48 protein-coding genes are annotated in these 44872 nt (G+C 69.0%); 25 read left to right on the forward strand and 23 right to left on the reverse strand.

The features are described 5' to 3' along the window. A partial coding sequence (locus CMO28_RS17125) for a porin (RefSeq protein WP_296715506.1) occupies window positions 1-322 on the forward strand: 322 nt, incomplete at its 5' end. 216 nt (window positions 323-538) lie between these two features. Here the strand turns inward: CMO28_RS17125 and CMO28_RS17130 are convergent. Both CMO28_RS17130 and CMO28_RS17135 read right to left on the reverse strand, forming a co-directional pair. After that, the gene (locus CMO28_RS17130) at window positions 539-949 is read right to left on the reverse strand and encodes a YbhB/YbcL family Raf kinase inhibitor-like protein (RefSeq protein ID WP_296715508.1); all 411 of its coding nucleotides are present in this window, start codon (window positions 947-949) and stop codon (window positions 539-541) included. Between the two features lie 26 nt (window positions 950-975). After that, on the reverse strand, window positions 976-1566 hold the full coding sequence (locus tag CMO28_RS17135; RefSeq protein ID WP_296715509.1) for a hypothetical protein: 591 nt from the start codon (window positions 1564-1566) through the stop codon (window positions 976-978). 370 nt (window positions 1567-1936) lie between these two features. Here CMO28_RS17135 and CMO28_RS17140 point away from each other — a divergent pair, with 370 nt between their 5' ends. The 3 genes from CMO28_RS17140 (at window position 1937) to CMO28_RS17150 (ending at window position 5021) form a co-directional block, all read left to right on the forward strand. Next, window positions 1937-3073 (forward strand): porin, encoded by a 1137-nt coding sequence (locus CMO28_RS17140; protein ID WP_296715510.1) that lies wholly within the window; start codon window positions 1937-1939, stop codon window positions 3071-3073. Between the two features lie 188 nt (window positions 3074-3261). Then, window positions 3262-4158 (forward strand): sulfotransferase domain-containing protein, encoded by an 897-nt coding sequence (locus CMO28_RS17145; protein ID WP_296715512.1) that lies wholly within the window; start codon window positions 3262-3264, stop codon window positions 4156-4158. Beyond that, a complete protein-coding gene (locus CMO28_RS17150) occupies window positions 4155-5021 on the forward strand; it encodes a class I SAM-dependent methyltransferase (RefSeq protein WP_296715514.1) in 867 nt (288 codons plus the stop codon). The genes CMO28_RS17145 and CMO28_RS17150 overlap by 4 nt, the downstream gene beginning before the upstream one ends. On the opposite strand, the gene CMO28_RS17155 is transcribed toward CMO28_RS17150, so the two are convergent. Further along, on the reverse strand, window positions 4961-5557 hold the full coding sequence (locus CMO28_RS17155; protein WP_296715515.1) for a thiamine phosphate synthase: 597 nt from the start codon (window positions 5555-5557) through the stop codon (window positions 4961-4963). The genes CMO28_RS17150 and CMO28_RS17155 overlap by 61 nt on opposite strands. Before the next feature lie 145 nt (window positions 5558-5702). Between CMO28_RS17155 and CMO28_RS17160 the strand changes: the two genes are divergently transcribed. Beyond that, window positions 5703-6389 carry a YggS family pyridoxal phosphate-dependent enzyme gene (locus CMO28_RS17160; protein ID WP_296715517.1) on the forward strand — a complete coding sequence of 229 codons (687 nt, stop codon included), beginning with the start codon at window positions 5703-5705 and terminating at the stop codon, window positions 6387-6389. 4 nt (window positions 6390-6393) lie between these two features. Here CMO28_RS17160 and CMO28_RS17165 read toward each other — a convergent pair whose 3' ends face one another. The 5 genes from CMO28_RS17165 to CMO28_RS17185 all read right to left on the reverse strand — a co-directional run bounded on the left by CMO28_RS17165 (window position 6394) and on the right by CMO28_RS17185 (window position 11114). Beyond that, the gene (locus CMO28_RS17165; protein ID WP_323755105.1) at window positions 6394-6906 is read right to left on the reverse strand and encodes a L,D-transpeptidase family protein; all 513 of its coding nucleotides are present in this window, start codon (window positions 6904-6906) and stop codon (window positions 6394-6396) included. Between the two features lie 94 nt (window positions 6907-7000). Then, entirely contained in the window at window positions 7001-8248 is a 1248-nt protein-coding gene (locus CMO28_RS17170; RefSeq protein ID WP_296715518.1) for a hypothetical protein, read from the reverse strand. Between the two features lie 252 nt (window positions 8249-8500). Beyond that, a complete protein-coding gene (ribA, locus tag CMO28_RS17175) occupies window positions 8501-9616 on the reverse strand; it encodes a GTP cyclohydrolase II (RefSeq protein WP_296715520.1) in 1116 nt (371 codons plus the stop codon). A gap of 62 nt (window positions 9617-9678) precedes the next feature. After that, window positions 9679-10272: a YceI family protein gene (locus tag CMO28_RS17180; RefSeq protein ID WP_322111377.1), complete on the reverse strand. Its 594-nt coding sequence runs from the start codon at window positions 10270-10272 to the stop codon at window positions 9679-9681. 53 nt (window positions 10273-10325) lie between these two features. Beyond that, on the reverse strand, window positions 10326-11114 hold the full coding sequence (locus CMO28_RS17185; RefSeq protein WP_062761437.1) for a CDP-alcohol phosphatidyltransferase family protein: 789 nt from the start codon (window positions 11112-11114) through the stop codon (window positions 10326-10328). Between the two features lie 234 nt (window positions 11115-11348). Here CMO28_RS17185 and CMO28_RS17190 point away from each other — a divergent pair, with 234 nt between their 5' ends. The 6 genes from CMO28_RS17190 to CMO28_RS17215 all read left to right on the forward strand — a co-directional run bounded on the left by CMO28_RS17190 (window position 11349) and on the right by CMO28_RS17215 (window position 16522). Next, window positions 11349-12419 carry a RibD family protein gene (locus tag CMO28_RS17190; protein ID WP_296715523.1) on the forward strand — a complete coding sequence of 357 codons (1071 nt, stop codon included), beginning with the start codon at window positions 11349-11351 and terminating at the stop codon, window positions 12417-12419. After that, on the forward strand, window positions 12416-13372 hold the full coding sequence (locus tag CMO28_RS17195; protein WP_296715525.1) for a zinc-dependent alcohol dehydrogenase: 957 nt from the start codon (window positions 12416-12418) through the stop codon (window positions 13370-13372). Before CMO28_RS17190 ends, CMO28_RS17195 begins: the two co-directional genes overlap by 4 nt. Before the next feature lie 48 nt (window positions 13373-13420). Beyond that, the gene (locus CMO28_RS17200) at window positions 13421-13840 is read left to right on the forward strand and encodes a 6-pyruvoyl trahydropterin synthase family protein (RefSeq protein ID WP_296715527.1); all 420 of its coding nucleotides are present in this window, start codon (window positions 13421-13423) and stop codon (window positions 13838-13840) included. Window positions 13841-13854: 14 nt separating this feature from the next. After that, complete coding sequence (locus tag CMO28_RS17205) at window positions 13855-14922, forward strand: glycosyltransferase family 4 protein (RefSeq protein ID WP_296715529.1); 1068 nt, start codon at window positions 13855-13857, stop codon at window positions 14920-14922. Then, window positions 14922-15749 (forward strand): hypothetical protein, encoded by an 828-nt coding sequence (locus tag CMO28_RS17210; RefSeq protein ID WP_296715530.1) that lies wholly within the window; start codon window positions 14922-14924, stop codon window positions 15747-15749. The genes CMO28_RS17205 and CMO28_RS17210 overlap by 1 nt, the downstream gene beginning before the upstream one ends. 71 nt (window positions 15750-15820) lie before the next feature. Further along, window positions 15821-16522 (forward strand): response regulator transcription factor, encoded by a 702-nt coding sequence (locus tag CMO28_RS17215; protein ID WP_296715532.1) that lies wholly within the window; start codon window positions 15821-15823, stop codon window positions 16520-16522. 6 nt (window positions 16523-16528) lie between these two features. Here the strand turns inward: CMO28_RS17215 and CMO28_RS17220 are convergent, their stop codons facing one another. After that, window positions 16529-17437 (reverse strand): LysR family transcriptional regulator, encoded by a 909-nt coding sequence (locus tag CMO28_RS17220; protein WP_296715533.1) that lies wholly within the window; start codon window positions 17435-17437, stop codon window positions 16529-16531. A gap of 123 nt (window positions 17438-17560) precedes the next feature. Between CMO28_RS17220 and CMO28_RS17225 the strand changes: the two genes are divergently transcribed. Continuing rightward, window positions 17561-18217, forward strand: coding sequence for a type 1 glutamine amidotransferase domain-containing protein (locus tag CMO28_RS17225; protein ID WP_296715535.1), 657 nt, complete (start codon window positions 17561-17563; stop codon window positions 18215-18217). A 49-nt stretch (window positions 18218-18266) separates the two neighbouring features. Here CMO28_RS17225 and CMO28_RS17230 read toward each other — a convergent pair whose 3' ends face one another. The 4 genes from CMO28_RS17230 to CMO28_RS17245 form a co-directional block, all read right to left on the reverse strand. Further along, window positions 18267-19028: an enoyl-CoA hydratase/isomerase family protein gene (locus CMO28_RS17230; RefSeq protein ID WP_296715536.1), complete on the reverse strand. Its 762-nt coding sequence runs from the start codon at window positions 19026-19028 to the stop codon at window positions 18267-18269. A gap of 115 nt (window positions 19029-19143) precedes the next feature. Then, a complete protein-coding gene (locus CMO28_RS17235; RefSeq protein ID WP_296715538.1) occupies window positions 19144-19899 on the reverse strand; it encodes a helix-turn-helix domain-containing protein in 756 nt (251 codons plus the stop codon). Between the two features lie 18 nt (window positions 19900-19917). Continuing rightward, window positions 19918-21534: a YifB family Mg chelatase-like AAA ATPase gene (locus CMO28_RS17240; RefSeq protein WP_296715539.1), complete on the reverse strand. Its 1617-nt coding sequence runs from the start codon at window positions 21532-21534 to the stop codon at window positions 19918-19920. Window positions 21535-22245: 711 nt separating this feature from the next. Then, window positions 22246-22794 carry a DUF2244 domain-containing protein gene (locus CMO28_RS17245; RefSeq protein ID WP_041605079.1) on the reverse strand — a complete coding sequence of 183 codons (549 nt, stop codon included), beginning with the start codon at window positions 22792-22794 and terminating at the stop codon, window positions 22246-22248. Window positions 22795-22920: 126 nt separating this feature from the next. Here CMO28_RS17245 and nth point away from each other — a divergent pair, with 126 nt between their 5' ends. The 8 genes from nth (at window position 22921) to CMO28_RS17285 (ending at window position 30002) form a co-directional block, all read left to right on the forward strand. Further along, a complete protein-coding gene (nth, locus tag CMO28_RS17250) occupies window positions 22921-23565 on the forward strand; it encodes an endonuclease III (RefSeq protein ID WP_296715541.1) in 645 nt (214 codons plus the stop codon). Window positions 23566-23695: 130 nt separating this feature from the next. Beyond that, the gene (locus CMO28_RS17255; protein ID WP_062761425.1) at window positions 23696-23923 is read left to right on the forward strand and encodes a hypothetical protein; all 228 of its coding nucleotides are present in this window, start codon (window positions 23696-23698) and stop codon (window positions 23921-23923) included. 64 nt (window positions 23924-23987) lie between these two features. After that, complete coding sequence (locus CMO28_RS17260; protein ID WP_296715543.1) at window positions 23988-25949, forward strand: hypothetical protein; 1962 nt, start codon at window positions 23988-23990, stop codon at window positions 25947-25949. After that, complete coding sequence (locus tag CMO28_RS17265) at window positions 25946-26995, forward strand: NAD-dependent epimerase/dehydratase family protein (RefSeq protein WP_296715545.1); 1050 nt, start codon at window positions 25946-25948, stop codon at window positions 26993-26995. The genes CMO28_RS17260 and CMO28_RS17265 overlap by 4 nt, the downstream gene beginning before the upstream one ends. Beyond that, entirely contained in the window at window positions 26992-27579 is a 588-nt protein-coding gene (locus CMO28_RS17270; RefSeq protein WP_062762964.1) for an NAD(P)H-dependent oxidoreductase, read from the forward strand. The genes CMO28_RS17265 and CMO28_RS17270 overlap by 4 nt, the downstream gene beginning before the upstream one ends. Next, window positions 27576-28241, forward strand: a complete 666-nt coding sequence (locus CMO28_RS17275; protein WP_296715547.1) for a class I SAM-dependent methyltransferase — start codon at window positions 27576-27578, stop codon at window positions 28239-28241. Before CMO28_RS17270 ends, CMO28_RS17275 begins: the two co-directional genes overlap by 4 nt. Further along, window positions 28238-29350, forward strand: a complete 1113-nt coding sequence (locus CMO28_RS17280) for a pyridoxal phosphate-dependent aminotransferase (protein ID WP_296715549.1) — start codon at window positions 28238-28240, stop codon at window positions 29348-29350. The genes CMO28_RS17275 and CMO28_RS17280 overlap by 4 nt, the downstream gene beginning before the upstream one ends. A 91-nt stretch (window positions 29351-29441) precedes the next feature. Beyond that, the gene (locus CMO28_RS17285) at window positions 29442-30002 is read left to right on the forward strand and encodes an NADPH-dependent FMN reductase (protein WP_296715551.1); all 561 of its coding nucleotides are present in this window, start codon (window positions 29442-29444) and stop codon (window positions 30000-30002) included. Between the two features lie 21 nt (window positions 30003-30023). On the opposite strand, the gene CMO28_RS17290 is transcribed toward CMO28_RS17285, so the two are convergent. The 5 genes from CMO28_RS17290 to CMO28_RS17310 all read right to left on the reverse strand — a co-directional run bounded on the left by CMO28_RS17290 (window position 30024) and on the right by CMO28_RS17310 (window position 35622). Beyond that, window positions 30024-30569: a hypothetical protein gene (locus CMO28_RS17290; protein ID WP_296715552.1), complete on the reverse strand. Its 546-nt coding sequence runs from the start codon at window positions 30567-30569 to the stop codon at window positions 30024-30026. A 151-nt stretch (window positions 30570-30720) separates the two neighbouring features. Then, on the reverse strand, window positions 30721-31248 hold the full coding sequence (ppa, locus tag CMO28_RS17295) for an inorganic diphosphatase (protein WP_014746965.1): 528 nt from the start codon (window positions 31246-31248) through the stop codon (window positions 30721-30723). A 93-nt stretch (window positions 31249-31341) separates the two neighbouring features. Next, complete coding sequence (locus CMO28_RS17300; protein WP_296715554.1) at window positions 31342-32706, reverse strand: AmpG family muropeptide MFS transporter; 1365 nt, start codon at window positions 32704-32706, stop codon at window positions 31342-31344. Window positions 32707-32731: 25 nt separating this feature from the next. Beyond that, window positions 32732-34558: a translational GTPase TypA gene (gene typA / locus CMO28_RS17305; protein ID WP_014746967.1), complete on the reverse strand. Its 1827-nt coding sequence runs from the start codon at window positions 34556-34558 to the stop codon at window positions 32732-32734. 71 nt (window positions 34559-34629) lie between these two features. After that, window positions 34630-35622 (reverse strand): adenosine kinase, encoded by a 993-nt coding sequence (locus CMO28_RS17310; protein WP_296715557.1) that lies wholly within the window; start codon window positions 35620-35622, stop codon window positions 34630-34632. A gap of 315 nt (window positions 35623-35937) precedes the next feature. Between CMO28_RS17310 and CMO28_RS17315 the strand changes: the two genes are divergently transcribed. Continuing rightward, window positions 35938-36633: an EI24 domain-containing protein gene (locus tag CMO28_RS17315; RefSeq protein ID WP_062766934.1), complete on the forward strand. Its 696-nt coding sequence runs from the start codon at window positions 35938-35940 to the stop codon at window positions 36631-36633. Next, complete coding sequence (locus CMO28_RS17320; RefSeq protein ID WP_296715559.1) at window positions 36614-37093, forward strand: hypothetical protein; 480 nt, start codon at window positions 36614-36616, stop codon at window positions 37091-37093. Before CMO28_RS17315 ends, CMO28_RS17320 begins: the two co-directional genes overlap by 20 nt. Before the next feature lie 6 nt (window positions 37094-37099). Here CMO28_RS17320 and CMO28_RS17325 read toward each other — a convergent pair whose 3' ends face one another. Continuing rightward, on the reverse strand, window positions 37100-38122 hold the full coding sequence (locus tag CMO28_RS17325) for a hypothetical protein (protein ID WP_296715561.1): 1023 nt from the start codon (window positions 38120-38122) through the stop codon (window positions 37100-37102). 57 nt (window positions 38123-38179) lie between these two features. Continuing rightward, window positions 38180-39712, reverse strand: coding sequence for an alkaline phosphatase family protein (locus tag CMO28_RS17330; protein ID WP_296715563.1), 1533 nt, complete (start codon window positions 39710-39712; stop codon window positions 38180-38182). A 193-nt stretch (window positions 39713-39905) separates the two neighbouring features. Here CMO28_RS17330 and CMO28_RS17335 point away from each other — a divergent pair, with 193 nt between their 5' ends. The 3 genes from CMO28_RS17335 (at window position 39906) to fghA (ending at window position 42660) form a co-directional block, all read left to right on the forward strand. Continuing rightward, window positions 39906-40607 carry a GntR family transcriptional regulator gene (locus CMO28_RS17335; RefSeq protein WP_296715565.1) on the forward strand — a complete coding sequence of 234 codons (702 nt, stop codon included), beginning with the start codon at window positions 39906-39908 and terminating at the stop codon, window positions 40605-40607. 66 nt (window positions 40608-40673) lie between these two features. After that, window positions 40674-41786 carry an S-(hydroxymethyl)glutathione dehydrogenase/class III alcohol dehydrogenase gene (locus CMO28_RS17340; protein WP_296715567.1) on the forward strand — a complete coding sequence of 371 codons (1113 nt, stop codon included), beginning with the start codon at window positions 40674-40676 and terminating at the stop codon, window positions 41784-41786. A 19-nt stretch (window positions 41787-41805) separates the two neighbouring features. After that, window positions 41806-42660 carry an S-formylglutathione hydrolase gene (gene fghA / locus CMO28_RS17345; RefSeq protein ID WP_296715569.1) on the forward strand — a complete coding sequence of 285 codons (855 nt, stop codon included), beginning with the start codon at window positions 41806-41808 and terminating at the stop codon, window positions 42658-42660. Between the two features lie 24 nt (window positions 42661-42684). Here the strand turns inward: fghA and CMO28_RS17350 are convergent, their stop codons facing one another. The 3 genes from CMO28_RS17350 to gshB all read right to left on the reverse strand — a co-directional run bounded on the left by CMO28_RS17350 (window position 42685) and on the right by gshB (window position 44735). After that, window positions 42685-43236, reverse strand: a complete 552-nt coding sequence (locus tag CMO28_RS17350) for a helix-turn-helix domain-containing protein (RefSeq protein WP_296715571.1) — start codon at window positions 43234-43236, stop codon at window positions 42685-42687. A 184-nt stretch (window positions 43237-43420) separates the two neighbouring features. Then, window positions 43421-43774, reverse strand: a complete 354-nt coding sequence (gene arsC / locus CMO28_RS17355) for an arsenate reductase (glutaredoxin) (RefSeq protein WP_296715572.1) — start codon at window positions 43772-43774, stop codon at window positions 43421-43423. Window positions 43775-43793: 19 nt separating this feature from the next. Beyond that, window positions 43794-44735 (reverse strand): glutathione synthase, encoded by a 942-nt coding sequence (gene gshB, locus CMO28_RS17360; protein ID WP_062766913.1) that lies wholly within the window; start codon window positions 44733-44735, stop codon window positions 43794-43796. Window positions 44736-44872 lie beyond the last annotated feature (137 nt).

A 44872-nucleotide genomic window follows, 5' to 3' on the forward strand; every position in this document is an offset into this window, starting at 1 on the left:
AGTTCATAGCGGCGGCGCGTCATTCAAAGCTCCCTCATTCGGAAGCCTTGAATCACAGCTGCCAAAAAACGCCAAGCGAATTTATGAGTTTACCGCCTACGGCTTCGGTCCCTACACTGTCGGCACCGGCTATGGCTATGGCAGCCAGAAGACCGCAGGTGTGAAGGACGAGGTTTCGACCTTCGAGATCGGCGGCACTTATGAGATGGGCCCGGGCGTCAACCTGATGGCCGGCTACTATTACATCGATTTCGACTCGGACGATGCGGATCTTCGCAACGAGGCGAACTCGTTCATGATCGGTACCGCCCTGTCGTTCTGAGCCTGATATCACCTCGGTGAGAATAGCCGCTTCCGAGAAATTGGAAGCGGCTATTCTTTCTCTACGGAGGAGTGGGATACCACAATCCGGTTCGGTAACAATGGCCCTGTCAGAATCTCAGAATGATGTCAGCTTACGGCTGGCCCGACTGAGAAGCTGCTGGCCGATAAAGAAAGGCCGTGACGCCGACATCATCCGCGCGGATCTGACATACGTTCATCTGGTTGAAGGAAATGTCGCAGTTGACATCCCCGTCCCCAAAATCAGGGTCTTGTCGGCATTCAAGGCACGAACCGTAAACTGGTAACGGTGGCTGGTGCCGCTGGGAGGGCATGGCCCGGTATAATTGCTGAGAGCCCCTTTCTTGATGAGCCCACTGCCATCATAGCCGACAACCGACCCGCCATGATTGAAGGCGGGGGCATCCAGATCGATCAGCCTGATATCGACGAACCGTGTATTACCCGGCACATTTTCAATGTTTATTTCCGGAGATGTGCTGCTACAGGATTTCGTATCGTTCCAGTTGAATGATACGGCCATCTGCATTGGATTTTCGACAGTTTGAGTGGTCTGGCACGCAGCAAGAAGCAGGCTGCTACCAAGCATCATCACTCCTATTCTCATGGAATAACGCCTCCTCGATCGCAGTTTCATTGCGCGGGTGTAAGTTCGGTGACCTCGTCGCGGTTCCAGGTGCCATCATTTTCTTCGATCTCTTCTTTGACGATGTAGCCTACGGATGGTGCCCACCAGAAGCGGCTGGTGCCTCGCCAGTTGCGGCCAATGGATGTTGCCGTTTCTTCCACGACAAATGTATCAAAGCTTCCGGCACCGACGGTGACGGATTCGGTTCCGACGACTTTGATGACGTGGGCCCATTCCCGGCTACCGTCTTCACGCTTCCGACGGAATGAGACGGACTTGCCCACTTCCAGCGGCCAGAGCCCGGCATAAGCTTCGACGTCGATGATGTTGTGAGCACAGCCATAGCAGAAGGGGATCCATGCACCCTCTTCAACGCCTCCCCGCTTGAAGAGGATCTTAAAGCCCTCCACCCCCGTGAAAACGTTGCGACTCGTGAAGCTGCCCCGATGGCTCTCCCCCTGCCAGACGATATTGGTGCCAGGCGCAGGCGCGTGAAAACCGCCATCCGGCGCTGCTTGAGACATGGCGGGCACAGATGTTGCAACAAGCAGCAGGGCGATAGGAGCGACGAACCGGCGAAGCTGATCATGAAGCATGTTGGCCTCCTCCTCTGAGCGAAGATGATGACATGATATGTCTATGGATAGCCGGGTCACCAGAAGATTATGTGGCAGTTTTTATCCGGAGATCTGTGGTTATTTCGCACTGCAAACTGTTGCGTGGACAGCACAGCGAACGGGTAACCGGATTGGCAGGTGAGGCAGGTTTCTTGACGCGGGCAGGGGTGCACGCTCTTATAGCGACGCGGAATGTGACGTCATCACGTAACTCAGGTAAATCGGTGACGTCCATCACCTGTGCCCTATTGCCGACTTGGCCGAAAGCACAGGCGCGGTCTGGTCAGGGTGTGGCATAGCAGACAGCATCATCGTGGCATCACGATTTGACATAGAAGTGAGGGAGAGCATGAAGAAGATCCTCATCGGCACCACGGCGCTCGTTGCCGTCGGACTCGTCACCGGCCAGGCTTCGGCGGCGGAGCAGATCAAGCTGGGCCTGGGCGGCTACTATCAGTCGTTCTTCAAGATCACCGACCAGGATCAGGTCAACGGCGTCGACTACCGCTCCGACGAGATGGTTCAGGAAGGCGAAATCCACTTCCTGGGTGAGACCGTCCTCGACAACGGTCTGAAGGTTGGTGTGCAGGTGCAGCTGGAGGCCTGGACCGCCGCCAATAACCGTGGGCCCGGCGACCAGATTGACGAGCACTATGTCTATTTCGACGGCTCGTGGGGCCGCGTGCTGCTGGGTGCCGAGAACTCGGCCCCGTACCTGATGCACTATGCCGCGCCGTCGGCGATTGTCGGCCATGGCGTGTCGGAGCCGAACTTCTTCAACTTCTCGACCGGCACCAACGCCGCCGGCCGCATCGGTCAGGCCCCCAGCACCCTGATCAACAACACCTCCGACGCGAACAAGGTGACCTACTTCACCCCGCGCATGGCCGGCTTCCAGCTCGGTCTGTCGTACACCCCGACCGTGAAGGCGGGTGTCGCGGCCGGCCAGAACGGCAATGGCGGCGGCTGGTCGGGCTCCTATGGTAACACCGCGGACAACCAGCCCGGTCAGCAGGAGCAGATCGTCGAAGTCGGTCTGAACTACGTCAACAAGCTGGGCCCGGTCGATCTGGCCGTGTCGGGTGGCTACCTGAAGGGCAGCCAGGAAGTCGACACTCCCGGCTTTGACGACCTGCAGGTCTGGAGCCTGGGCCTGAATGTCGGCTTCTCGGGCTTCACCTTCGGCGGTTCGTATATCAACGACAACCGCGGCCTTGATGGCAACAACGACATCAAGGGCTGGGACGTCGGCCTGGTCTATGCCTTCGGCCCCTACAAGGTTGGTGCGGCATATGCCAACAGCCAGCGTGAGTTCGACGTCGGCGGCGACGACGAGCTGAAGATGTACGAGATCGGCGGTTCGTACGCGATGGGCCCGGGCATCAGCCTGAATGCCGGCGTGCAGTTCCTCGATGCCGACAGCGATCGCGCTTCGGCCCGGCAGGACGGCACCGCGTTCCTGGTCGGTACCGCTCTCAGCTTCTGATCGGTGTCGCTCGGGCGGCCTTCGGGCCGGATGAGACGGGAAGGGCGGGTCTTCGGACCCGCCCTTTTCCGTTGCAAGCCTTCCTCAGGCGCGGCTTCCTTTTGTCGGGCGCGGTTTTCGGCTATGGATTGGGGCTCGATGCCCGGCCGGCGTAGTCTGCCGGCAGCCTTCAAGGGAGTCCCGCCGTCATGGGTGCGATCATCTGGCTCGCCTCCTATCCGAAATCGGGCAACACCTGGACGCGGGCGTTCCTGCACAACCTGCTGCGTGACGCCAAGGCCCCGGTCCATCCCGATCGTTTCGCCGATTTCTGTCTGGGTGAGAGCAAACCCGAATGGTATCTGCGCTATCTGGACAAGCCGCTGTCGCAGGCGACCGAGCAGGAGATCATGAAGATCCGCCCGCTGGTCCATCGCGACATGACGCAGGCCTTCCCCGACAACGTCTTCGCCAAGACCCACAACATCCTGGCGGAGCGGGGCGGTTATCCGCTGATCAGCCTGAACCACACTGCCGGCGCCATCTATATCGTGCGCAACCCGCTGGATGTGGTCTCGTCGGTGGCCGACCATTTCGGTCTCGATATCGACGGGGCGATCGGCATGATGGCGACCGAGGGTGCCGTCACCGCCAATGACGACCGCAATGTCTTCGAGGTGCTCAGCACCTGGTCCCTGCATGTGAAGAGCTGGACCCAGGTGGCGAGCCCGGGGCTGCATGTCATGCGCTATGAAGACATGACCGACCGGCCGCTTCAGACCTTCCGCAAGCTGACCGATTTCCTGGGGCTGAAACCCCCGCGGGAACGGCTGGAACGGGCGATCCGCTTCTCCTCCTTCAAGATTCTGAAGCAGATGGAGGAACGCCATGGCTTCCGCGAGCGCTCGGTCAATTCCAAGGCCTTCTTCCGCTCCGGCGGTGCCGGCAAGTGGCGGGAACGGCTGACGCCCGATCAGATCCGCCGGATCATCGCCGATCATCACGAACAGATGGCGCGGTTCGGCTACATTCCCGCAGATTATGCCGATGCGGTTCCCGGGGCGGCCCTGCCGCAGCCGGCGAGCGCCGGCGAGGGGCCCCGATGAGCGAGCAGCGCGCCAGGCGTTTCGCATTGTCCCCCGCGCTCGGCTTCGGCAAGCGCGGCTATTTCATCCCCTATCGCTATGCCGAACAGGTAGAGGCGGTGAAGCCCAAGGGGCCGCATCCGGCGGCCGAGGCGCTGTTTCAGGCCATGGAGCCGGTCTTCGGCGCGGTGCTGGATGCCGCGGCCGACTATCGCGACGATCTGGCCCGGCTGGCCGGGGCCCGGCCGCCGGCGCCGCGCTGGTCGCAGGACTGGTTCCCGCGGCTGGATGCGCTGGCCGCCTATACCATGGTGCGTGCGGCCCGGCCGCGGCGGATCATCGAGATCGGCTCCGGCCATTCCACCCGCTTCATCGCCCAGGCGCTGAAGGATGACGGCCATGGCGCCGAGATGACCGCCATCGACCCCGAGCCCCGGGCCGCGATCGACGAGCTGGGCATCCGGCTGATCCGCAAGCCGATGCAGAGCGTGCCGCTGAAGGAATTCGCGGCGCTGGAAGCCGGCGACATGCTGGTCGTGGACAGCAGCCATATCCTGATGCCGGGCAGCGATGTCGACGTGGTGCTGAACCGCATCCTGCCAATGCTGCCCAGGGGCGTGCTGGTCCATTTCCACGATATTTTCCTGCCCGACGGCTACCCGCAGAGCTGGGCCTGGCGCGGTTATAACGAGCAGCCGGCCGTGGCCGCTTTGCTGTTCACCGGCGGCTACAAGCCGCTCTTCGCCAGCCGCTATGTCGCAACCCGGATGACCGGGCGGGTGCAGAACGGCATTGCCGGCGGGCTGCCGCTGCTGGAAGGCGCCTATGAATCCAGCCTCTGGCTGGAAAAGCTGGTCGATGCGGCGGTTGCTCCGCCGGAGTAGCCGGCCCGTCTGAAGGCGTCGATGGCGGCAAAACCCGTCAGGTTGCGGCAGGGGGAAAGCTGCCGCAACCGGCTGCGGTCCATGCCGCCCAGCGCCACCACCGGCCGATCGGCCTGCCGGGCCAGTGCCCGGAAGCGCAGCGGCCCCAGCACCCGGGCCCCCGGATGGCTGCGGGTCGGCAGCACGGGGGAGATCAGCAGCAGCTCTGCCCCCCGCCGCCTGGCCCGGACAAGATCCCGGCGATCATGGACGGCGGCGCTGGCCGGCAATGGGCGCGGCAGGCGGCGGATTTCGGGCCGGCGCAGCCGGTGGCCGGGCAGGTGCTGCCCGTCGGCGTCCAGTGCAAGGGCCAGACGAAGATCGCCCGCGACCAGCAGCCCGATGCCCCGCGCCCGGGTCAGCTGTCGCCACAGCCGGCCGAGGACCAGCCGGTCGGGGGCGTCGTAGTCGCGGAAGATCACCAGATCGCCGCGCTTAAGGCCGGCCAGCAGCGCCGGGCGGGGTGGGCCCTGCCGGCCCCGGTCGGTGATCAGCACCGCGATCCCGCGTGGTCCCCGCCGCTGAGAGTTGAGAAGCCCGCCGCCTCGGCTATGATGGCGCCCCATATCGCATCCGCCCGCTTTCAGGGTAGGGGCGGGGGAAGACCCCGCCGGTGATCCGTTCCGAGGGAGCCCGAGCCCCATGACCGACGTCAAGGCAAACCTCGCCCAGGTCCGGGCGGAGATCGACCGCGCCGCCCATGATGCCGGCCGCGACCCTGCGGCGGTGACCCTGGTGGCGGTCTCCAAAACCCACGACGCGCCGGCCATCCTGCCGGCGATCGAGGCCGGCCAGCGGGTTTTCGGGGAAAACCGGGTGCAGGAAGCCGCCGGCAAATGGCCGGCCCTGCGCGAGCGTTTCCCCGATCTGGAACTGCATCTGATCGGTCCGCTGCAGACCAACAAGCTGCGCGAGGCGCTGGCGCTGTTCGATGTCATCCAGAGCGTCGACCGCCCGAAGCTTGCCCGGATGCTGGCTGAAGAAGGGGCCAGGGCCGGCCGCCTGCCCCGGCTGCTGGTGCAGGTGAACACGGGTGAAGAGCCGCAGAAGGCGGGCGTGCTGCCCGCCGATCTGGATGGGTTCCTGCGGGAATGCCGCGAGGATCTGGGCCTGACCGTCGACGGGCTGATGTGCATCCCGCCGGTCGACGACCAGCCGGCACCGCATTTCGCCCTGCTGGCCGACATGGCGGCGGCCCATGGTCTTAAGCTGCTCAGCATGGGGATGAGCGGCGACTACCCCATGGCCATCCGCCTGGGCGCCACCCATGTCCGCGTCGGCACCGCCATCTTCGGGCATCGCGACTATCCTGCCCCTCTGGCAGGGTGATCCTCTAGAATCTCGCGCTGATGGTCAGGGTATCGCCGGGGCCTGCATCCGCCAGCACCCGCACCAGATCGTCCATGGCCAGGGCCACGCAGCCTTCGGTGCCGGAGAAATCCGGCCGGGCGACATGCAGAAAGATGGCGCTGCCACGCCCCGGCACCACCGGGGCGTCGTTCCAGCCCAGCACCGCGATCAGGTCGTAGACATGGTCGTCGCGCCACAGCCGTTCATGGCGGGCGGGGAAGGGCAGGTCGACGGGCTTGTTGTACCAGGGGTTTTCCGGGTCGTCGCACCAGCCGTCTTCGGGGCGGATCGCCTGGACGGGCAGGCGGGTGCGCGGCGCCTCGACCCGGTCGGCGCGATAGAGCACCCGCCGGATCGGCAGGGTGCCGATCGGGGTTGCCCCGTCGCCTTCGCGCTTGGCGACGGTGATGCCGTTGCGGCCGATGGCCACCGGCAGGCGCTCGTCCCGCCACCAGAAGCGGAACCGTGCGAGTAGGGGATCGTATCGAACCAACATGGCCTAAGTCTGCCACGGCCCCGTCGGACCCGTGAAGACCAGCCGGCTCCCGACGCGGATTTGTCACGGCGCTGATCGCCCGGCGAGGGGTCGACTACAGATTCCTGGACACGGTTGCGGCCTTGGACTGGCCGGCGCGCATCTGCGCCTGGTAGCGGTCCAGCGCCTGGTTCATCCGGGCGGCGAAATCGTCGAGCGGGATCGGGCCGGTCTCAGGCGTCGCCGCGTTCATATCCTGCAGCTGGGCGGCCCGGGCGGCATCGGTCGCCGTGGGCTCGTCCTGCGGCTCCCGCGGGCGGGGCGGGGCGGTGCGTGCGGCATAGGCTGCGGCACCCGGGGCCGATACCGGCGGGGCCGGTTTGCGGGCGGTGGGGCCGTCGACGCCCATGAAGGCGGCCGCCGGGATGATCCGGCCCAACTCGGTGCTGCCGCCGGCGCTTCCGGCCGGCAGATCGGCGAGCGGCGTGCTGCCGGCGCTGCCCGCCGGCACGCTCTGGCGCAGCATGGCCTCGATCTCGCGCTCGCTCGGCCGGCCGTTGCGGCCGCGGGCGGTGGAGAGGTCGTTGGCCGCCAGGCGTTCCTCGGCCGGGGTGGTGGTGCGGGTCCGCGGCGCCCGGTCGGCGGTGGCGGCGATCGAGGCCTGCGCCCCCGTGGTCGGCGCGTCCGTGGTCTGCGCATCCGTGGCCGCGCCGCCGGCCGGCCGGTTGCCGTTGGCGGCCGCCGGGGCTGCCGCGCCGAAGGCCCCGAGCAGCGCGGCGAACTGGGCCTCGCTCATCCCCTGATCGCCGTCTTCGGCCGGAACATCCTTCGCCCCCACAGGCCGGCCCGCCGGGGCGGCGAGCGACGCGGTCTGCGAGGCGGCGATCCGTGCCCCGTCATCGGCGGCGCTTTCCACCCGGCCCGATGCGGCATCGGCCGCGGCCAGCGCCGTGCCGCCGGTGTCCTCGTCCTCGCCGATCAGGGCGGCCAGCGCCCGGTCGCCGGCGGTATGGCCCGAGGCGTCCATGGTGGCGTTTTCCATCATCGCGCCGATGGCACCGATCGGGCCGCCGAAGGCGATGCCGCCGATCATCCGCGCACCGGGCGAGATCGTATCGCCGGTCAGCGCCCGATAGACCGTGCCCACCACCGGCAGCTGCTGCAGCGGGTTCACGATGTCGAGCAGGTCGCCGAAGCTGAAGCCGTCCTCGCCCCAGAACCCCACCGGTTCCGCCTGGGCGGTCTTACCGGCAGTGGTGCTGCGATCTGCCTGTGCGGTATCGGTCGAAGACGTGCGCGCAGGTTCCCCGCCGGCCCAGGCGGGCGTGTCGTAGCGGTAACCGCGGGAAGCGTCGACGAACATGGCAGAAACCCCGGGGGCGCCCCCGTCTGCCGGGCAGACGGTCTGGGCGGGCAGTCATGGCGCGCGGACCGGCGCCGTCGGGGTCTTGATATTCAAGCATCGTGCCAAGCGTGATTCGGTGCAAATCACGGCGCTGTCGACGAAAAAACGCCGCGATGCCCGGGTTGGGGGGCGATCGCGGCGCGGTGCGGTTGTGTCGGCGGTGCCGGCCGGCCCGGCAGCATTTGCCGGGCGGCAGCCCTTGCCGCGCGGCTACAGCATGTGCCCGGCCCGGCGGGCCTTGGTCGACAGATAGCCGGCATTGTGGCCGTTGGCGGGGAAGGCATGGGGCACCCGCTCCACCACCTCAATGCCATGGGCGCCCAGCGCCTGCACCTTGGCCGGGTTGTTGGTCAGCAGCCGGATGCGCTGATGGCCCAGCGCCCGCAGCATTTCGGCCGCCGGGCGGAAATCGCGCTCGTCGGCCTCGTAGCCCAGCGCCAGATTGGCATCCACCGTATCCAGGCCGCGATCCTGCAGGTCATAGGCGCGCAGCTTGTTGATCAGCCCGATGCCGCGGCCTTCCTGGGCCATGTACAGCACCACGCCACCGCCGGCCGCGGCCATGGTCCGGATCGCCCCCTTCAGCTGTTCGCCGCAATCGCAGCGCAAAGAGCCGAGCAGGTCGCCGGTGAAGCATTCGGAATGCAGCCGGGCCAGGATCGGCGCATCCGCCGTCGGCTCGCCCACCACGATCGCCAAATGTTCCGGCCCACCGTCGGATGGGCGGAAGGCGATGATCCGGCAATTCTCGGCATCGGCCAGCGGCACCCGGGCCTCGGCCACACGCTTCAGCCGGCCGGCCGCGATCTGGCCTTCCTTCAGCAGCTTCGCCTCGATGATGACGGGATCGAGCGCCGAGGCCCCGCCGGGCAGCCGGCCTGCGGGCAGTTCAACCGATACCAGCGCCGGCAGCAGACCGGCCCGTTTGGCAAGCGCGATGGCCGCGGCCGAGGCCCGCCCGGCCGGGCGCAGCCGGCCGAGGGCACGTTCGCGCGCGGCCGTGCCGTCGTCGCTGCGGGTCGGGTCGGCCGCCAGCCGCCAGGCCGGGTCGGTGATGTCGCGGATGGGTGCCGCCACCGGCTCCACGCCGCGCGGATCATCCGCTTCGATCGGCGCGACCAGCCCGGCCAGCGCCGCGCGGCGGCGGGAAATCAGCAGGTCGGCGGGGGCGCCGGTCAGGATGGCGAGGGCGGCGAGGCGGTCGGGCGAGGCGCGTTCGGGAGAAAGCGCCAGCACATCGGCCTGATCGTCGCGCAGCAGCACGGCGCCGCCGGCGCGCAATTCGGCCTGGGCACGCTGCAGTCGCCGCTCCGTCGCCTCACTCATCTGATCGTCCTCGTCATTGGACCTGTCCGCGGGGGGGACACCGTCGGAGCCGGATGTCGCGTTCACTGCCGGCGTGCCTCCATTTCAAGGATCAGGGAGATCTCGTCACCGACGAGGTCGCCGTCCAGGCCATAGGTCATGCCGAAGTCGCTGCGGCGAATGGTACCACGCGCAGAACCCCCGATAACATAGGGGCGCGTACCGAATACGCCAGTCCCGAACGGATATTCGGCACTCTTGTTCCACGTCACGTCCAGAGTCATGGGTTTTCGCACACCCAGCAACTCCAGCGTGCCGGTGATGCGCCCGGTCCGCTCGCCCGCAGGCTCGGCGCCGTCCAGGCGGAAGACCATGTCGGGGAATTCCTCGGCATTCAGGAAATCGGGCCCGCGCAGGTGCTCGTCGCGCTTGTCGTGATCGGTGAAGACGCTGGCGGTCTTCACCCGGATCTCGCCGCCGTCGAGCCGTTTCGCCGCCTCGTCGAAGCTGATCTCGCCCTCGACCTCGCGAAACCGGCCCAGCACATTGGCATAGCCCGCATGCATGACCAGGAAGCCCACCACCGCATGTTCGGGATCCAGGGTGTAGGTCTCGGGTGCTGCCAGCGCCGGCTGCGCCGTCACGATCGAGGTCGCCATCAGGGCGGGGGGTGCCATCAGGACGGGGAGGGTGAGCAGCCCTGCGGCGGCCCAGGCTCTGCGCATCGTCATCAGGGGGTCTCCTCGCGAGGGGTGCGGCTGCGGTGCAGCCTGATCACGGCCAGAAGGTCGACGGCGAAGGACCAGCCCAGCACGGCGACCGCGATCGCGGCCGAGACCGTGCCGGCGGTGGCGGAGATCGGGTTCAGCGCGCCGACCAGCGCCGCAACACCGAAGGCGCAGGCGGCCCGGCGGCGGTTGCTGGGGGGCAGGGGGGCTTTCAGGGGTGGCCAGGCCCAGGCCGCCGCCACCCACAGATAGCGCAGCGCCCCCGCCGCCAGCACCCAGGGGCCCGCCCGCCCCGCATCCAGCGCCGCCCAGGACAGCACCGCCACGAACAGCGCATCCAGTTCCATGTCGAACCGGGCGCCGAAGGGGCTGGCCACGCCCCGCCTGCGGGCGATCCAGCCGTCGACGCCGTCCAGCGCCAGGCAGATCGCCGCGGTCAGGAACAGCATCCAGGCGACCGGCCCGGCGGCGGCGCCGTGATCCACCGCCATCAGCGGCTCGCCGATCGTGGCGGCGACCAGCGCCACCAGGCCTGCGCGCAGCAGGGTCACCCGGTTGGCCGGGCCCACCCGGGCCTGGGGCAGATGCTGGGCCAGCGCGGGGCCCGCAATGGCCAGCGCAAAGGCGAGCCAGGCCACCGCCTTCAGCGGATAGGCCGGCCCCAGCGCATCGCCCGCCCGCGCAGCCACGACGACGCCCGCGGCCGCGACCAGCCCGGTCGCACCGATGGCATGCAGCCCTGCATCCAGTCTGAGCCGCGCGAGCGCGGCGGCCTCTCGTTTCCTCGCCATGCATCACCATATGGAGACGGAAGCGCCCCGGTTGTATGGGGCGTTCACCGGGAAAGACGGCGGAAGGTGCCGACCGGGGCCAGGGAGGTGAGCCGGGAACCGATCCGGCGGCCGGGCATTTGCGTAAGTTGCAGTATCTTTACGCAACCGCCACGCCTTCGGATCGCTTGTCGCCTGTCGATCGTCACGACCGGCACCCGCCGAAGGGCAGGGCAGGGGAGAAGGACCACCAGGATGGACATGCCACCCGCCGATGCCGTCCCCGCCGCCCGAAATCCGGTGACGGAGAACGGAACCGTCACCGCCGGGGCTGGTTCCGCCGCGACCCGTCTGTCTGCGCTGCGTCCCCACCATCCTGTCGGCCGGCCGGCCCGGCCCCATCCCGTGCGTCTGGATGCGGCCGTGGTCTGGGACGGGCTGCTGGCCCTTGCTGCAGCACCCGATCTGCCGGCGGGCCTGGCGCTCGGCTCCGACGGCCGGCTGGTGCCGGCGGCGACGCCGCTTGCCGCTGATGCGGTGCTGCTGGACGATCATGCGGACGAGCCCGCCATGCGCTGGGCGACGCGGATCGAGCTTGACCCGGCCGCCGCCCGGCTGCTCGACCTCTATCTTCCGGTGCTCCGCCCGGCCCCGGCCGACCGGCCGCGGGTCTCGGCCCATCTGGCCCAGAGCCTGGACGGCCGCATCGCCACCACCAGCGGCTGTTCGCAATGGCTGTCGGGCGAGGAAGACCTTGTTCACGCCCATCGCATGCGTGCGCTTTCCGATGCGGTGCTGGTCGGCGCCGGCACCGTCGAGGCCGATGACCCGCGCCTGACCGTGCGCCTGGTGCCCGGTCCCAACCCGGTCAGGGTGGTGATCGATGCCGGCGGGCGGCTCGAAGCCGGCCACAAACTGTTCGGGGACGGGGCCGCCCGCACCCTGGTTCTCCATGCCGCCGACGTCCCGCCCCCACCGGCGACCGATCAGGTCGAGCCGGTGGCCGTGCCGCGCCGGCCCTGCGGCACGCTGGATCCGCATCAGGCGCTGCGGCAGCTGCGGGCCCGCGGCATCCGCCGGATCTTCGTCGAAGGCGGCGGGGTCACGGTTTCCAAGCTCATTCAGGCCGGCGCGGTCGACCGGCTGCAGGTGGCGATCGCGCCGGTGCTGCTCGGCTCGGGCCGGCCGGTGCTGTGCCTGCCCGAAATCGACCATCTCGACCAGGCCATCCGCCCGCCGGTCCGCCATTTCATCATGGGCGCCGACATTCTGGTCGAATGCTGCCTGGATCTTCTCCCGCGCAATGCCGGAGGACATCCCGGATGATGACCCGCGCCCTCTGGACGGTCGCTCCCGGCCGTTTCGAGATCCGCACCGGCACGCTTGCCACCGACACCACTGGCATGATCGAAGTCCGCGCCCTGCAAAGCGCCGTCAGCCGCGGCACCGAGCGCCTGGTCGCCGGCGGTCTGGTGCCGGAAAGCGAATACGAGCGGATGCGTGCGCCGCTTCAGGAAGGCGACTTCCCCTTCCCGGTGAAATACGGCTACGCCATGGTCGGGCTGGACCCGAAGGGCGATCGCGTCTTCGTGCTCCACCCCCATCAGGACCGGTTTCTGGCCCCGGCCGCCATGCTCCGCCCGGTGCCAGACGCGGTGCCCACCGCCCGGGCGGTGCTGGCCGCCAATATGGAAACCGCGGTCAACGTGCTCTGGGATGCCGGCGCCGGGCCGGGCGACCGGATCACGGTGGTCGGCGCCGGGCTGGTCGGCCTGCTGATCGCCCGTCTCGCCCGCCGGCTGCCCGGGGCGGTGGTCGAGATCATCGACCGCGATCCCGGCCGGGCGGCGGCGGCCGCGGCACTCGACCTGCCCTTCCGCGCGCCCGATGCCGCCGCGCCGGATCGCGATCTGGTGATCAATGCCAGCGCCTCGGCCGCCGGGCTCGATCTGGCGCTCGACCTCGCCGGCATGGAGGCGCGGGTGGTAGAGGCCAGCTGGCATGGCGACCGCGAGACCCCGATCAATCTGGGCCGCGCCTTCCACGCCCGGCGTCTGAAGCTGATCTCGTCCCAGGTCGGACAGGTCTCGGCCGGCCGGCGCGCACGCTGGAGCCATGCCGACCGGCTGGACCTGGCGCTCCGCCTGCTCGACGATGCCGCATTGGATGCGCTGGTGGTCGACGAGGTCGCCTTCGCCGCCGCCCCCGCCCGGCTCGCCACCCATCTCTGCGGGCCGGATCCCGATCTGCGCGGCACGGTGCTGCGTATCGTTTATTGATCCACGCTCTCTCCCCTCTCCGCCCCCTTATCTGAGGATCTGCACCCGATGTTCACCCTCGGCGTCCGCGACCATGTGATGATCGCCCACAGTTTCCGTGGCGAGATCTTCGGCCCGGCCCAGCGTCTGCATGGCGCAACTTACGTGGTCGATGTCGAATTCAAGCGGCGGGCGCTCGACGATGACGGGCTGGTGGTCGATATCGGCCTGGCCCATCAGGCGCTGAAGGCAGCGCTGGAGCCGCTGGCCTATCGCAATCTCGACGATCTGCCGGAATTCGCCGGGCAGAACACCACCACCGAATTCCTGGCCCGCTACATTCATGGCCGGATGGCGGCCGCGATCGATGCCGGCGATCTCGGGGCCTCTGCCGCCGGAATCGATGCGATCCGGATCGTGCTGCATGAAAGCCATGTCGCCTGGGCCGCCTTCGAGGGCCCGGTCGGCGATGCCGCCCGCGCCGGCTGAAGGCTGCCGCAGGCATGCTGGACCCTGTCGATCTTCTGCTTGCGGTGCCGGGGCCGGTCGACCTCGCCACCGGCGGCTATGTCTATGACCGTCGGATCATGGCGGCGGCTGCCGGGCTTGGGGTGGTCGTCGAAACCCTGGCCCTGCCCGGCGGGCCGCCCCCTGTCGGCCCCCCGGCGCTTGCCATGCTCCGCGACCGGCTGGCCGCCGGTCCGGTCCGGGCGCTGCTGATCGACGGTCTGGCCCTGCCGGGGCTGGCGCCGCTGCTCGACGAGATCGCGCCCGCGGGCAGCGGCGGCCCGCGGCGGATCGCCCTGGTTCACCACCCCTGTGCGCTCGAAACCGGCCTCGCGCCCCAGGTCGCGGCCGATCTGGCCCGGCTGGAACGCGCGGCGCTCGCCCGGGTGGATGCGGTGGTGGCGACCAGCCCCGCCACGGCGGCCCTGCTGCGTGACCAGCGCTGGACCGATCTGCCGGTGCGGGTGATCGAGCCCGGCCTGTCGGTGGAGCCCCTCCCCCATCAGGCCGCCCGGGACGGCACCCTGCGTCTGCTGACGGTGGCCAGCCTCACGCCCCGCAAGGCGCATGAGGATCTGGTGGCGGCGCTTGGCCAGATCGGCCGCGATCACGACTGGCGGCTGGATCTCGTCGGCCCCGACACGCTGGACCCGCCCCATGCGGCCCGGGTGCGCGCGGCGATCCGGGCCGCCGGGCTGGGCGATCGGATCCGCCTGCATGGCGTGCTGTCGGGTGACGACCTTGCCCGGCGCTATGCCGCGGCCGATGTCTTCGTGCTGCCCTCGCGCTTTGAAGGCTATGGCATGGCCTTCGCCGAGGCCCTGGCCGCCGGCCTGCCGGTGGTGGCCGCCCGGGCCGGCGCGGTGCCGGAGCTGGTGCCCGACAGCGCCGGGATCCTGGTGCCACCGGGCGATGTCGATGCGCTGGCCGATGCCCTGCGGCGGCTGATGGGGGATGCCGGGCTTCGCGGGCGTCTGGCCCGGGCCGCGGCAGAGGCCGGCGCCCGCCTGCCCCGCTGGCCCGATCAGGCCCGGCGGCTGGCGACCCTGATATCGGAGGTCTGATGGGGTTCGATCCCAATTGGCTGGCGCTGCGCGCCGGTTTCGACACCGCCGCCCGGGCGACGGCGCTTGAGGCACGGCTCGCCCGCCATGTCGCCGGCCGGCACGACATCAGGGTGGTCGATCTGGGGGCCGGCACCGGTGCCGGGCTGGTGCATCTGGCGCCAAGGCTGGGGGCGCAGCTCCGCCAGTCCTGGTGTCTGGTAGAGCGTGACCCGGTGCTGATCGCCGCCGGCCGTGCCCGGCTGGCGGTCCAGCCCGAAGCCGCGGATGTCGCGGTCAACTGGCTGGAGGCGGATCTCGCCACCGCCGATCTGGCTCCGGTTCTGGAAGGTGCCGATCTCGTCCATTTCACCGCCCTTATCGATCTGGCCGGGCGCGCCTGGCTGGACGATCTGGCCGGTGCCCTGGTCCGGGCCGGCGCGCCGGTTCTGGGCGCCCTCACCTGGGACGGGCGGATGGTCTGGGATCCGGCCGCCGCCACCGATGCGGATGCGGTGGCGGGCTTCGCGCGTCATCAGCGCCGCGACAAGGGGCTGGGCGGTCCCGCGCTCGGGCCCGATGCGGCGCCGTATTTTGCCGAGGCGCTGCGGCGCCATGGTTTCGAGGTGACACTCGCCCGCTCCGACTGGGGGATCGGCCCCGACCATCCGGCGATGCATCAGGCGATGGTCGACGGCGTCGCCGGGGCCCTGGTCGATCTGGTCGATGGCGGGGAGGCGCCGGCCGGGCTGGTTGCCGATTTCCGGGCCGGCCGCGCCGCCGCCCGGCCCGGGCGGCTGGTGGTCGGGCATCTGGATCTGCTGGGCATTCCACCCTCTCCTGCCTGATCCAACACTTGCCTGATCAGGCAGGGCCCCCGTAAAACCTTGGGGGACGCCATCGACGGAAAGCGCCGCCCATGACCGCCCAGAAGCGCATCCTGCTGATCGACGACGATCCCCTGCTGCGCCAGACGCTTGCCGAGCAGCTGGCGCTCTACGAGGAATTCGCCATCGAAGAGGCGGCGAGCGGGGCCCAGGCGCTGGAGAAGGTGAAGGCGGGGCTGAAATCCACCCCCCATGACCTGGTCATTCTGGATATCGGCCTGCCCGATCTGGACGGGCGCGAGGTCTGCCGGCTGATGCGCCGCGCCGGGCTGAAGGCGCCGATCGTGATGCTGACCGGTGCCGATACCGAGGCCGACACCATTCTGGGCCTGGATGCCGGGGCGAACGACTATGTCACCAAGCCCTTCCGCTTTGCGGTGCTGCTGGCCCGGGTTCGTGCCCATCTGCGCCAGCATGAACAATCCGACGATGCGGTGTTCGCGATCGGGCCCTATCAGTTCCGCCCGGCGGTGAAGATGCTGGTCACCGAAGACGGCCGGCGCAAGATCAGGCTCACCGACAAGGAAGCCCAGATCCTGAAATATCTCTACCGCGCGGGCGACAGGCCGGTGCCGCGCGACCGGCTGCTCGACGAGGTCTGGGGCTATAATGCCGGGGTCGCCACCCATACGCTGGAAACCCATATCTACCGCCTGCGCCAGAAGATAGAGCCCGACCCGGCCAATGCCCGGCTGCTGATCACCGAGGCCGGCGGCTACCGGCTCAATCTCTGATATCCTTCAGGTCCTGACCGCGGCGGCCGCGATCTCGCGCACCAGCCGGCGCAGCCAGCGGTGGCCGTCATCCTCGCGGTGGCGGATATGCCAGGCCATGTGGCCGGGGAAACGGCCCAGATCCGCGGGCGGCTCCAGCACCTTCAGCCGCGGGTCTCCGGCCAGCCTGCGGCAGATCGCGGTCGGCAGGGTCGCGCAAAGATCGGTGGCGGCGACCAGTTCCGGGATGGCGAGGAAATGGGTCACCGAGACCGCGACCTCGCGCTCCAGCCCCAGCCGTTCCAGCACCTGGAACAGCCCCACTTTCAGCCGGCCGGGTGGCAGCAGGTTCACATGGCGCAGCCGTTCAAAGGCGGCGCGGTCCAGCCTGTCCCCTGCCGCATCGGGGTGGTCGGCGCGCAGCACGCAGGAAAGCCCGTCGGTCAGGATTTCCTGCACCACCAGCGTGTCCGGCGGATCGACGATCCGGCCCAGCGCCAGGGCGGTATCACCCGTCAGCAGCCCGGTTTCGGCCAGATCCGCGCCGAAGGGCAGCACGCGGAGCCGCACCCCCGGCGCCTCTGCCTGAACCCGCGCCACCAGCGCCGGCAGCAGCACGAATTCGGCATAGCTGTTGGCCGAGATCACGAAGCTGCGCCGCGCGGTTGCGGGATCGAAACCCTGTGCCGCCAGCACGGCATCGTCGATCCCGGCCAGCGCCCTGGTGATCGCCGGTGCCAGCGCCAGGGCCTTTTCGGTCGGCCGCATGCCATAGCGCTCACGCACGAACAGCGGGTCGCCGAACAGCACCCGCAGCCGGGTCAGCGCCCCGCTCACCGCCGGCTGGGTCATGCCCAGCCGATGGGCGGCGCGGGTCACGCTGCCTTCGTCGATCAGCGCGGCGAAGATCCGCATCAGGTTCAGATCATACATCATCAGATATCATTCTAGCTGATATCTTGCATCGGTGCCGCGAATTTGAATCCGCCCGGCCGCCTCGCCACCTGAAGGATCGACCAGGACACATCATCACCCCCATCGATGAAGGGCCGATCTCTCATGAGCCGCATTCTGTTTATCCTCACCAGCCACGACCGCCTGCTCGACGGCAAGCCCACCGGCCTCTGGCTGGAAGAACATGCCGTGCCCTTCATGGCCTTCACCGAAGCCGGGCACGAGGTCACGGTCACCTCGGTCGCCGGTGGCGACGTGCCGGTCGATCCGAACAGCACCCCCTCCCCCGATCAGGCGGCGGCCTGGGCGCCGGCGATCGCGGCGCTGAAGGACACGCCGGCCTATGATCGTATCGATACCACCGGCTTCGATGCGGTCTATCTGCCCGGCGGCCATGGCACCATGTTCGACATGCCGTTCAACCGCCGCCTGCACGATCTGCTCTTCGCCTTTGCCGATGCCGGCCGGCTGGTTGCCGCGGTCTGCCATGCACCGGCGGTGTTCGGCGACATGCGCCGGCCCGACGGCACGCCCTTCGTCAAGGGCCGCCGGCTTGCCGCCTTTACCGACAGCGAGGAAGCGGCGGTGGGCGGCACCCACAACGTGCCCTTCCTGCTCGAAACCCGGCTGAAGCAGCTGGGCGCGCTGCATGAAGGTGCCGCCGACTGGGGGGTGAAGGCCGTGCAGGACGGAAGGTTGATCACCGGCCAGAACCCGCAAAGCTCGGGCGAGGTGGCGCGGCTGGTGCTGGCCGCGCTTTAAGACGCCGACGGTCCCTCAGATACGGCTTCCGTCAGAATTACGGCTTCCGTCAGACATCGTCATAGACCGGCGCCCGCTTCTCCGTCAGCGCGGCATAGCCTTCCCGCGCTTCGGCAGAGGTGAAGCTGGCGCCGATCTCTGCCACCGCCGCCGCCCGGTCCAGCCGGCCGGCGGCGATGTCGTCCAGCAGGCGCTTGAAATTGCGCACCGTCCGCGGGGCCAGCCCGGCGATGCGGGCGACATGGGCGTCGACCGCGGCGGCCAGCGCCCCCTCTTCCCCGCCGGTCAGCTGATCCAGAAAGCCGATGCGCAGCAGCTCGTCCGCTTCCATCGGCTCGGCCAGGGCCAGCAGGCGTTTGGCGGCGGTGATGCCCAGTCTGGCAACGAAACGCTCAAGCCCCGTCACGTGGTACATCACCCCGATCCGGGCCGGCGGTGCCACCGCCCGGCTGGCGGGGGTGCCGATGCGGATGTCGCAGGCCAGCGCCAGATCCACCCCGCCGCCATGGACCCCGCCATTCAGCGCGCAGATCGTGGGCACCGCCACCCGGGCCACCCGTTCGCACAGCTTTTCCAGCGGGTTGTCGGTCCAGTCCACCCCGGCCAGATCGTCAAAGGCGACGCCGGAACAGAAGGTTCCGCCTTCGCCCGTCAACACCATCACCCGCACGCCGCGCGTGGCCTCGGCCTGATCGATCAGCCCGATCAGCGCCGGGATCTCGCGCATCAGCAGCGCATTGCGCTTGGCCGGCCGGGTCAGGGTCAGGGTGGCGCGCGGCCCCGCAATCTCCAGGCGGGCGGTCTCGATCATCCGGCAGGTCCTTTCGGGCTGGAATGGCATGGGGCTGATCGACGCATGGTTGATCGAAGCCCGTCCCGGATCAAGCCTTCAGGATGACGCCGCCCTCCCCGCCGGTCTCGTTTGCTCAATCCCGCTTCTTGGGCGGCCGGCCGCGGCGGCGGCGCAAGGGGGAACGGCGCCCCTCGGCACCGGGCACGACACCGTCGCAGGCGTCGGCGATGTTCCGGACGGCCGCGGCCAGGGCCTGCCGCCGCCCCGGATCCTCAATCCGGGCATAGGCGACCAGCAGATCCTGAAGCTGGCGATCCTCGGTGGTGACGGGCGTGCCGGCCGACAATGTGGCGGGTGCCTCGGCCAGCTGGTCGCCGCTCAGCCAGGCTTCCAGATCCGTGCCGGTCGGCAGGCCGTCGAAGAAATAGGCGACCGGCACGCCCAGGAAGGTGGCGGCGATATACAGCCGGCCGGCGCTGATCCGGTTCAGGCCGCGTTCGTATTTCTGCACCTGCTGAAAGGTCAGGCCAAGGGCTTCGCCCAGCTGATGCTGGCTGATTTCCCGCATCTGGCGCAGGGCCAGAAGGCGCGCGCCGACATGGGCATCGATCATCTGGGCGCTGGCCGAGCGGATTTCCGGGTCGATCATCACCGGTTCCACGGGGGGCCAGTCGGGCACCCCGCCATCGGCGATCAACTGGTCCCCCGGCCCGCGTCTGCGGCCCTTCGGTGCCGATATGGCCTTCTCGACCGATATGGTCTTCTCGACCGATATGGCCGTCCCGACCGGTATGGTCTGCCGGGTCTCTGCACCTTCCCGCATCTCGCTGCGCTTCTGTGTCGGTCTGGTCTGGCGCTTGGGGCCGTCATGCTGGTTGTCGTCGGTCATGGCCAAGGGGTCCGTTGGTCACTGTGGGGGATGGGAGGGCCGGGCATGCGGACCACCACGATCGCGGGGCGGACCGGCGGCGGCGCGCAGTCCGGCCGCCGGGCCGGGCGGGCGGCGATAGGCCAGGGCCTCGCTCAACTGGGGGCGGCCGATCCGCTGGCGGCCGGCCAGATCGGCGATGGTCAGCGCAACCCGCAGAACCCGGGTCACGCCGCGCGCCGACAGACGAAGGCGTTCCGATGCGCGCAGCATCAACTCCCGTGCCGGTTCGTCCAGGGCGGCGGCCTGATCAAGGGCCGTGCCTTCCAGCTCGGCATTGGTCATCGGCCGGCGCAGATGGGCCGGGGTGTCGTCCAGGCCGGCCAGGCCGCGATTGCGGGCATCGGCACGGGCGCGTACCGCCAGCACCCGCGCCCGGATCGGGGCGCTCGCTTCTCCCGGGCCATGGGCCAGGATTGCGGCCGGCGGTGTCGGCGCCAGTTCGATCGTCATGTCGAAACGGTCGAGCAGCGGGCCCGAGAGGCGGCTTTGGTAATCGGCCGCGCAGCGCGGCGCGCGATTGCAGGCCAGCATCGGGTCGGCGACATGGCCGCAGCGGCAGGGATTCATCGCCGCCAGCAGCTGAACGCGGGCCGGATAGGACACATGCATCGCTGCCCGCGAGACCACCGCCTCGCCGCTTTCCACCGGCTGGCGCAGGGCTTCCAGCGTCGGCCGGGCGAATTCGGGCAGTTCGTCCAGGAACAGCACCCCGCCATGGGCCAGGCTGATTTCGCCCGGGCGGGCGCGGTTGCCGCCGCCGACCAGGGCAGCGGCCGATGCCGAATGATGCGGGTCGCGGAAGGGCCGGCTGATTCTGGGCCGCACCTGCCCACGGCCGGCTACGCTTTCAATCAGGCACAGATCCAGCGATTCCGCTGGCGCCAGCGGCGGCAGCAGGCCGGGCAGCCGTCGGGCCAGCATGGATTTGCCGGCGCCGGGCGGGCCGATCATCAGCAGATTGTGCCGGCCGGCCGCGGCGATCTCCAGCGCCCGCCGTGCCACCGGCTGGCCGCGGATATCGGCCATGTCGGGCAAAGGCGGCTCTCCGTCCAGCCGCGGCTCTGGCGGGGTGGGCAGCGTGCTGCGCCCGGTCAGATGCCCCAGCAGGCCCAGCAGGTCGGGGGCTGCGATCACCGCATGGCGGTCGCCTGCCCAGGCGGCCTCCTCTGCCGAGGCGGCCGGGCAGATGATCCGCCGGCCGGTTTCGGCCGCAAGCACCGCCGCCGGCAGCACGCCGGCCACCGCGGCAAGCGTGCCGTCCAGCGCCAGTTCGCCCAGGGCCAGATGGCCGTCCAGCACGCCGGACGGCAGGGCGCCGATGCCCAGCATCAGGGCGAGCGCGATCGGCAGATCGTAATGCGAGCCTTCCTTGGCCAGGCCCGCCGGGGCCAGATTGACCAGGATGCGCCTGGCCGGCAGGGTCAGCCCCAGCCGACCCAGTGCCGCCCGCACCCGTTCGCGGGCTTCGGTCACCGCCTTGTCGCCCAGGCCGACCACCGCAAAGGCCGGCAGCCCGGCCGAGATCGCCACCTGGACCTCGACCGGGACGGCGCGGATGCCGGTGAGCGCGATGGTATCGACGCGCGCGGTCAACGGCACCGCTCCCGGTTCCGGGCTGCAAGGCCACCGGTGCATCTGTCGATCCGGGTCGGTGGATCAGTCCACAACGTCCGCACGCACGAACCCCTTCGCGACACGCCATGGGCGGGTGGCGTGTTGGCTTTCCTCAGAGTCTGTTCTACCTGATCGTTAGTCGACCACCATGATTTCGTCAATAATCATGGGGATAAAACGAAGCTATCAGAGTCATTTACAGCTAATGCGTGTTCATGCACAAGCATAAATACCTTGACGTGTAACTGGAGAGGCGGGACTACTATAACGAGCAGATTATTACTAATTTACTTCTTTGAGAAGAATTTCACCCGGTTCGGGCGGTTAAGTATGGGGAATGAACCCGGTCAGGTGGCTTCACGGTTTTGGCTGAAAATTGGCGGATGTACAGCTTTCTTAATCTTCAACCCCGATGAAGGTTTATTCATACATCATGCGCGAACCTGCCGTCTGGAAAAAATATACGATGCATCAAGCCCATCGAATAATCTGCGATGTGATGATACGCGCTTCGCGCCACTTTATCTTATCATCCGGCAGTTCAGGCGGGACTTATACCGCATGGGTTGTGCCGGACCGGCTGCGGGAGAGCCGTCCTTGTTTTGTCCATCGAAACTTTTAAATGGAACGACACAATTCAGTGTCGGAATACTCAGAAACCGCCTTGTGCCGTCGAAGGCCGGTACCGGTTCAGGCGAGCAGCGTCTCCGTCGGCTGCGGCATCCTGGCCCGGTGCAGCGCGGTTTCCAGCGCCCGGGCCAGGTCGCGCCGTTCCTCGGGCGTCAGGAAATGGCCGATGATCAGCCGCCGGCCATGGCTGGTGAGGGCCAGTTCGCGCGGGCCGAAGCCGTCTTCCTCGCCCGCATCGGGCTCCACCAGTTCCACCCGCAGCCAGTAGGGCTGAAAATCATGGGCGCGGGTGCGGCCGCGATGGTCGGTCTGTTCCACCCGCAGCCGTTCATGGGTCAGGCGCAGCCTTTCAAACGCGCGGCCGCTGATATAGCTGGCGCGGAAGCCCAGCCAGACCAGCAGGATTTCCAGCCCGCAGAAGCCGAAAACCGGCCAGGCGCCCAGCGTCATGAAATAGATGCCCATGGGCGCGAGCACGCCCGCGAGGCCGAACATCACCCATCTGAACCCGCTGGGCGGCAGGGAGCGATGGGGCGTCAGCAGCGCGTCGAAAATGAGCGGACCTTCAGGGGATGGCCGGCTCTCGTCTCTGGTCTCTGGCTGGCTCATGGCTTCAGTATATGGAGCGGCCGGGCGGCCCGCCAAGCCGTTATTCTTCAGGCACCTGGGGCCCCCTCGCGCGTGGGTGTCGCGCCCGCTTCCCAAGGCCCGCCCGAGCGGCTATCGTCACCGCCCATGAAGCGCGCCGATGTCGAAGAATTCTTCCGCCGGCTCTCTGCCGCCGATCCGGCGCCCGAGACCGAGCTTGCCTATGGCAACGTCTACCAGCTGCTGGTGGCGGTGGTGCTGTCTGCCCAGGCGACCGATATCGGCGTCAACAAGGCGACCCGGCTGCTGTTCCAGCAGGTCTTCACCCCGGCCGAAATGCTGGAGCTGGGGGAAGAGGGCCTGCGCGCCCACATCAAAACCATCGGCCTGTTCAATGCCAAGGCGAAGAACGTCATCGCGCTCAGCCGCATTCTGGTGGAGCAGCATGGCGGCGAGGTGCCGCGCGACCGTGCTGCCCTGGAGGCCCTGCCCGGGGTCGGCCGCAAGACCGCGAATGTGGTGCTGAACGTGGCCTTCGGCGAGCCGACGATTGCGGTCGACACCCATATCTTCCGGGTCGGCAACCGCACCGGCCTCGCCCCCGGCAAAACCCCGCTCGACGTGGAGCGCGGGCTGGAGCGTCGCGTGCCGAAGCACTATCGCCTGCACGCCCATCACTGGCTGATCCTGCACGGCCGCTATGTCTGCAAGGCCCGCAAGCCCGACTGCCCCGCCTGCATCGTGGCCGATCTCTGCCGCTATAAGGACAAGACCCCGGCCGCCACCGCCTGAGCCGGCTGGACCGGGTTTCGGCTCATTATGCGAAAAGATTCTATCTTAAGTAATGTTAATACCGATTGACTCCCTTTTTGGTTACGGTGACCTTTAGCACACTTGGTCCGTAGCATGGGAGATGCTCCTCATGATGAAGAAGCTCGACAGGCAGACGAAATACGCCGTGGTTCCGGTGGAGAAGCTGCGCGCGATCAACCCGCTCGACGATCGGGAGGTCGTGGAGGCGCAGAAGGGCGTCACCGACGACATGATCAAGGCGCTCGAAGAGATGGTGAACGCCGCCAAGGCCGGCCGGCTGCAGGGCGATGGCGTGCTCGCCATCGGTGCGCTCGCCTGGGCCGTGGTCGACGTCTGACCCGACCGGTCGCCACCCCGGCCCCGAGGCCGGGGTGGCCCCTTCTGCGACGAGGCCCCCGCTTATGCCCGGATCTCCGCTTCTGCTCGCCCCGCGCGCGCCCCGGACGCGTCGCTTCTGGGTCACGACCGATGAGGCCGGTATCGGGCCGGCGCAGGCGCCCGACATGGCGCTGCCGGGCGCCTTCCGCCTGAACCTGCCCGATGGCGGCGGCTGTCTCGACACCTTCCGGGCGGGGGCGCTGGCGCTGGATGCGGTGGCGGATGCGGCCGATGCGCGGGGGCTGGGCGGCCCGGCCGGGGCTGTGGCCCTGCGTGCGGCGGCCGGCCGGCTGGCGGCGGTTGCCGAACGCGATCGCCGGCTGGACGTGCATGACGATCTGGACACGGCCATTCTGGGCAATGGCGGGGCGCTGGCGGCCCTGCGGCGGGTCAGCCGCGAAAGCGCCCGCAGTTCGACGGCGATCGACGAGGCCGCCCGGCTTCTGGCCCGGGGGCTTGAAAGCCTGGGGCCGGTGGTGGTGGTGGTGCCCGATGCCATGCGCATCGACCGGCCCAGCCTGAAGATCCTGGCCCGTGCCGCCCTGCTGGCGCCGGCCGACAGCCGGGTGGGCTGGGTGTGGCTGCAATCGGCGGGCACGGGGCCGGCCGGTTATCGCGCGGCGCGCAGCGCCTTCCTCGCCGGTCTGCAGGGGGTGGTCGACCCCGACATGCTGGCCGCGCCGCCGGCGCCGGCGGGCATGACGGCCGGGCCGGATCCGGACCGGGGGCCGCGCGGCAGCGCCCGCACCATCGCCGGTGCCTGTGCCTGGCTGGCCGATCAGAATTACGACGCCTGCCTGGTCTGGTCGGCGGATCAGGCAGGCCGCCGGACGGCCCCTGACGAGGTGGATCATCACCGACTGCTGGCGCTGGTGCTGACCAATCTGGGCCGCCACGATGCCGCCATCGCCGAGCTGGAGGCCGCGGTCGCGAAGGCGGCGCGGCCGGGCATGCGGGCGCATCTGCTCTATATGCAGGCGCTGCTCCACGCCAAGCGGAGGTTCGATCTGGAGCGCAGCGATGTCTGTCTGGCGCAGGCGCATGCGGAACTGGGTCTGCTGATGCCCGGCGGGACGGATGCGATCGGGGGCGGCGATGTCGCGATGGAGCGGGCCTGGCTGCACAACGGCCAGGCGATGAACGCGCTGCTCCGGGCCCGTTTCGCGCGCCGGCCGGTGGCGGAGGCCTTCCCCGAGGCCTATCGGCATCTGTGCACGGCCTTCGAGGCGGTGCGCGAGGGCCGTTCCCCCGACCGGACCTATCTGCGCTTCAACCTGCTCGGCAATATGAGCAAGCTGATGGAGATCCGGGGCGAATACGCCGTGGCGCTCGATCTCATCGCCCGCACCTTCGGCGATGTGCTGGACACGGTCGAAGAGGCGGGCGGCACCTGGGGGGCCGACCACTGGGGGGCGTCGCGCAGTGCCATGCAGGCCGCCATCATGGCCCGGTCGGGCGATCGGGCGGGGGCGCTGCCGCTGTTCCGGGCGGCGCTGGATGCCATGAACCGGGCCGACCGGCCGCTGGCGCGCGAAATGCTGCAGCGCTCGGTGGGCTGTGCCCTGCTGGATCTGGGGCGGGTGGACGAGGCCGCCGAGGTCTTCGCCGAGGGGCTGGCGGCGGCGCTGGACCAGCGCAACCGCACCGGTGCCGGCATCCACGGCGCCGGTCTGGCCGTGGCCAGGGCCAGCCGTGGCCAGACCGCGGCGGCACGTGATCTGGTCATGGAACTCGGCCAGGAAGACGGGCTCTGGCTGGTCGATCCCGACGCCGCCCATGCCGGCGATCTTTCGGGCCTGCGGCCGCCGGCCAGCTATGCCGGGCTTGCAACCAGCATTCCCGAAGTCGATCTGGAAGAGCTGCATCCGGTGAGCATCGCCCGGGTTCTGCACGGCAGTGCCGCCGATATCGGCCGGGTGCAGCGCCGCCATGTGGCCGGCGACGAGCCCGCCCGGCGGGCGGAGCCGGTCAGGGAGGACGCATGACCACGATCCGGGCCGATGCCGCCCGCGGGCCGGGGCCGAAACATGTCGCCGTCTTCGGCACCGGGCAGATCGGCACCTTCACCATCCGTGCCCTCCGCGCGCGCGGCCATGCGGTCAGTGCCGCCGACCGGCGGCCGGATGCGGGCTATCTGCAGCGGTTCGGCCGCCATGCCGGGCCGGTCGAGGTGCTGGACATCCGCGATGCCGCGGCGGTGGCGGACTTCCTGGCCAGCATCGGGAAGGTGGATGCGCTGATCTCGGCCGCGGGCATGACCGGCGGTCTGGTGGCGGCCGATCCGGATGCGGCACTGGCGATCGCGACCACCGGCACCCGCACCCTGCTGGATGCCGCGGCCGCGGCAGGCATTCCCCGGGTGGTGGTGGTCAGCAGCCTGGCGGTCTATGGCCCGCCCCCGCCCGGGGTGGCGGCGCTGGCGGAAGACATGCCCGCCCGGATGCCGCCCACCGCCTATGGCCGGATCCTGGCCGCCATGGAGCGGGTGGTCGCCGACCATCCGGGTGGGCTCGACCGGGTGGTGGCGCGGGTGGCGGGGGTTTACGGCCCCAACCGCTATGGGCATGGCAGCCATTCCTCGGTGCTTGTGGAACGCATGCTGTTCTCGGCCGCCCAGGGCTATCCGCTGCGCCTGCAGGGCGATGCGGGGGATACCGACGATCTGGTCTATGTCGAGGATGTGGGCGAGGCTCTGGCCAGGGCGGCCGCCGTTCGTCCAGCTGCGGTTCGTGCTGCCCCGGCCGCCCCCGGCGGGCCGGAGGTGGTGAATGTCGGCACCGGCGGCGTGTCCACCGTTTCCGAGCTGATCGACGGGCTCGGCGCCCTGTTCGGCGGGATCGACGTCACCCTGCTGCCGCCCGATCCGCCGCGGCCGCCGATCCGGCGGATACCGCTTGCGACCGGTCGGCTGGATGCCCTGCTGGGCCTGCGCCCCCGGCCGCTTGCCGCGGGGCTGCGCGCCTATCTGACCGAAACCGGCCTTGCAGCCCCTGAACCGGCCGACGCGCCCGGGCCCGGAGGATCCGTATGACCGCTGCCCCGCATCTTCTGGCACTCTGCGGATCGATGAAGCCGGCCCCGGGCGACCAGCGCCCCTCGGCCTGCCGGTCGATCCTGCGTGCCGCCACCGGCCTGGTGTCGTCGGTCTTTCCGCATATCGAGATGATGGACATCCGCGAGGCCGCCCTGCCGCCCTTTCAGGGCCTGGCGCCCGGCGACCATCCCGATCCGCGGGTGATGGACTGCCATGCCCGGATCCGTGCCGCGTCGGGGCTGATCCTGTCGGTCCCCGCCTATTGGGGCGGGGTCGGCGGGGCGTTCAAATCCTTCGTCGAGACGGTTTCGGGGCCGGCCTATGATACCGGTGCCGCCTCTCCGTTTGCCGGCCTGCCGGCGGTGGGGTTGATCGTGGGGGCCGATCGGGCCTCTGCCGAAGCCGCGGCGGCGCAATTGCCGGTCATCCTGGGTGCGCTGGGGGCGGGCCTCGCCTCGCCGCTGGTGGTGGTCGACGATCCGGCCGCACCGGGGGCTGCGGCTGCGGCGGTGCAGCGGCTGGTGGGCGCGGTGGCCGGGCTCGCCCGTGATCTGGTCGCCACCGACGAGGTCCGCGGATGAGCGTCGCCGCCCTCATCGATCATGCCGGCGCGATCCTGGTAGCGGGCGGGCTGCTGGACCAGGCCGCCCCCTTCGACGAGGCGGCCTATCAGGCGGCGGTGGCGCCGGTAGAGACCGGATTCGTGGTCCCCGCCACCACGATTTCCGGGCTGATGCGCCGCTTCCTGTTTCACGTCGCGGCACAATCGGGGGCGCCCGCGATCTACGGGGCCGGCACCCATGTCGGTTTCGCCTTCGCCTTCCTGGCGCTGGGCCGGGCGCAGCGCCCCGGCCGGTTTCAGGCCTGCGGCATCGATATCGATCCGGCCGCAACCCGCATCGCCGCAGACAATGCCCGTCTCCTGCCGCCGGATCTGCCGCTCGTCTGCCGCACCGCCGATGCGGTGGCCGATCTTGCGGCCGACACCGCCCCGATCGGGCTGCTGTTCATCGATGTCGATGATCCCGAGACCCGCAAGGGGCTTTATCCGGCGGTGCTGGCCGCGGCCCGGCCGCGGCTGCAGCCGGGGGCGCTGATCCTGGCCCATGATCCGCTGGTGCCGCAATTCGCGCAGGATTTCGCCGCCTATCATGGTCAGCTCCGTGATGATGCAGGCATTCTGGGCCCGGTGGTCCTGCCGCTCGACGAATGCGGCCTCTCGGTCGCCCGGGTGGTGTCGTGACCCGGGCGACCGCGTCCTCGTCCCCCGTCATGGGTAGCGGCGGCGATCCTCTGCCGCCGCTCGATCTGTCGCTGGGCGTGATCGATCCCGAGCTGCTGCCGGCAGTGGCAGACGGGGCGGGCGCCCCGCCCGCCCTGCAGGGCCGCTACGCGCCGCGGGCCGGGCTGCCGCCGCTCCGCCAGGTGCTGGCGGCGATGGAAGGGGTGGCGCCCGATCAGATCGTGATCACCACCGGGGCCTCGATGGCGCTGACTGCGGCCTTCGCCACCCTGCCCGCCGACCGGCCGATCCTGCTGCCGCGCCCGGGCTTTCCGGCCTATGCCAATATCGCCCGTTTCCTGGGCCGGCCGGCTGCGTTCTACGACGTCATGCCGCCGGCCGATCCTGTGGCGGCCATCGCCGCCGCCATTGCCGCCGCCCTGGCCGCAGGCCCGGCGCCGGCGGCGGTGGTGGTGAACACCCCGGGCAACCCGCTGGGCAATCTGCTGGATGCCGATCAGGTGGCCGCGATCCAGGCGCTCTGCCGGCAGGCCGATACGCTGCTGATCGTGGATGAAACCTATGCCGGGCTGATCTTCGACGATCCGGCGGGCCGGGCCTATATCGGCCGGGGCTGCCCGCCCGGCATGCTGCGCATCCTCAGTTTTTCCAAGAAATACCGCATGGCGGGGGCCAGGCTCGGCTATGTGGTGGGTGCGGCCGACCATCTGGCCCGGATCACCGATGTGCACTGGACCTTCGCGATGTCGGCGCCGCTGGATGCCCAGATCATGGCCGCCGGTATCATCGCCCGCGGCGGGCCGGCCGATCTGTCGCCGGTGCTCCGCGATCTTGGCCGGCAGGCGGTGGAACGGCTGGCCGGGACCGGCGCCGTCGCCCTGCCGCCCCGCGGCGGGCCGGTGCTGTGGGTCGGGGTGCCTGACTGGCCCGGCGACAGCCGCAGCCTTGCCGGCCTCTGTGCCCGGGCGGGGGTGCTGGTCGCACCCGGGGCGGCTTTCGGCATCGACCAGCCGCCGGCGATCCGCTGCTGTTTCGCGGTGCCGCGCCCGCGGCTCGATCTGGCGCTCGACCGGCTTGTCCCGCTTTTTGCCCGCCTGGCAGACCGCTAGCCGGTGCGCGCGCGTCCCACGGTCTTCGAAGGTGATTGCGATGGCCCCCTCGTCTCCAGCCTCCCCCTCATCACCGGCATCCACCGTTCTCGTGATCGCGGGCAGCCTGCGGCGGCCGTCTCACACCCATGGTCTCTGTCGCGGGATCGCCGACCGGCTGCAGGCGGCCGGGCTGGTGCCGGTGGTGTTCGACATGCGCGACACCCCCCTGCCGATGGCCGATCCGGCCTGGCATCACCAGCCGGCCGATCATCCCGATCCGCGGGTGAAGCAGCTGGTCGCCGCGGCAGATGCGGCGGCGGCGATCGTGCTGGCCAGCCCCATCTATCACAACGGCCCGAGCGGGGGGCTGAAGAACGCGCTCGACCTGATGGCGATTCCGCAATTCGCCTACAAACCCGTGGGCCTGGTCAGCCATGGCGGTGCCCGCACCACCCAGGCGGTGGAACAGATGCGGATCTGGACCCGCGGCCTGCTGGGCCATGCGATCGCCACCCAGGTGTGCAGCGACGGGCGCGATTTCACCCCGGCCGCCGATGGCGGCGATCCGGTGCCCGGCGCCGATCATCTGGTTCAGCGCATGGACCGTTTCGTGCGCGAGCTGGTGGTGATGGCGCAGGTGATGCAGGTGGCCCGCCGGGCGCTGATCTGACCCTGGGGCCGCCCGATCGTTTCAGCCGGGCAGCGTGCCGGCCACGATGTCGCGCCCCTCGTCGATGGCCGACAGCACGGCGCCGGCGATCTCGTCATGGGTCAGCCAGCGGTGGAAGCGCCCGTCCTCGGTCACCGCCCCCAGCTTCACCGTCAGATAGCGGCAGCGGGGCGGCCTGCCCTCGGGGTGCGGCAGGGCGGCACGGAACGCTGCCGGATCGGGGGCGGCGCTGCTCAGCACATGGACGATCGTGCAGTCGGTGCGGGCATAGCGGTCCAGCAGCCGGTCGGTCGCGGCCTTGCCCGTGCCATGCATCCACAGCACCACCAGATCCACCCGGCATCCCGCGGTCGCCGCCACCACCCCGTCGACGAAGGCATCGGTGTCGCGCCAGTCCAGGTCGACCGGCAGGATCCCCATCTCGGCCGGCGCCGCGGCCAGGCTGTGGCTGGCATGGCGTGCCACGGCCACGGTGCGCGTCGATCGCGCGGCCACTTCGGCCAGCACCCGGGCGAGCATGCCGGTCGCACCGATCAGCAGGCTGGTGTCGTAACGTGTGGGGGTCATGGCATCCGCCTCCCATGGGAACACCGTGGTTCAGGGCGAGTATATAACTTTAAATTGAAAACCGGGTGCCCGCCCGATGCCGGAGACGAAAACAGGCCGGCAGCGTGGGCTGCCGGCCTGTCGTCCTGTCGATGATCTGCGCGACGCCGGCTCACTTGCCGGCGCGGGCAACACCTTCCTCGATCAGCCGCTTGGCGGTGTCGATGTCGTCCCAGCCGGTGACCTTCACCCACTTGCCCTTCTCAAGGTCCTTGTAGCGGGTGAAGAAATGCTCGATCTGGCGGATCAGCAGCTCCGGCAGGTCGGTATAGCTCTGGACATGGTCGTAGAGCGCCGAGACCTTCTGATGCGGAACGGCCAGGATCTTTTCATCCATGCCGCTCTCGTCTTCCATCTTCAGCACGCCCACCGGCCGCGCGCGGATCACCGAGCCCGGCACGACCGGATAGGGCGTCACGACCATCACGTCCACCGGGTCGCCGTCATCGCCCAGGGTGTTGGGGATGAAGCCGTAATTGGCCGGGTAGAACATCGGCGTGGCGACGAAACGGTCGACCAGGATGGCGCCGCTGTCCTTGTCCAGCTCGTACTTCACCGGATCGGCGTTGGCAGGGATCTCGATGACGACATTGATGTCCGCAGGCACCGCGCGGCCGGCGGCGATCTTGGTCACGTCCATTGGTCGGGCCTCTTTCCCCGGTGGTACAGAAATGGCGATGTACACCCGGGGGTCGAGACGGGACGGCCGGGTGCGACCTCGCCGATCGATGCGCTAGATAGCACGATCTGCGGTTCTGCGCGAGACGAGCCGCAGCAGGATCAGCCCTGGAATCGCCGCAACCGTGGTTGCGAGGAAGAAGGCCGACCAGCCGAGTTCCTCGGCCATGATGCCGCTCGACGACGACAGCCAGGTCCGTGCCACCGCCATGAAGGACGACAGCAGCGCATATTGCGTGGCGGTGTAAGAGACGTTGCACAGGCTGGACATGTAGGCCACGAACACCGCCGTCCCCATGCCGCCGGCCAGGTTCTCGAAGCCGATCACCGCCGCCAGCACCGCGACATCGGGGCCCGCCTCTGCCTGGACCATGAAGGCCAGGTTCGACAGCGCCTGCAGGATGCCGCAGATCCAGAGCGAGCGGACGGTGCCCAGCGCCCCAAGCAGCGTGCCGCCGGCCCAGAAGCCGACCATCGAGGCCCAGAAGCCGAACAGTTTGGAAATCTCGGCGATCTGGGTCTTATCGAAGCCGATATCGACCAGGAAGGGGTTGGTCATCACCCCGGCCAGGCTGTCGCCGAATTTGTAGAAGGCGACGAAGGCCAGGATCAGCCAGGCATGGGGCCGGACCAGGAATTCCTGGAAGGGGGCCACCACCGCGGCATGCAGCCAGGCGCCGGCACGGCCGATCGGCCCCTTTGCACCCAGCCGTTCCAGCAGCCGTCCGGCCCGGGCTTCGGCCTCGGCCGCATGGCTGCGATCCACCCGGGGTTCGGGGCCCGCCAGCACCGCCAGAACGCCCAGGCCCATCGCCGCCGCCATCACGGCATAGGCGGTGAACCAGTCGAAATAGGCGGCGAGATAAAGCGCCCCGGCGCCCGAGGCGAGCATGCCCAGCCGATAGCCGAACACCACCATCGCTGCACCGGCGCCCTGGCGGTCTTCGGGCAGGCGTTCCACCCGATAGGCATCGATGACGATGTCCTGGCTGGCCGATGAAAAGGCCAGCAGCACCGCCCAGAGCGCGGTGGTCCAGGGGTCGGCGGCAGGGTTGGACAGCCCCAGCCCCAGCATGGTCAGGATAACCGCCGCCTGGGTCAGCAGCAGCCAGGACCGGCGGTGGCCGAACAGCCGGGCCAGGCCCGGCAGCCGCAGCTGGTCGATCAGCGGCGCCCAGATGAATTTGAGCGCATAGGGCGTCCCCACGGCGGCGAACAGGCCGATCGCCGCCTTGGAGATGCCGTCTTCCGTCAGCCGAACGCTGAGCGTGCCGAAGCTGAGCGCCAGCGGCAGACCGCTCGCAAAGCCCAGCAGCAGGATCTGGATGAGGCGCGGCTCCAGATAGATCCGCGCCCCGGCAAGGAAGCGGCTGCCCCTGCCTGTCTGATCCCTGCCCTCGCCACCATCGGGTGTCGTCATGCGGGCATCCGTCCGACGGGTGGGATCAGGCCGAAGCGACGGCGCGGGCCGCCTTCTTGCGGTCGTTGGGGTCCAGGAAGCGCTTGCGCAGCCGGATCGACTTGGGCGTCACCTCGATCAGCTCGTCCTCGTCGATATAGGCGATCGCCTCTTCCAGGCTCATGATCTTCGGCGGCGTCAGGCGGATGGCGTCGTCCTTGCCGGCCGAGCGGATATTGGTCAGCTGCTTGGCCTTCAGCGGGTTGACGTCCAGGTCGTTGCCGCGCGAATGCTCGCCAATCACCATGCCGCCATAGACCCGGGTCTGGGGCTCGACGAACAGGATGCCGCGCTCCTCCAGGTTCCACAGCGCATAGGCGACCGCCTCGCCGGTGCCGTTGGACACCAGCACGCCGTTGCGCCGGCCTTCCACCTCACCCTTGTGCGGGCCGTAATGCGAGAACAGCCGGTTCAGCACGCCGGTGCCGCGGGTGTCCGACAGGAACTCGCTGCGATAGCCGATCAGGCCGCGCGACGGTGCCATGAACACGATCCGGGTCTTGCCGCCGCCCGAGGGGCGCATATCGGTCATTTCGGCCCGGCGCAGGCTCATCTTCTCCACCACGACGCCCGAATACTCTTCGTCGACGTCGATGTGGACTTCCTCGATCGGCTCTTCCAGCTGGCCGGTCTCGGCATTCTCGCGGAACAGCACGCGCGGGCGCGAGATCGACATCTCGAAGCCTTCGCGGCGCATGGTCTCGACCAGCACGCCCAGCTGAAGTTCGCCGCGGCCGGCGACCTCGAAGGCGTCCTTGCTCGGCAGCTCGGTCACGCGGATCGCGACATTGCTTTCCGCCTCGCGGAACAGCCGGTCGCGGATCATGCGCGAGGTGACCTTGTCGCCTTCCTGGCCGGCCAGCGGGCTGTCGTTGACCGAGATGCTGACCGCCATGGTCGGCGGATCGATCGGCCGGGCGGCCAGCGGCTCGGTGATGCCGACGGCGCCGATGGTGTCGGCGACCGTGGTCTTCGACAGGCCGGCGATGGAGACGATGTCGCCGGCTTCCGCCTGGTCCACCGCTTCGCGCTTCAGCCCGTCGCTGCGCAGGATCTTGGTGATCCGCGCATCCTCGACCAGCGTGCCGTCACGGCGCAGCGCCCGGACGGCCTGGTTCATCTTCACGACGCCCGAGGCGACCCGGCCGGTCAGCACGCGGCCGATATAGGGGTCGCTCTCGATCATGGTCGCGAGCATGGTGAACGGCGCGTCGCGGTCCACATCCGGGGCCGGCACGTGGGCGACGATCAGGTCGAGCAGCGGGTGCAGGTTCTCGCCCGAGGTCACCGGCTCCATCGAGGCCCAGCCCGACCGGCCCGAGGCATAGGCCACGGGGAAGTCCAGCTGGTGCTCGTCGGCACCCAGTGCCGCGAACAGGTCGAAGACCTCGTCGAGCACGGTGTCGGGGCGGGCGTCGGGGCGGTCCATCTTATTGACCACCACGATCGGACGCAGGCCCTTGGCGAGCGCCTTGGAGAGCACGAACTTGGTCTGGGGCCGCACGCTTTCGGCCGAATCGACCAGAAGCAGGGCGCCGTCGACCATGTCGAGGATCCGCTCGACCTCACCGCCGAAATCGGCGTGGCCGGGGGTGTCGACGATGTTGAGGCGGTAATCCTTCCAGGCGACTGCCGTGCATTTGGCCAGGATGGTGATGCCGCGCTCGCGCTCGAGATCGTTCGAGTCCATCGCCCGTTCGGCGAGCTGCTGGTGGGCGCGCACGGCGCCGCTCTGCTGGAGCAGGGCGTCGATCAGCGTGGTCTTGCCGTGGTCGACGTGGGCGATGATCGCGAGATTGCGCAGGACGGTCATACGGGTCTGACAAGCCTTGAGAGACGACGGCGGCACCTCTTGTGCCGCCGTCCGCCCGCTTGGGCCCCGGTTCAGGCCGATCGCGCGACGAGATCCGCGATCGAACCGGCAGGGCGCGGGCCGATTTGGCCGATGATCCCGGCAGCCGCCAGGCCGCCGAGCCGGGCGGACCGCGCGAGATCGAACCCGTGGGTCAGCCCGTAAAGGAAACCAGCCGCATAGAGATCACCGGCGCCGGTGGTATCCACCACCGCCTCAACCGGGCTCGCCTCCACCACGACCGGCGCCCCCTCGCGGGGCACGATCACCGATCCGTGTTCGCTGCGGGTCAGCGCCGCAATCTCCACCCGGCCCGCCACCGAACGCATGGCCGCGTCGAAGTCGTCGGTCTCCGCAAGCGCGGCGATCTCGGCTTCGTTCGCGAACAGGATGTCGATGTGGTCGTCGATAAGCCGGTGGAACTCGGCACGGAAGCGGTCGACGCAGAACTTGTCGGACAGGCTGAATGCCACCCGTGTTCCATTGCGCCGTGCCGCCCGCATCGCCTTGAGGCAGGCTTCCTTCGCGGGTGCAAGATCCCACAAATAGCCTTCCACGTACAGTATTTCGGCACGCGCGACTTCGTTTTCGTCGACATCGTCCGGCGACAGGTGGACGCTGGCCCCCAGATAGGTGTTCATCGTGCGCTGGCCGTCGGGCGTGATCAGCACGAAGCAGCGCGCGGTGGGCGGGGTCGGTGCTGCGGCCGGCGTGCCATAGGCCACGCCCAGCGCCCGGATGTCGTGGCGGAAAACCTGGCCCAGCGTGTCGTCGGCCACCCGGCCGATAAAGGCGGTGCGCGCACCCAGCGCCGCCAGACCCGCGATCGTGTTGGCCGCCGACCCGCCCGAGCTTTCGATCGCCGGGCCCATGGCTGCATAGATCGCCTCGGCCCGGTCGGTGTCGATCAGGGCCATGGTGCCCTTGACCATGCCCTGGGCGTCGAGGAAGCCGTCCTCCGTGCGGGCCAGGATGTCCAGGATGGCGTTGCCGAGGCCGAGCACGTGATAGGTCTTCTCCGTCATGATCGGTTCGTCTTCCTTTGCGCGGGAATGCGGGCGCGGGTGCCCGGGCGACCCTCAACCACAGGCTGCATGGCCGGTCGGCGGCAGTATAGCTGCCCCGGCCCGGAAGGGCGATCCCGGGCGCGCGGCATCTCGCCGGCTTTTGCGTCGCAATGCCGATTGCGCCCTTGAGTCCCGCCCCTCCCCGTCGTATGAATTCCCTACGGTTTCGCAGGCGCACCGTAACCGGATCACGGACCGGGGGGTGCCTGCACCGGGGGGCCGGACGGGCTCCCTATCTCCCCCTCCCCGCGCTCCCCGGAGACGACCCGCGCCATGGCGCTGATCACCACCACCGTCGGACGCACGCTCGGCAATCTCGACGATGCCCGCATGTGGCGTCCGCTCGGCATCGGCATCGCAGGGTCGGCGATCCTGATGGGCGTGCTGTGGTGGCTGGCGGTGGGCTGGGTGGATGCGACCGGGCTTACCGGCATCGGCTGGCTGGACACCACCATTTCCTATGCCGGCGATTTCGCCGTCATCGTCATCTCGGCCTGGCTGCTCTTCGTGCCGATCACCTCGGCGGTGATGGGCCTGGTGATCGACGAGGTCGCCGGGGTCGTGGAGCGGCGCAGCTATCCCGGATTGCCGCCGGCCAAGGGGGCCGGGTTCTGGGCCTCGCTCTGGTCCGGCGTCAGGTTCGGCGTCTTCGCGCTTCTGCTGAACCTGCTGGTGCTGCCGCTCTATTTCGTGCCGGTGGTCAACCTGGTCCTGTTCGTCGGGCTGAACGGCATCCTGCTCAGCCGGGAATATTTCGAACTGGCGGCGCTGCGCCGTCTCGGCACGGCCGAGGCGAAGGCCATGCGGCTCCGCCACCGCACCACGCTCTTCGTGCATGGCGCCGCGGTCTCCTTCCTGTTCGCGATCCCCTTCGTGAACCTGACCGCGCCGATCATCGCCGCCGCCCTGTTCACCCATCTCTTCACCCTGATCCGGGAGCGCGAAGCCCGTGAGCTGCGCCGTCCGTAGCCAGATCGCCCCGCCTCTGGCCACCCATCCTCTGGCCATCCGTCCTTTGGCAGCCCTTCTTCTCGGCCTTGCCGGCTTCGGCCTCGCCGGCTGTCAGACCACCAGCCCCGATATCGGGACGGCCCAGATCCGCCCGGCGCCCAAGCCTGCGCATGTGGCGCAGCCCTCGGGGCTGGCAGAGCTGCTGAAGCTGGATCAGAACGATCTGACCACCCGTTTCGGCCGGCCGGCGGTGGCGCGGCGCGAAGGCCAGTCGGTGTTCTGGCGCTATTCCGACAATCGCTGTGCGCTGATCCTGTATTTCCCGGCGATCGACGCGGCAAAGCCGGGCGGGGCGCGCCCCACCCATGGGGTGGTGCGCTGGTTCGGTCCGCAGATGGCGGGTGCGGGCGATGCCGATTGCGTGGCGGGGTTCGATCACGCCACCATCCAGGCCCGGCTGACCGCGCCGGGCGTCTGAGCCTGTCTAGCCGGTTGCGGGCAGCAGGTTGATCGGTTTGCCCGGGGCGTCTGCAGGCGCCGTCTCGCCTGGATAGGGTGCCAGGCCCGACGGCGGCACCGGTCCCACCGGTGTGGCCGGCACGGTCGGTGGCGGCGGCACCTCTCGCGGCGGCAGAAGCGCTGGCGTCGCCGGTGTCACGGGGATGGGGACCACCGCCTCCGTTGCGGGCATATCAGGCGTCGTCCCGGGTGCGGCCGCCTCGGGTGCGGCCGCCTCGGGGACGACGGTCGGGGGCGCCTGCACGGCGGCCTGCATCGCCTCCAGCCTGCGGCGCATCTCTTCGATCCGCTGGCGTTCCGCCGCGGCTTCATTGGGGGTGATCACCCCCAGGCGCATCCAGTCGTCGATGCGCCGGCCATGGGCTGCCAGCTCTTCGGCCGTCATCTCGTTCGGATAGGGCAGCGTTTCCGCCGGGGCGGGCGGCAGCAGGGCATCTATGATCCGGGCCTGTTCGGCCCGCGCCTCTTCGGCGGTCATCTCGCGCGCGGCGACCATCTGCTTCAGCGCCTCGAAGCGCGCCATGGTCTCGCCGGGGGTGGGGGCCGGGGCCAGCGGGTCCACGGTGACCGAGGGCGTATGCGACAGCGGCAGCAGCCCGCCCAGATTGGTCGCCCGGCGTTCCGTCGCCAGCCGGGCCGTCACCAGATCGGCGGCACGCAGCCGCTCCATGGTCTGGAAGCGCCGCACCATGCCGACGTCCAGCGCCTGGTCCACCGGGGCGGGGCCCGGCCGTGGCCGGCTGCCGGGCGGCCACACCACCGGCTGCCAGGCCACCATCTGCACCGCCGCCGGCGAGTCGACCGTGATCGGCGCCTCGACGATGATCGGGTCGGTGCTCGGCAGGATCCGTTCCTCATCCGCCGGCGGTTCGGTCGTCATGGTCTCCGCGCAGCCGGTCAGGATCGCCGGCATGGCCAGCAGGGCCAGCAACAGGGCGATGGGGCGGCGCAGAAACAGGGGCATCGGGCGAACGGGTGTCATGCTCAAGAGAATAGGGTGTCCCGGCCGCGCCCGCCAGCCCTGCCCCAGCGGCAACATGCGGCCTCAGCCGATCCGCCGCCCGGCCTCGATATGGGCCCGCCCCCCGCGCAGCCGGCGGTCCAGCCGCTGGGCGAACCGCCCGGTGCCCACGGTCAGGCTCTGAACCGTCTCGGGTTCGGCGACCAGTTCGGCGTGTCTCTCCGAGAAATAGCCGATTCGGCTATTTCGGCCCATATTCATAGCCGATCCGTCAGCTGGGGTCATCGCTTCCCACACCGGGCGACCGCCATGCGGACCGGGTGCGATCGTATGTTCCAGCCCCATCATCGCCAGCATGGTCGGCACGATGTCGGCGGTGCCGGTCGCGGTCTCGATTCTGGCCCCGCTCCGGAAGCGGTCGCCGACCAGCGCCCCCAGGCTCAGGATCTCTTTCGGGTGCAGCCCGCCATGGATGCCCACCCCGTCGCCCAGGCCGTTGTCATGCAGGCAGGTCCCGGTCAGGCCCCACTGGTCCGGCTCGTCGAAGTTCCGCAATACGAAAACAAGATCGGCTGCCCGGGCATGGTCGATGCCCGCGAGCCGCCGGTCGAAGGTCCCCGGGGCCTGGCCTTCCACCCCGTCCCGGCCGGGGGCCGAGAACACCATGCCGATCTCGTCCATCTCCATCAGGGCTGCCGCCACCTTCGCCGCCAGCGCCGGGGAACGATCACGCACCAGCATGTTTCCGCAATAGCCCGGAATCAGGGCCACATCGGCCCCGTCGGCCAGGTGCCGGTCGACCCTGAACCCCGCCGACCGCAGCGCCGCCGCCAGATCGAAGCGCCGGGTCTGGGTAACATGTGCATGATCAGACACAAAAATCAGCTGCACGCCCGCGGCCCGACCCTCGGCCTCCCACCAGTCCGCAACCCGGCCGATCTGCTCGTCCACCGCCCGCATCGCGCCCAGCGAGGTTTCGGATCCGATGCCGAAAACATGGTAGGCATTGTCGGGCTCGCCATACCACAGAATGGTGACGTCCGGCAGGTCGCGGGTGATGACCGTCAGGAAGGCGTCGGTCATCCAGCGGGTGCCGGCCAGGTCCGGATACTGCTTCGGCGCCTCGGGCCGGCCCACCTCGTCCAGGATCGCCCGCACCTCGGCCTCGGGGAAGGAACTCTCGGGCTGGTGGACCGACAGGCACAGCGCGTCCAGCCCGGTCATCGGCTGTTTCAGCCGCACGCTGCCGGCGGAATTGGCCGACAGCACCTTCAGCCGCCGGCCGTTGGCCGCCAGAATCTCGCCCAGGGTCGGGGTCGTGAACAGCCGGCCGTCATAGGCCGCGGTCGCCTTCTCGATCTTGGCGACGTCATAGCCCTCGAAGCGCTCGCGGGCGTCGACCCGGGGGTCCAGGAAGAAGTTCGCCACCATGCCATGGCCTGATGGCCGGGCGCCGGTCACCAGGGTCGGCAGGTTGACATAGGTCTCGGTCGGGAAGGCGGCGGAATGGCGGGCCAGCACGGTGCCCCGCTCCAGCAGCGCCGTCAGCACCGGCATGCGATCGTGGGTGACGAGTTCCGGGCGCAGGCCGTCTAGGCCGATCAGCAGAAAGCGCATGGGGGGCGGGCTCCGGTGGCGGCGGCTGCCGAGAGGATCGGGAGGAGGTGACATAGCAGGATCATGTTGCACCTCTGTGATCGGCCTGCCCAGTCCTGTCTGGTTTAAACCAGGTATCGGCGCCCTCATCGGCTCTGGCGAGGGGGGGCGCGCTGCTGTTAGGTTGGGCGGATTTTCCCCGACGGACAAGCGGATGACCCTGCGCGACCCGATCTATCTCAAGGCCAAAACCCATCTGAGCGACGGGCTGGACGAGGGCCGCTGGCGGCCCGGGGACAAGCTGCCCTCGGAACGGGATCTGGCGCGCCAGCTCCTGCTGGACCGCAATCTCGTCCGCCATGCCCTGATGGCGCTGGAAGGCGAAGGGCGGGTGATGCGGCTGGATCGCCGGGGCTGGTTCGCCACCCCGCCCCGCCTGGCCTTCGACCCGGTCAACCATGTCAACTTCGCCCGCGCCGCCCGCGACCAGGGGCGGGATCCGGGCTGGCAGTCGCTGCAGCGCGACATGGTGCCCGCCCCCGGGCCCGAGGCCCGGGCGATGCGGCTTCCGCCCGGCACGCCGCTGCTGCGCACCTTCGCCTGGGGGGCGCTCGACGGGGTGCGGGTCTATGTCGAGGAAACCTTCTACAACCCCCGCCTCGGGCCGGTCGCCGATACGCAATGGCGTGGGCGCTCCACCACCGAGGTCTGGGAAGAGGATTTCGGCATCCGGCCCCGCCAGCGCAATCTTCTGGTCCGCCCCGTGCGGCTGGCCGGAGAGGTGCTCGAGGTTCTGGCACTGGCCCCGGGTGCGCCGGGGGTGTACATCCGCCGCATCAAGGTCGACGAGATGGGCAATGTCATCGAGATCGACCATGAATACTGGCGGTTCGATGCCGTCGAATTCAGAATGTAAGCCTGACCACGCCGCATGGGGGCCGCCTGCCCGGCTCCCCCGTGCAGCCGCCCGAGGAGAGACCGGATGAAGACCCGCGCCGCCGTCGCGTTCGCGCCGAACACGCCGCTCGAGATCGTCGAGCTCGACCTGGAAGGTCCGAAAGAGGGCGAGGTTCTGGTCGAGATCATGGCCACCGGCATCTGCCATACCGATGCCTATACGCTGTCGGGCAAGGACAGCGAGGGCGTGTTCCCCAGCATCCTGGGGCACGAGGGCGCGGGCATCGTCCGCGAGGTCGGTGCCGGCGTCACCTCGGTGAAGCCCGGTGATCATGTGATCCCGCTCTACACGCCCGAATGCCGCCAGTGCAAGACCTGCCTGTCGCAGAAGTCCAATCTGTGCACCGCGATCCGCGCCACGCAGGGCAGGGGGCTGATGCCCGACGGCACCAGCCGTTTCTCGCTCAAGGGCCAGCCGATCTACCACTATATGGGCTGCTCGACCTTCTCGAACTTCACCGTGATGCCCGAGATCGCGGTTGCGAAGATCCGCGAGGACGCGCCCTTCGACAAGGTCTGCTATATCGGCTGCGGCGTCACCACCGGCATCGGTGCCGTGCTCTACACCGCCAAGGTCGAAGCGGGTGCCGATGTGGCCGTGTTCGGCCTGGGCGGCATCGGCCTGAACGTGATCCAGGGCGCGAAGATGGTCGGCGCCGACCGGATCATCGGTGTCGACATCAACCCGGCGAAACGGGCGATGGCCGAGGCGTTCGGCATGACCCACTTCATCAACCCCAAGGAGGTCGGTGCCGACAAGGTCGTGCAGGCGATCACCGATCTGACCGGCGGCGGCGTCGACTACTCCTTCGACTGCACCGGCAACACCACCGTGATGCGTCAGGCCCTGGAATGCTGCCATCGCGGCTGGGGCCAGTCGATCATCATCGGTGTGGCCGAGGCGGGGCAGGAAATCTCCACCCGTCCCTTCCAGCTGGTCACCGGCCGGGTCTGGCGCGGCTCGGCCTTTGGTGGTGCCCGCGGCCGGACCGACGTGCCGAAGATCGTCGACTGGTACATGCAGGGCAAGATCCGCATCGACGAACTGATCACCGATGTCATGCCGCTGGATCAGATCAATCACGGCTTCGATCTGATGCATGAAGGCAAGTCGATCCGCTCGGTCGTGGTCTACTGATCCGATGATCGTGAAAGACATGGAGACGATCTCCACCAGCCGCTGCTTCGGCGGTACCCAGGGGATCTATGCCCATGCGTCGGCCGAGACCCGCACCCGCATGCGGTTCTCGGTCTTCGTGCCGCCGCAGGCAGAGCAGGGGCCGGTGCCGGTGGTCTGGTTCCTGTCGGGGCTGACCTGCACGGAAGAGAACTTCACCGTCAAGGCCGGTGCCCAGCGCATGGCTGCGGCGCTGGGGCTGATGCTGGTCGCCCCCGATACCAGCCCGCGCGGGGTGGACGACGGCGGCGAGACGGTGCCCGACGATCCGGAGGGGGCCTGGGATTTCGGTCTGGGGGCCGGCTTTTATGTCGATGCCACCGAAGCGCCCTGGGTGCGCAACTACCGGATGTTCTCTTACATCTCGGACGAGCTGCCGCAGCTGATCGCCGGGGCCTTCCCGGCCGATATGAATGCCCAGGGCATCATGGGGCATTCAATGGGCGGGCATGGTGCGCTGACCATCGCGCTGCGCCATCCCGGTCGGTTCCGCTCGGTCTCGGCCTTTGCGCCGATCGTGTCGCCGCTGAACTGCCCCTGGGGCGAAAAGGCGCTGGGCGGCTATCTGGGGCCCGATCGCAGCCGCTGGCGGGCCCATGACACCGTCGCCCTGATCGAAGACGGTGCCCGCTGCCCGCATATCCTGGTCGACCAGGGCATGGCTGACGGGTTCGTCGCCAGCCAGCTGAAGCCCGACCTGCTGGAAGCCGCCTGCAATGCGGCGGGCCAGCCGCTGACGCTCAACCGGCGCGACGGCTATGACCACAGCTATTACTTCATTGCCAGCTTCATGGAAGACCATCTCCGCTGGCATGCGGCGGCACTCAGGGACTGATATCCCCGATCGGGCCGGGCGGGATCACCTCTCGCCCGGCCCATCCCCATCTCCATCCCCGTTCTCGTTCCCATCCCCATCCTTCTCCCGATGGCTCTTGTCGGGATGCGCCGGGGCGTCGGGATCGGTCAGCGCCCGGATCAGGTCGGCGATCGCCCGCCGGGCCAGCGGATGTGACACAGCCTCGATCCGGGGCAGGTCCGGTTCGCTGCGCTCGGGCGTGCGGCGGCGCGGCGGTACCGTCATCGGATCGGTGGTATCGTCCAGCAGGGCCGACGGCGCCACCTCCAGAACCTCCGCCAGCAGGACAAGGGTGCTGGCCGCGATGCGGTTGCGGCCCTTTTCGTACTTCTGAAGTTGCTGAAAACTGATGCCGAGCGCCGCTGCACAGCGCTGCTGGGTCAGTCCACGCGCCCTGCGGATGGTACGGATCCGTCGGCCGACCGCCGCTGCGAAAACCTCCTCCGCGACCTTTCCGCGCCGTGGACGTGACGACGGCGCCAGATCGTCGCCATCGTCTTCCCACAGGCCATCGGCGTCCCACAAAACGGTCGTGCCGGAATACAGCAGCTCCATCCACGTCCTCCCGTCGGCAGAGTGCGATCGTGCTTCCACCTCAGATTGAAGCACATTTCGTGAGGATCGCGCTACATATCAATCGCCATGCGAGATACAAAGCAAGGCGTGTGCCATGTTGTGATAATTCGACCGGCGGTATATGGCGGCCGGGGGGAGGTGCGGCCGCCATGGTGTCGCCGGCTCAGAGCAGGGCGTCGATGGCCTCGGTGGGGCGGCCGACCACAGCGTGGCCGCCACGCAGCACCACCGGGCGCTCGATCAGCCGCGGCGTTGCGGCCATGGCGGCGACGAGGGCGTCGTCATCCTTCGCCGGATCGTCCAGGCCAAGCCCCTTGTATTCGGGTTCGGCCTTGCGGATCAGGGCCCTGGCCCCGCCCACCGCCGCGGCGACGCGGGCGATTTCTTCGGCCGGGGGCGGGGTGTCCAGATAGCGCACCACGCGCGGTGCCAGGCCGCGGGCCTCGATCCGTTCCAGGGCTGCACGCGACTTGGAGCAGCGCGGGTTGTGCCAGATCACGATCTCGTCGGTGGTCATGATGGATATCCGTTCCGGTTCAGCTGCGCTTCGCTTCGATGGCATCCCAGATCGCCGCGGCGAGATTGGTGCCGTCGAAGCGCTCGATCTCCTGCAGGCCGGTGGGCGAGGTGACGTTGATCTCGGTCAGATAGTCGCCGATCACGTCGATACCGACGAAGATCAGCCCCTGCCGGCGCAGTTCCGGGCCGATCGCCTCGCAGATCTCGCGCTCGCGGGCGGTCAGCGCCGTGGGTTCGGGGCGGCCGCCGACGTGCATGTTCGACCGGGCCTCTCCCTCGGCCGGCACGCGGTTGATGGCGCCCAGCGGTTCGCCATCGACCAGGATGATGCGCTTGTCGCCCTTGCGCACGTCGGACAGATAGCGCTGGGCGATGATCGGCTCGCGGCCCAGCCGGCTGAACACCTCGATCGCGCTGTTGAAGTTCTCGTCGTCCGGGCGGATGCGGAACACCGCCGCGCCGCCATTGCCGTAGAGCGGCTTCAGGATGATGTCGCGGTGCTCGGCCCGGAAATCGCGCAGGGCCTGGACATCGGCGGTGATCAGGGTGGGCGGTGCCAGCTCGGGATAATGGGTCACCAGCAGCTTTTCCGGTGCATTGCGCACCGACTGCGGGTCGTTCACCACCAGCGTTTTCGGATGGACGTGCTCCAGGATATGGGTGGTGGTGATATAGGCCATGTCGAAGGGTGGATCCTGGCGGAGCAGCACGACGTCCATGGTGGTCAGGTCGCGCAGCTCCAGCGCTCCCAGGCGGAAATGATCGCCGGCCATGCGGCGCACGGTGACCTCGTGGCCGCGGGCGGTGACCCGGCCGTCGCGCAGCGCCAGATCGCGGGGCAGGTAGTAGAACAGGCTGTGCCCGCGGCGCTCGGCCTCCAGCATCAGGGCGAAGGTGCTGTCGGCATTGATGTCGATCGACTGGATCGGGTCCATCTGGACCGCAACGGCAAGGCTCATGGGACGGGAAACTCCTCAGCGCGGATGAAGCCTGTGGCGGCCGATATGGTGTGGATCCGGGCGGGGCGGAAGATGGACATGGTGGATCCGGGCGGGGCGGAAGATGGACATGGTGGATCCGGGCGGGGCGGAAGATG

Source organism: Tistrella sp. (genome assembly GCF_002684955.1).
GTDB classification, from domain to species: Bacteria; Pseudomonadota; Alphaproteobacteria; order Tistrellales; family Tistrellaceae; genus Tistrella; species Tistrella mobilis.

What these genes read in the sequence shown, in the direction of transcription:
- CMO28_RS17130 (WP_296715508.1), bottom strand. Translation starts at nt 949, where the DNA reads ATGAGAATAGGAGTGATGATGCTTGGTAGCAGCCTGCTTCTTGCTGCG.
- CMO28_RS17135 (WP_296715509.1), bottom strand. Translation starts at nt 1,566, where the DNA reads ATGCTTCATGATCAGCTTCGCCGGTTCGTCGCTCCTATCGCCCTGCTG.
- CMO28_RS17140 (WP_296715510.1), top strand. Translation starts at nt 1,937, where the DNA reads ATGAAGAAGATCCTCATCGGCACCACGGCGCTCGTTGCCGTCGGACTC.
- CMO28_RS17145 (WP_296715512.1), top strand. Translation starts at nt 3,262, where the DNA reads ATGGGTGCGATCATCTGGCTCGCCTCCTATCCGAAATCGGGCAACACC.
- CMO28_RS17150 (WP_296715514.1), top strand. Translation starts at nt 4,155, where the DNA reads ATGAGCGAGCAGCGCGCCAGGCGTTTCGCATTGTCCCCCGCGCTCGGC.
- CMO28_RS17160 (WP_296715517.1), top strand. Translation starts at nt 5,703, where the DNA reads ATGACCGACGTCAAGGCAAACCTCGCCCAGGTCCGGGCGGAGATCGAC.
- CMO28_RS17165 (WP_323755105.1), bottom strand. Translation starts at nt 6,906, where the DNA reads ATGTTGGTTCGATACGATCCCCTACTCGCACGGTTCCGCTTCTGGTGG.
- CMO28_RS17170 (WP_296715518.1), bottom strand. Translation starts at nt 8,248, where the DNA reads ATGTTCGTCGACGCTTCCCGCGGTTACCGCTACGACACGCCCGCCTGG.
- ribA (WP_296715520.1), bottom strand. Translation starts at nt 9,616, where the DNA reads ATGAGTGAGGCGACGGAGCGGCGACTGCAGCGTGCCCAGGCCGAATTG.
- CMO28_RS17180 (WP_322111377.1), bottom strand. Translation starts at nt 10,272, where the DNA reads ATGGCACCCCCCGCCCTGATGGCGACCTCGATCGTGACGGCGCAGCCG.
- CMO28_RS17185 (WP_062761437.1), bottom strand. Translation starts at nt 11,114, where the DNA reads ATGGCGAGGAAACGAGAGGCCGCCGCGCTCGCGCGGCTCAGACTGGAT.
- CMO28_RS17190 (WP_296715523.1), top strand. Translation starts at nt 11,349, where the DNA reads ATGGACATGCCACCCGCCGATGCCGTCCCCGCCGCCCGAAATCCGGTG.
- CMO28_RS17195 (WP_296715525.1), top strand. Translation starts at nt 12,416, where the DNA reads ATGATGACCCGCGCCCTCTGGACGGTCGCTCCCGGCCGTTTCGAGATC.
- CMO28_RS17200 (WP_296715527.1), top strand. Translation starts at nt 13,421, where the DNA reads ATGTTCACCCTCGGCGTCCGCGACCATGTGATGATCGCCCACAGTTTC.
- CMO28_RS17205 (WP_296715529.1), top strand. Translation starts at nt 13,855, where the DNA reads ATGCTGGACCCTGTCGATCTTCTGCTTGCGGTGCCGGGGCCGGTCGAC.
- CMO28_RS17210 (WP_296715530.1), top strand. Translation starts at nt 14,922, where the DNA reads ATGGGGTTCGATCCCAATTGGCTGGCGCTGCGCGCCGGTTTCGACACC.
- CMO28_RS17215 (WP_296715532.1), top strand. Translation starts at nt 15,821, where the DNA reads ATGACCGCCCAGAAGCGCATCCTGCTGATCGACGACGATCCCCTGCTG.
- CMO28_RS17220 (WP_296715533.1), bottom strand. Translation starts at nt 17,437, where the DNA reads ATGATGTATGATCTGAACCTGATGCGGATCTTCGCCGCGCTGATCGAC.
- CMO28_RS17225 (WP_296715535.1), top strand. Translation starts at nt 17,561, where the DNA reads ATGAGCCGCATTCTGTTTATCCTCACCAGCCACGACCGCCTGCTCGAC.
- CMO28_RS17230 (WP_296715536.1), bottom strand. Translation starts at nt 19,028, where the DNA reads ATGATCGAGACCGCCCGCCTGGAGATTGCGGGGCCGCGCGCCACCCTG.
- CMO28_RS17235 (WP_296715538.1), bottom strand. Translation starts at nt 19,899, where the DNA reads ATGACCGACGACAACCAGCATGACGGCCCCAAGCGCCAGACCAGACCG.
- CMO28_RS17245 (WP_041605079.1), bottom strand. Translation starts at nt 22,794, where the DNA reads ATGAGCCAGCCAGAGACCAGAGACGAGAGCCGGCCATCCCCTGAAGGT.
- nth (WP_296715541.1), top strand. Translation starts at nt 22,921, where the DNA reads ATGAAGCGCGCCGATGTCGAAGAATTCTTCCGCCGGCTCTCTGCCGCC.
- CMO28_RS17255 (WP_062761425.1), top strand. Translation starts at nt 23,696, where the DNA reads ATGATGAAGAAGCTCGACAGGCAGACGAAATACGCCGTGGTTCCGGTG.
- CMO28_RS17260 (WP_296715543.1), top strand. Translation starts at nt 23,988, where the DNA reads ATGCCCGGATCTCCGCTTCTGCTCGCCCCGCGCGCGCCCCGGACGCGT.
- CMO28_RS17265 (WP_296715545.1), top strand. Translation starts at nt 25,946, where the DNA reads ATGACCACGATCCGGGCCGATGCCGCCCGCGGGCCGGGGCCGAAACAT.
- CMO28_RS17270 (WP_062762964.1), top strand. Translation starts at nt 26,992, where the DNA reads ATGACCGCTGCCCCGCATCTTCTGGCACTCTGCGGATCGATGAAGCCG.
- CMO28_RS17275 (WP_296715547.1), top strand. Translation starts at nt 27,576, where the DNA reads ATGAGCGTCGCCGCCCTCATCGATCATGCCGGCGCGATCCTGGTAGCG.
- CMO28_RS17290 (WP_296715552.1), bottom strand. Translation starts at nt 30,569, where the DNA reads ATGACCCCCACACGTTACGACACCAGCCTGCTGATCGGTGCGACCGGC.
- ppa (WP_014746965.1), bottom strand. Translation starts at nt 31,248, where the DNA reads ATGGACGTGACCAAGATCGCCGCCGGCCGCGCGGTGCCTGCGGACATC.
- CMO28_RS17300 (WP_296715554.1), bottom strand. Translation starts at nt 32,706, where the DNA reads ATGACGACACCCGATGGTGGCGAGGGCAGGGATCAGACAGGCAGGGGC.
- typA (WP_014746967.1), bottom strand. Translation starts at nt 34,558, where the DNA reads ATGACCGTCCTGCGCAATCTCGCGATCATCGCCCACGTCGACCACGGC.
- CMO28_RS17310 (WP_296715557.1), bottom strand. Translation starts at nt 35,622, where the DNA reads ATGACGGAGAAGACCTATCACGTGCTCGGCCTCGGCAACGCCATCCTG.
- CMO28_RS17315 (WP_062766934.1), top strand. Translation starts at nt 35,938, where the DNA reads ATGGCGCTGATCACCACCACCGTCGGACGCACGCTCGGCAATCTCGAC.
- CMO28_RS17330 (WP_296715563.1), bottom strand. Translation starts at nt 39,712, where the DNA reads ATGCGCTTTCTGCTGATCGGCCTAGACGGCCTGCGCCCGGAACTCGTC.
- CMO28_RS17335 (WP_296715565.1), top strand. Translation starts at nt 39,906, where the DNA reads ATGACCCTGCGCGACCCGATCTATCTCAAGGCCAAAACCCATCTGAGC.
- CMO28_RS17340 (WP_296715567.1), top strand. Translation starts at nt 40,674, where the DNA reads ATGAAGACCCGCGCCGCCGTCGCGTTCGCGCCGAACACGCCGCTCGAG.
- fghA (WP_296715569.1), top strand. Translation starts at nt 41,806, where the DNA reads ATGGAGACGATCTCCACCAGCCGCTGCTTCGGCGGTACCCAGGGGATC.
- CMO28_RS17350 (WP_296715571.1), bottom strand. Translation starts at nt 43,236, where the DNA reads ATGGAGCTGCTGTATTCCGGCACGACCGTTTTGTGGGACGCCGATGGC.
- arsC (WP_296715572.1), bottom strand. Translation starts at nt 43,774, where the DNA reads ATGACCACCGACGAGATCGTGATCTGGCACAACCCGCGCTGCTCCAAG.
- gshB (WP_062766913.1), bottom strand. Translation starts at nt 44,735, where the DNA reads ATGAGCCTTGCCGTTGCGGTCCAGATGGACCCGATCCAGTCGATCGAC.